This is a genomic window from Microcoleus sp. CAWBG27 (assembly GCF_020883145.1).
Classification (GTDB): Bacteria; Cyanobacteriota; Cyanobacteriia; order Cyanobacteriales; family Microcoleaceae; genus Microcoleus.
The window spans coordinates 4,530-51,493 of the sequence record NZ_JAHREU010000058.1; the positions used below are offsets into that span (position 1 = coordinate 4,530).

General features: G+C 43.9%; 44 protein-coding genes. 28 read left to right on the forward strand and 16 right to left on the reverse strand.

All coding sequences use genetic code 11. The features are described from left to right. Positions 1-624 precede the first annotated feature (624 nt). Positions 625-1,023: a DUF4112 domain-containing protein gene (locus tag QZ938_RS25085; RefSeq protein WP_293354000.1), complete on the forward strand. Its 399-nt coding sequence runs from the start codon at positions 625-627 to the stop codon at positions 1,021-1,023. 129 nt (positions 1,024-1,152) lie between these two features. Here the strand turns inward: QZ938_RS25085 and QZ938_RS25090 are convergent, their stop codons facing one another. Further along, positions 1,153-2,184, reverse strand: coding sequence for a low specificity L-threonine aldolase (locus QZ938_RS25090; protein WP_293353998.1), 1,032 nt, complete (start codon positions 2,182-2,184; stop codon positions 1,153-1,155). 79 nt (positions 2,185-2,263) lie between these two features. Between QZ938_RS25090 and QZ938_RS25095 the strand changes: the two genes are divergently transcribed. From QZ938_RS25095 to ilvA, 8 genes are all read left to right on the forward strand, one after another. After that, complete coding sequence (locus tag QZ938_RS25095) at positions 2,264-2,476, forward strand: DUF2997 domain-containing protein (protein WP_293149233.1); 213 nt, start codon at positions 2,264-2,266, stop codon at positions 2,474-2,476. A gap of 11 nt (positions 2,477-2,487) precedes the next feature. Next, positions 2,488-3,270, forward strand: coding sequence for an XRE family transcriptional regulator (locus QZ938_RS25100; RefSeq protein ID WP_293353996.1), 783 nt, complete (start codon positions 2,488-2,490; stop codon positions 3,268-3,270). A 20-nt stretch (positions 3,271-3,290) separates the two neighbouring features. Further along, positions 3,291-5,021, forward strand: coding sequence for an Hsp70 family protein (locus tag QZ938_RS25105; RefSeq protein WP_293353994.1), 1,731 nt, complete (start codon positions 3,291-3,293; stop codon positions 5,019-5,021). A gap of 109 nt (positions 5,022-5,130) precedes the next feature. Continuing rightward, on the forward strand, positions 5,131-5,994 hold the full coding sequence (locus tag QZ938_RS25110) for a bifunctional class I SAM-dependent methyltransferase/HIT family protein (RefSeq protein WP_293353992.1): 864 nt from the start codon (positions 5,131-5,133) through the stop codon (positions 5,992-5,994). A 180-nt stretch (positions 5,995-6,174) separates the two neighbouring features. Further along, complete coding sequence (locus QZ938_RS25115) at positions 6,175-6,744, forward strand: hypothetical protein (protein ID WP_293149240.1); 570 nt, start codon at positions 6,175-6,177, stop codon at positions 6,742-6,744. Positions 6,745-6,914: 170 nt separating this feature from the next. After that, complete coding sequence (locus tag QZ938_RS25120) at positions 6,915-8,087, forward strand: DUF262 domain-containing protein (RefSeq protein WP_293149242.1); 1,173 nt, start codon at positions 6,915-6,917, stop codon at positions 8,085-8,087. 6 nt (positions 8,088-8,093) lie between these two features. Continuing rightward, positions 8,094-9,146, forward strand: coding sequence for an MAE_28990/MAE_18760 family HEPN-like nuclease (locus tag QZ938_RS25125; RefSeq protein ID WP_293353990.1), 1,053 nt, complete (start codon positions 8,094-8,096; stop codon positions 9,144-9,146). Positions 9,147-9,256: 110 nt separating this feature from the next. Beyond that, on the forward strand, positions 9,257-10,768 hold the full coding sequence (ilvA, locus tag QZ938_RS25130) for a threonine ammonia-lyase, biosynthetic (RefSeq protein WP_293353988.1): 1,512 nt from the start codon (positions 9,257-9,259) through the stop codon (positions 10,766-10,768). A gap of 103 nt (positions 10,769-10,871) precedes the next feature. Here the strand turns inward: ilvA and QZ938_RS25135 are convergent, their stop codons facing one another. The 3 genes from QZ938_RS25135 to QZ938_RS25145 form a co-directional block, all read right to left on the reverse strand. Beyond that, complete coding sequence (locus tag QZ938_RS25135; protein WP_293353986.1) at positions 10,872-11,708, reverse strand: Rpn family recombination-promoting nuclease/putative transposase; 837 nt, start codon at positions 11,706-11,708, stop codon at positions 10,872-10,874. A 90-nt stretch (positions 11,709-11,798) separates the two neighbouring features. Next, positions 11,799-12,692 (reverse strand): Rpn family recombination-promoting nuclease/putative transposase, encoded by an 894-nt coding sequence (locus QZ938_RS25140; RefSeq protein ID WP_293353984.1) that lies wholly within the window; start codon positions 12,690-12,692, stop codon positions 11,799-11,801. A gap of 164 nt (positions 12,693-12,856) precedes the next feature. Continuing rightward, positions 12,857-13,051 (reverse strand): hypothetical protein, encoded by a 195-nt coding sequence (locus QZ938_RS25145; RefSeq protein ID WP_293353982.1) that lies wholly within the window; start codon positions 13,049-13,051, stop codon positions 12,857-12,859. A 105-nt stretch (positions 13,052-13,156) separates the two neighbouring features. On the opposite strand from QZ938_RS25145, the gene QZ938_RS25150 reads away from it, so the two are divergent. Next, the gene (locus QZ938_RS25150) at positions 13,157-13,405 is read left to right on the forward strand and encodes a hypothetical protein (RefSeq protein WP_293353980.1); all 249 of its coding nucleotides are present in this window, start codon (positions 13,157-13,159) and stop codon (positions 13,403-13,405) included. Beyond that, positions 13,402-13,797, forward strand: coding sequence for a type II toxin-antitoxin system VapC family toxin (locus QZ938_RS25155; RefSeq protein ID WP_293353978.1), 396 nt, complete (start codon positions 13,402-13,404; stop codon positions 13,795-13,797). Before QZ938_RS25150 ends, QZ938_RS25155 begins: the two co-directional genes overlap by 4 nt. A gap of 59 nt (positions 13,798-13,856) precedes the next feature. On the opposite strand, the gene QZ938_RS25160 is transcribed toward QZ938_RS25155, so the two are convergent. Continuing rightward, complete coding sequence (locus QZ938_RS25160; RefSeq protein WP_293353976.1) at positions 13,857-14,306, reverse strand: hypothetical protein; 450 nt, start codon at positions 14,304-14,306, stop codon at positions 13,857-13,859. Positions 14,307-14,358: 52 nt separating this feature from the next. Beyond that, the gene (locus QZ938_RS25165; RefSeq protein ID WP_293353974.1) at positions 14,359-14,862 is read right to left on the reverse strand and encodes a DUF6232 family protein; all 504 of its coding nucleotides are present in this window, start codon (positions 14,860-14,862) and stop codon (positions 14,359-14,361) included. A gap of 269 nt (positions 14,863-15,131) precedes the next feature. Here QZ938_RS25165 and QZ938_RS25170 point away from each other — a divergent pair, with 269 nt between their 5' ends. Further along, positions 15,132-15,650, forward strand: coding sequence for a hypothetical protein (locus tag QZ938_RS25170; protein WP_363318892.1), 519 nt, complete (start codon positions 15,132-15,134; stop codon positions 15,648-15,650). 20 nt (positions 15,651-15,670) lie between these two features. Here the strand turns inward: QZ938_RS25170 and QZ938_RS25175 are convergent, their stop codons facing one another. From QZ938_RS25175 to QZ938_RS25195, 5 genes are all read right to left on the reverse strand, one after another. Next, a complete protein-coding gene (locus QZ938_RS25175; RefSeq protein ID WP_293353972.1) occupies positions 15,671-15,988 on the reverse strand; it encodes an RNA-binding protein in 318 nt (105 codons plus the stop codon). Between the two features lie 5 nt (positions 15,989-15,993). Further along, complete coding sequence (locus QZ938_RS25180) at positions 15,994-16,359, reverse strand: hypothetical protein (RefSeq protein ID WP_293353970.1); 366 nt, start codon at positions 16,357-16,359, stop codon at positions 15,994-15,996. A 10-nt stretch (positions 16,360-16,369) separates the two neighbouring features. Then, positions 16,370-16,567: a hypothetical protein gene (locus QZ938_RS25185; RefSeq protein WP_293149260.1), complete on the reverse strand. Its 198-nt coding sequence runs from the start codon at positions 16,565-16,567 to the stop codon at positions 16,370-16,372. A gap of 131 nt (positions 16,568-16,698) precedes the next feature. Continuing rightward, positions 16,699-17,388 carry a class I SAM-dependent methyltransferase gene (locus tag QZ938_RS25190; RefSeq protein ID WP_293353968.1) on the reverse strand — a complete coding sequence of 230 codons (690 nt, stop codon included), beginning with the start codon at positions 17,386-17,388 and terminating at the stop codon, positions 16,699-16,701. Positions 17,389-17,699: 311 nt separating this feature from the next. Then, complete coding sequence (locus QZ938_RS25195) at positions 17,700-18,074, reverse strand: DUF1257 domain-containing protein (protein WP_293353966.1); 375 nt, start codon at positions 18,072-18,074, stop codon at positions 17,700-17,702. 406 nt (positions 18,075-18,480) lie between these two features. Between QZ938_RS25195 and QZ938_RS25200 the strand changes: the two genes are divergently transcribed. From QZ938_RS25200 to QZ938_RS25210, 3 genes are all read left to right on the forward strand, one after another. Next, the gene (locus QZ938_RS25200; RefSeq protein WP_293353964.1) at positions 18,481-19,671 is read left to right on the forward strand and encodes a WD40 repeat domain-containing protein; all 1,191 of its coding nucleotides are present in this window, start codon (positions 18,481-18,483) and stop codon (positions 19,669-19,671) included. A gap of 977 nt (positions 19,672-20,648) precedes the next feature. Further along, positions 20,649-23,027: a PAS domain S-box protein gene (locus tag QZ938_RS25205; protein WP_293149264.1), complete on the forward strand. Its 2,379-nt coding sequence runs from the start codon at positions 20,649-20,651 to the stop codon at positions 23,025-23,027. Continuing rightward, positions 23,017-24,678: an EAL domain-containing protein gene (locus QZ938_RS25210; protein ID WP_293149265.1), complete on the forward strand. Its 1,662-nt coding sequence runs from the start codon at positions 23,017-23,019 to the stop codon at positions 24,676-24,678. The genes QZ938_RS25205 and QZ938_RS25210 overlap by 11 nt, the downstream gene beginning before the upstream one ends. 370 nt (positions 24,679-25,048) lie before the next feature. Here the strand turns inward: QZ938_RS25210 and QZ938_RS25215 are convergent, their stop codons facing one another. Then, on the reverse strand, positions 25,049-26,362 hold the full coding sequence (locus QZ938_RS25215) for a J domain-containing protein (protein WP_293353962.1): 1,314 nt from the start codon (positions 26,360-26,362) through the stop codon (positions 25,049-25,051). Positions 26,363-26,772: 410 nt separating this feature from the next. Here QZ938_RS25215 and QZ938_RS25220 point away from each other — a divergent pair, with 410 nt between their 5' ends. The 5 genes from QZ938_RS25220 (at position 26,773) to QZ938_RS25240 (ending at position 35,757) form a co-directional block, all read left to right on the forward strand. Continuing rightward, positions 26,773-29,856 (forward strand): DNA polymerase I, encoded by a 3,084-nt coding sequence (locus QZ938_RS25220; protein ID WP_293354006.1) that lies wholly within the window; start codon positions 26,773-26,775, stop codon positions 29,854-29,856. A 13-nt stretch (positions 29,857-29,869) separates the two neighbouring features. Next, complete coding sequence (locus tag QZ938_RS25225) at positions 29,870-30,442, forward strand: thermonuclease family protein (RefSeq protein WP_293149267.1); 573 nt, start codon at positions 29,870-29,872, stop codon at positions 30,440-30,442. Positions 30,443-31,769: 1,327 nt separating this feature from the next. Beyond that, positions 31,770-32,294 carry a hypothetical protein gene (locus QZ938_RS25230; protein ID WP_293149269.1) on the forward strand — a complete coding sequence of 175 codons (525 nt, stop codon included), beginning with the start codon at positions 31,770-31,772 and terminating at the stop codon, positions 32,292-32,294. A 532-nt stretch (positions 32,295-32,826) separates the two neighbouring features. Then, positions 32,827-34,548 carry an ATP-binding protein gene (locus QZ938_RS25235; RefSeq protein WP_293149270.1) on the forward strand — a complete coding sequence of 574 codons (1,722 nt, stop codon included), beginning with the start codon at positions 32,827-32,829 and terminating at the stop codon, positions 34,546-34,548. 621 nt (positions 34,549-35,169) lie between these two features. Further along, positions 35,170-35,757: a Uma2 family endonuclease gene (locus QZ938_RS25240; protein ID WP_293149272.1), complete on the forward strand. Its 588-nt coding sequence runs from the start codon at positions 35,170-35,172 to the stop codon at positions 35,755-35,757. 129 nt (positions 35,758-35,886) lie between these two features. Here the strand turns inward: QZ938_RS25240 and QZ938_RS25245 are convergent, their stop codons facing one another. Beyond that, positions 35,887-36,573, reverse strand: a complete 687-nt coding sequence (locus tag QZ938_RS25245; RefSeq protein WP_293149273.1) for a hypothetical protein — start codon at positions 36,571-36,573, stop codon at positions 35,887-35,889. Between the two features lie 210 nt (positions 36,574-36,783). Here QZ938_RS25245 and QZ938_RS25250 point away from each other — a divergent pair, with 210 nt between their 5' ends. From QZ938_RS25250 to QZ938_RS25260, 3 genes are all read left to right on the forward strand, one after another. Continuing rightward, entirely contained in the window at positions 36,784-37,311 is a 528-nt protein-coding gene (locus QZ938_RS25250; RefSeq protein ID WP_293149274.1) for a hypothetical protein, read from the forward strand. 284 nt (positions 37,312-37,595) lie between these two features. Further along, positions 37,596-40,211 (forward strand): ATP-dependent chaperone ClpB, encoded by a 2,616-nt coding sequence (gene clpB, locus QZ938_RS25255; protein WP_293353960.1) that lies wholly within the window; start codon positions 37,596-37,598, stop codon positions 40,209-40,211. Positions 40,212-40,515: 304 nt separating this feature from the next. Beyond that, on the forward strand, positions 40,516-40,878 hold the full coding sequence (locus tag QZ938_RS25260; RefSeq protein WP_293353958.1) for a hypothetical protein: 363 nt from the start codon (positions 40,516-40,518) through the stop codon (positions 40,876-40,878). Positions 40,879-40,887: 9 nt separating this feature from the next. On the opposite strand, the gene QZ938_RS25265 is transcribed toward QZ938_RS25260, so the two are convergent. Continuing rightward, on the reverse strand, positions 40,888-41,064 hold the full coding sequence (locus tag QZ938_RS25265) for a hypothetical protein (RefSeq protein ID WP_293353956.1): 177 nt from the start codon (positions 41,062-41,064) through the stop codon (positions 40,888-40,890). Positions 41,065-41,266: 202 nt separating this feature from the next. Here QZ938_RS25265 and QZ938_RS25270 point away from each other — a divergent pair, with 202 nt between their 5' ends. The 4 genes from QZ938_RS25270 (at position 41,267) to QZ938_RS25285 (ending at position 43,291) form a co-directional block, all read left to right on the forward strand. After that, a complete protein-coding gene (locus QZ938_RS25270) occupies positions 41,267-41,503 on the forward strand; it encodes a hypothetical protein (protein WP_293363440.1) in 237 nt (78 codons plus the stop codon). 135 nt (positions 41,504-41,638) lie between these two features. Next, positions 41,639-41,809: a hypothetical protein gene (locus QZ938_RS25275; protein WP_293353952.1), complete on the forward strand. Its 171-nt coding sequence runs from the start codon at positions 41,639-41,641 to the stop codon at positions 41,807-41,809. A gap of 119 nt (positions 41,810-41,928) precedes the next feature. Next, complete coding sequence (locus tag QZ938_RS25280; protein WP_293353950.1) at positions 41,929-42,492, forward strand: DUF262 domain-containing protein; 564 nt, start codon at positions 41,929-41,931, stop codon at positions 42,490-42,492. 106 nt (positions 42,493-42,598) lie between these two features. After that, complete coding sequence (locus tag QZ938_RS25285; RefSeq protein WP_293353948.1) at positions 42,599-43,291, forward strand: MAE_28990/MAE_18760 family HEPN-like nuclease; 693 nt, start codon at positions 42,599-42,601, stop codon at positions 43,289-43,291. Between the two features lie 174 nt (positions 43,292-43,465). Here the strand turns inward: QZ938_RS25285 and QZ938_RS25290 are convergent, their stop codons facing one another. Together QZ938_RS25290 and QZ938_RS25295 are read right to left on the reverse strand one after the other, a co-directional pair. Next, positions 43,466-44,128, reverse strand: coding sequence for a hypothetical protein (locus QZ938_RS25290; protein ID WP_293353946.1), 663 nt, complete (start codon positions 44,126-44,128; stop codon positions 43,466-43,468). 505 nt (positions 44,129-44,633) lie between these two features. Next, complete coding sequence (locus QZ938_RS25295; protein ID WP_293149284.1) at positions 44,634-45,650, reverse strand: YihY/virulence factor BrkB family protein; 1,017 nt, start codon at positions 45,648-45,650, stop codon at positions 44,634-44,636. Between the two features lie 234 nt (positions 45,651-45,884). Between QZ938_RS25295 and QZ938_RS25300 the strand changes: the two genes are divergently transcribed. Further along, positions 45,885-46,526, forward strand: coding sequence for a hypothetical protein (locus QZ938_RS25300; RefSeq protein ID WP_293353944.1), 642 nt, complete (start codon positions 45,885-45,887; stop codon positions 46,524-46,526). Positions 46,527-46,964 lie beyond the last annotated feature (438 nt).

Genomic DNA, 46,964 nt, shown 5'->3' on the forward strand with positions numbered 1-46,964 from the left:
AGTCAGGACTTCAGTCCTCTCTGATTTGAAGAGGACTGAAGTCCTCACTACGAACCGGTTATAAAGTTTGTAGTCAGGACTTCAGTCCTCTCTGATTTGAAGAGGACTGAAGTCCTCACTACGAACCTGTTATAAAGTTTGTAGTGAGGAATGCGAGTCCTTTCTGATTTGAAGAGGACTGAAGTCCTCACTACGAACCGGTTATAAAGTTTGTAGTCAGGACTTCAGTCCTCTCTGATTTGAAGAGGACTGAAGTCCTCACTACGAACCGGTTATAAAGTTTGTAGTCAGGACTTCAGTCCTCTCTGATTTGAAGAGGACTGAAGTCCTCACTACGAACCGGTTATAAAGTTTGTAGTGAGGACTTCAGTCCTCTCTGATTTGAAAAGGACTGAAGTCCTCACTACGAACCGGTTATAAAGTTTGTAGTGAGGACTTCAGTCCTCTCTGATTTGAAGAGGACTGAAGTCCTCACTACGAACCTGTTATAAAGTTTGTAGTGAGGAATGCGAGTCCTTTCTGATTTGAAGAGGACTGAAGTCCTCACTACGAACCTGTCAGGGCGATACTTTTTTCTGTCTTCGGACTGATGTCGTTTTTTCCAGCTAGTCCAACAATAATAATATGAACAAAATAGAGCGTCTTGCCACCCTTAACCGCATCCGCAAACTCAGTCGCCTGATGGATACCGCCATTGGCATCCCCGGTACTAAATTTCGCATTGGCTTAGATCCAATTATTGGTTTAGTTCCCGGTGCTGGCGATATAGTAGATACTGCGTTTTCTGCCTACTTAATTTATTTGGCAACTCAATTCAACATTCCGCCCAAAACTCTAGGCAAAATGATTTACAATATTGGTTTAGAAGCTGTTATTGGCTCAGTGCCTTTAGTCGGGGATATCTTCGATGCTTTTTATAAGTCAAACATGAGAAATCTGGCACTTTTGGAAGCGCACCTCGAAGCAGAGGAACCCGAATTAGCAGCAGTTGCAGAACCTATTCCTGAATCGATTAAACTCTAGGTTCGTAGTGAGGACTTTAGTCCGCATCCAAGAAGGACTAAAGTCCTCACTACGAACCTTTAAACTCTAGGTTTGTAGTGAGGACTTTAGTCCGCATCCAAGAAGGACTAAAGCCCTCACTACAAACCTTTAAATATGGAAAAGCTCGCCTTTACACAAATCAACAAAAGCATTAACATCTTCTTCTTTAGTATTAAAAGCTGTTACCAGTCTGACAGTAGAGTTATCCCACCGATAAAACTGAAAACCATGACTCAAAGCTGCTGCAATCACTGATTCGGGAAGCTGCACAAAAATCTCGTTAGCTTCGACGGGATGGCAAAACTTGACTTTCTCAACTCCGGCCAAACCTTCGGCTAATTTAGCTGCCATCTTATTGGCGTGAGTCGCATTTTTTAGCCACAAATCATCCGTTATATATGCTTCCAACTGCGCCGACAAAAACCGCATCTTTGAGAACAGATGCCCGCTGCGCTTGCGGTAAAATGGGAAAGTTTTTGCTAATTCTCGATCGAAAAATACCACAGCTTCCGCAGCCATTGCGCCGTTTTTTGTCGCTCCAAATGAGAGAATATCCACACCAGCGCGCCAAGTGATATCCGCAGGAGAACAGCCCAAACTCACAACAGCATTAGCAAAGCGAGCTCCATCCATATGCAGGTGCAAATTATGGCTGCGAACAACCTCCGAAATCTGGGCAATTTCCGCTGGATTGTAGACTGTGCCGGCTTCTGTGGCTTGGGTGATGCTGACGGCGGCGGGCTGTACGTGGTGGACTACTCCTGCACCAGCGCGATCGACTATTTCACCTAAAGTCTCTGCCTCTATCTTACCATCACTTCCTGTTATTGTAACTAACTTTGCACCGCCTGTAAAAAACTCCGGCGCGCCGCATTCATCCAGATTAATATGAGATTGGGCGTGACAGTAAACAGCCCCGTAAGCAGGAGTCATCACCGCCAGGGCTAAAGCATTAGCAGCAGAACCGGTGGCTACGGGAAAAACCGTCACAGATGTCTCGAACAAATCCGAAAATTTAACTTGCAAACGCTGCGTATATTCATCATCTCCATAGGACATAACTGCACCGCAATTAGCCGCTGCAATCGCTGCCATAATTTCCGGCGAAACCCCGGTTGCATTGTCGCTACAAAAATTCATTTGAATAATTGGTAAACAGAATCTATAATATAACTCAACAGTCAAAAGTCAACCGTCAAAAATTAAACCAAGAGGAACTATGGCAGAGTACCGCCAAATAGAATACCGCATCGGCAAAGACGGCAAAATTACCGAAACCGTCCTCAACGCCACCGGTTCGAGTTGCACCGAAACCACCGCCGGAATTGAAACCGCCCTCGGCAAAGTAGAATCTCAAGACTTGCTGCCAGCATACTATGAAGGCGAAGAAAATTTGACCGCCGAACAAACTCAGACTTTAAAACAAGTTTAGAAAAATTAACAATGTTCTATTTCCTCGGTGCAACAGTTGATATAACAACAGGGCCTGCCTTCGGTATCGCGCTAGCTGTCGGGGGCATTTTTCTAATTTTAGTGTACCTTTATGCTGCATCCGAGGCCGGAGATGCGATCGACTTTAAGTACGATACAATCCTCCGGGAACGCATGAATCAGCTAGATATCGTCGATTGGCAAGATTTAGGCGAAAAAGCCGGATTAAGTCGGTTCGGGGTGCGCCTAGTACGGCAGGGAGACGTGGGAAAACTCACCCTAGACCAATTGCGGCGGCTGGCAACTGTGCTAAATTTAAATTTCCAGGAATTCGATCGCACTTTAAGCGCACTGCCCCTATCGCCTGAAGCCACCACGAATCCCAGCGAAATCGAAGAATTGAAACAGCAGTGTTTCCGGCTGCGCGAAGAATTGCAGCAACAAAAAACTCAACTCACAGCCGATTTTCGCCGCGCCACCTTTGAACAGTTACAAACTTTGTTAACCAACTATCCCGCCGCCCGCAAAATGGCAGAAGCCAAGCCGAATATGCCCGCCAAAAATCTCTCTGCTTTGTTTACGCCTCTAGAAAATCTCTTGTCAAGTTGGGATTTTGAAACAATTGGTTCAGCTTGGGAACAAGTTGCTTACAATCCGCAGTTGCACCAGCCGGATGTTGAAGATATAACAGAAGGAGAGTTAGTTTATATTCGGTTTGTCGGCTATCGGGATGGAGAGCAAATTCTTGCTCCAGCTAAAGTTAGTCGCAGCCTTCCACCGGGAATAACAAATTAAATTGAAAATCTAAAATAGACATGACTACAGTTGCAATAGACTTCGGTACCAGCAACACGGTTGTTTGCATTCTCAACCCGGATACGCAAACACCAGAAACTTTGAGATTGGGCGAAATGTCCCGCATTTTCAAGACCAATAAATCGAACCCAGATGTGCGAGAAATACCTGTAGTGCCGACTTTAGTGTTTGTGAAAAATGCGGGAGAGTTGCTATTGGGAGAAAAAGTGCGATCGCAGCGTTTAGGACAATCCCAGCCCGACCGCTTTTTCAAAGCTTTTAAACGCGACTTGGCTGCCGATTATCAGCCCCCAGCACGCAATATAGACGGTGAAAGCTACACGCCGGAATCAGTAGCTGAACAATTTATCAGAACTATATGGAAACAATTATATCAGCAAAACATACAACCAGACAAATTAATTTTTACAGTACCAGTCGGAGCATTTGAGCGATATCTTGATTGGTTTCGCGACTTAGCAGAATCTCTCGGAGTTGAGGAAGTTCAGCTAATAGATGAATCCACCGCCGCCGCCCTGGGATATGCCGTACAACGCCCCGGCTCTCTAGTTTTAGTAGTCGATTTTGGCGGCGGAACTTTAGATTTAAGTTTAGTCCGTACTGCTGTTACCCCCCCCTTACCCCCCCTTATAAAGGGGGGGAGAAATTTCGATCCTTCCCTTAGCAAAGGGGAGACAAATCTTGCTCCCCCCCTTAGCAAAGGGGAGACAAATCTTGCTCCCCCCCTTAGTAAAGGGGAGACAAATCTTGCTCCCCCCCTTAGCAAGGGGGGGCTGGGGGGGGTGCGTGCCGAAGTATTGGCAAAATCGGATGCTTATGTCGGCGGCGAAGATATTGACATCTGGATTGTGGAAGATTATTTGCGGCAAATTGGTTCGTCGCGGGCAGAAGTCGGCGGCGTGGGCTGGCAAAATTTATTAGAAATAGCGGAAAAGTTAAAGATTCAAGTGTCTCAAGTTAATGAGGCGAAGGAAAGTTGGTTTGACGACGAGAATTTTATGTCCCATGACTTGGTGCTAAACCGAGATCAGCTTGAAGAAATCCTGGAATCTCGGCAGTTGTTGGAACAATTGCGGGAAGCTTTAGACGAAGTGTTGAGCATTGCGCTGGGAAAAGGGATCGGCAAAGCAGATATCGAACAGGTTTTGCTGGTAGGAGGAACTTCTATGATTCCGGCTGTATCTAATTTAGTGGTTTCCTATTTTGGGCGGCAAAAAGTTAAAACTGATAAGCCTTTTGAAGCTGTAGCCCACGGCGCTTTAGCCTTGACACAATTGGCGAGTGTTGACGATTATTTGCGCCACACCTATGCAATTCGCCTCTGGGAACCTTATGCTAAAGCTTATACTTATTCGCCGATTTTTAGCAAAGAAATGAAGTATCCTTGTGAAAGTTCCGAAGAGTTGACGCTGCAAGTTGCCATTGAAGGTCAAAGGGAAATTAGGTTAGATATTGGAGAAGTTGCGGAGGTGTCGCAAGCAGAGGTTACTTTTAACGAAAAAGGGCAAATGACGAGCAGTTTGCTCAACAAACACAGCGATTTTCGTTCTTTGGAAAGCCACCACCAGCAGGTTTGTGTGGCGCATTTGAACCCGCCCGGAGTCTTGGGTATTGACAGGGTTTCGGTGAGTTTTGAGGTGGATGAAAGGCGCGTGTTGTTAGCTACGGTGCGGGATTTGCTGACTGGTAAGGTGTTGGTGGATAGAAGTGCGATCGCCAAACTGCAATAATGATACAATTGTTATTAAGATAAAATTCGGCGATTGAAATCGCTTCTACACAAACAAAGTCCGGCTCCGCGGACTGAAGAATATCGATTTAAATCAAGTTTATGTCGCCATGAAGAAGCAACAAAATAAATTCAGCCACCTCACAGCAATTGAAAGAATTTACCTGTCATTTCCGGCAAGATTTTTATTAGAGCAAAACTTGCTTCAAGGTAAAGTTTTAGATTTTGGGTGCGGCTTCGGCAGCGATGTTAAATTGTTGCAGCAAAAAGGCTTTGATATTGCAGGTTACGACTCTTATTATTTTCCTGAATTTCCCGAACATAAATTTGATACTATCATTTGCTTTTATGTTTTGAATGTCTTGTTTCCCGAAGAACAAGCGAATGTGCTGATGGAAGTGTCGCACCTGTTAAAACCAGGAGGTAAAGCATATTTTGCCGTGAGAAGGGATATCAAAAAAGAAGGTTTTCGAGAACACTACGTACACAAAAAACCTACCTATCAGTGCATTGTCAAACTTCCATTTAAGTCGTCTCTCTTAAATGAGTCTTGCGAAATCTACGAATACGTGCATTACAACCATCAAAGAAATTCCACGAATAACTGCATATTCTGCAATCCGTACAAAAACCTAACTTTACTGACAGAATCAGCGACAGCCTATGCAATTTTTGACGGTTATCCCGCTAGCAAAGGTCATGTTTTAATTGTTCCAAAACGTCACACTGCAAATTATTTTGAATTGCCGTTTCGAGAGCAATCGGCTTGCTGGTTTATGGCTAATAAGGTGCAAGAAATTTTAACTAAAGAGTTTCAGCCTGATGGTTTTAATGTCGGAATCAATATTAATAAAGATGCGGGTCAAAGTCGCAGTCACGCTGCGATTCATGTTATCCCCCGCTACCGAGGTGATGCGGCGGGAAATAAAGGCGGCATTAGATATGTGATTCCTCAAGTTAAAAATAAAAATTAGGAATTTGTGAAAGTATTTTTTTAAACCGGGGAGAAATAGAGAAGGCGGAGAAATAGAGAAGAAAGAAATTTATAATTTTTGTAATGATTATTATATTTGAGCAAAGGGCGAGCAAAATAGAGTTAAAATGTGTTAACCAAGTCTCAAACTACACATTAGCAGTAATTTGGTGTTTTGTTTATGTCTAAGCGCAAAAAGCAAGAATGGCTCAAGGAAACTCTAGAGCTCAAAGAAGACCACAATTGGAAGTCAAAGCCTGGAACTCGCATCTTTGTCGCTGGAAGAGGTGCAGTCCGCTTTGATGTCCCCCAAGATTGGCATTTTGAACCGGATACAAAGTCGTTCCGGTTTACGGATAAGAAACCGCCGGATGATGATTGTTGTTTGGAGGTTTCGTTTAATTTGTTACCTCCTGGTAATTGGGGAGAATTTCCGCTGGTACCGCTATTACAGAAGATAGTTGAAGATGATACCAGAAATCCGATCGATCCTGGGGAAATCATTCAATTGAAGCGGCAAACTGCTCGGGTTGTTTGGACTGAATTTAAGTTTATCGACCCTCCAGAACAGCGGGAAGCTTATTCGCGAATCTGTATCGGATTGGGTTCTAATGTTCAGTGTTTGATTACTTTTGATTACTGGGTTGATGATGCTGAACGTTTGACTCCTGTCTGGGATACGGTGATGGACTCGCTGGTTTTGGGTTTGTTTATTAGTGACCCTCGAACGGGTTTTGCGCGTCCTGATTAGAGATATGCAGGGTTGGAAGCTTCGGGTTTTGTTGCTGTGTATCCCTGAGTTCTTGAAGAAGTCGGGGATCTCAAATAATTGACGATCGCAAGTTTGATAGATTTGAGTCGATCGGCTAATCATGAAAATGCTATAATTATTAACAAGTTGTGCTTAGGGAGACTACGGAAATGCAGCTCGCATCATTTGAACAAAAAATGTGGGAGAGTTCGCCAGCAAAAACTCGCACTAAAATATCCGATAGTGAAATTAACCATAAATACGAGTTAAGAGAGAATAGAATTCTTACTGAAATCAACCGTGAAAAGCTTCCGAGTTTTGTCCAGGCTTTAAAGCAGCCTGGTTATATGGAAGTGCGACCATTTTACCAAAGAAGGGCACGTTGGACTACCAAAATGCAATCCAAACTAATCGAATCATTTCTAGTCAATATTCCAGTTCCATCAATAATTTTATACGAAAAAGAATACTATTCATATGAGGTTATGGATGGTCAACAAAGAATTACTGCGATTCAGGATTTTTATGAAAACAAGCTTTCATTAACAGGGCTGGAACTTTGGCCTGAATTAAATGGACGTACCTACAATCAACTTCCTCAAAAAATTAGAGCAGGTATCGACCGTCGTTCTATATCATCTACAGTAATTATTGCAGAATCAACCTCCGATCCTGAAGAGGCTCTATTCTTAAAACAAAAAACCTTCGAGCGCCTTAACACTGGAGGCGTAGATTTAAGTCAACAGGAAGTGCGAAACTGTTTGTATTATGGAAAGTTCAATGAACTGTTGCTAAAATTATCGCGCCATCCCATGTTTGCAGAAGCTTGGGGAATTCCGACACAGGATAACAGCCCCGAATTGGAGAAAAATACCCTTTATAAAAAAATGGAAGATGCTGAGTTAGTTCTGCGTTTTTTTGCTCTCAGAAATGTTGATAATTACCAACGGGGAATGGAAGGCTTTTTAGATTTGTACATGATGAGAAGTTTAAATTTTGATGAGGAAGATATCAATTATTTGGAATCTATTTTTCTCAAAACTATCACAATAGCTCACCTAATTTACGGAGAGCATTTATTCAAACCATTTGACCAGAAAACTCAAACTTGGTCAAACAAGACTTATAAAGCATATTATGATGCAATTATGGTGGGTTTAAGTAGGTACTTGCAACATGAAAAAAGATTAATTGCTCTAAAAGACCGAATTATTGAAGAGACAAAGAATATCTTTAAAAAACCTGAATCTCGTCTTCTCACAGGAGGCGGAAAAACCAAGGCAGAGATTCAGGAGCGAATCGGGATATTTGACGAAATGCTTTCGCAAGTGATCGGAGAGTAACTTGCGATGTTTGACGAGCTTCTCAAGACAGTCAGCCTCAAAATTTCTACTGTCCGTTCGATGATAAAGACTAACGATAGACTTAGAAAAATCGTATTTCAAGACAGTTCAGATATAAAACAGTTGAAAGAAAATCCGGAATTTGCCGCATTAATAGAAGTAATCCCTGGCAAACGAGAATGGCAAATTTACGAACGCTGTGCCGTAGTAACCCGATTGTATGCTATTTACGAGCGCTTTGTTGAGGATTTAATTTCGGATTGGTTGCGACTGATGCCCGATTTGGTTCCGCGTTATTCAGATTTAGGAGAACAAATCCAAAATACCCATCGAGAGGGTATAGGGCGTTTATTGATTGACATCAAAAAGAATAGGTTTCAACACCTTTCAGTTGAGCAGGTAGTACAAGGATTATCCTGTGGAATTACTGACACTGGAAAATACCAGCTACTTCCTGATGCTTTCCTAATGCGAGAGCAAAATTTACGGAAGGAAGTGTTAGAAACACTTTTGAGAAATGCGGGAATTGATGAGGCATGGAAATGGGTAATCAACCACAAAGAAATTAAATATTTTGTAGAGGAAGTTCGCAGCCGTCAAAACTCGGCAGAAGGAGAACTAAAACAACTGGTTGACTATCGTAATAAAGCAGCACACGGCTCTGTAAACGAGATATTGGGAATTCAAGAACTGTTGGACTTAGCTGATTTTGTTGAGGCTTTATGCAAATCCCTTGCCGATTTAGTGACCTATAATATAATTTTACTCCAGATAGATAGAGGATTGGTAAGGGAGATTGGAAACATTACTGAGTGGTTCAAAAAGCCACAAGCAGGTGTAGCGAAAGTTAAGGAAGTTACATTAACTGTAGGAGAAAGTGTTTTTCTTGTTTTAGTTAATAAGGAATTGTCGTACTGCTACTCTGCTAAAATTGAGAGCATTCAGCTTAACGATCTGTCTCAAAATCGTGTGGAGATAGCCTCGGAAACAGAATTAGGCTTAAAGTTCGATCGCGATGCCAGAGTTGGTTTGACTATTTATGTAACGACATCCGAGTGAGTTGACTGAATCTTTCGTAGCTGCGAAGCCCGATCGCCATTCCCCGCAACACACTAACACAAATACCGTACAATTATCCCACCATCCCGCATCTACTCACCCCCCAGCCCATGCTTTGTGATTACCTAGTACAAATCCTCACCGCCCGCGTCTACGATGTTGCTCAAGAATCCCCCCTAGAAGTAGCCCCCAATCTATCAACACGGCTCAACAATAAACTGCTGCTGAAACGCGAAGATATGCAGTCTGTGTTTTCCTTCAAACTGCGGGGCGCGTACAACAAAATGGCGCAACTGTCGCCGGATTTGCTAGCACAAGGTGCGATCGCAGCTTCTGCTGGAAATCACGCCCAAGGAGTCGCCCTCGCCGCCCGCCACCTGGGAACTCGCGCGATTATCGTCATGCCCGTAACGACGCCGCAGGTGAAGGTTAATGCGGTGATAGCGCGCGGTGGAGAGGTGATTTTGCATGGGGATACCTATGATGATGCCTACGCTTTTGCGCGCCAATTAGAGGCCGAAAAAGGCATGACTTTTATTCACCCTTTTGACGATCCGCACGTGATTGCGGGACAGGGTACGATCGGCATGGAAATTCTCCGGCAACATCAAAAACCAATTCACGCAATTTTTGTAGCAATTGGTGGCGGTGGATTGATTTCGGGAATTGCGGCTTATATCAAGCGGTTGCGCCCGGAAATTAAGATTATTGGTGTGGAACCTGTCGATTCCGATGCGATGAATCAATCGCTGAAAGCGGGTAAACGGGTGCGGTTGTCGCAGGTGGGTTTATTTGCTGACGGCGTTGCGGTGCGGGAAGTTGGGGAGGAAACTTTTCGGCTTTGTCAGGAGTATGTGGATGAGATTATTTTAGTGGATACGGATGATATTTGTGCGGCGATTAAGGATGTTTTTGAGGATACGCGATCGATCTTAGAACCGGCTGGCGCATTGGCTATCGCAGGTGCAAAAGCTTATGTGGAACGGGAACAAATCGCAGGGGAAACATTAATTGCGGTTGCTTGCGGCGCGAACATGAATTTCGATCGCCTGCGGTTTGTAGCAGAAAGGGCAGAGTTTGGCGAACGCCGCGAAGCTATTTTTGCTGTCACAATTCCCGAACAACCGGGAAGTCTCCGCAGGTTTTGCGAATGTTTGGGAAAGCGCAATCTAACTGAATTTAGCTATCGAATTGCGGATGAGAAAGCAGCACATATTTTTATCGGCGTCCAAATTCAAAACCGCGCTGATGCTGTAAAAATAGCAGCGAGTTTTGAAGATTGCGGCTTTAAAACTTTGGATTTAACTGATGATGAATTAACGAAATTGCACTTGCGGCATATGGTGGGCGGCCGTTCGATGCTAGCAGATAATGAGTTGTTTTATCGCTTTGAGTTTCCCGAACGTCCGGGTGCGTTGATGAAGTTTGTGGGTTCGATGAGTCCTAATTGGAATATCAGCGTTTTTCACTATCGGAATAACGGCGCTGATTACGGGCGAATTGTGGTGGGAATTCAAGTACCGCCGGATGAGATGCAGGAGTGGCAGGCTTTTTTGGATACGCTGGGCTATCAGTATGGGGATGAGAGTCAAAATCCGGCTTATAAGTTGTTTTTGAGGTAGGGGTTTTTGGCCCGGCGGTTGAAACCGCGTCTATACAAACGAAGTCTGCCTCCGCAGACTAAGAGATTGGACGCGAACAATGTCATGTCTGGTTTTCGACGCATCAAACTTGCGATCGCAAATTCTGCACATCCTGAACGCTAAGTCCGGTTATTTGGGCTATGGTTGCGTCATCTAGGCGATCGAGTAATTGCCGTGCGATCGCCTGTTTTTCTTCTTGTCTAGCGTCTCGCTCAGCTTTAATTATCGTGCCTTGTTGGTCGTAAATAAACATTTCTTGCCGTTCGATATTTGCTATTTCCTCCAGGCTTAAATTCACTCGATCGGCGATGTCAAAAGCTTGATGGATTTCGGGGACGCTATCCATTACTGGCGGGATTTCCGCGAGCGTTACCGCGTATTTCATGAAATAGAGCCATTTATCTGCTAGAGTTTCTAGTTGGTCTACTGTTTTGGTGAACTTTGGTAATTCTACAAATACTAACTTGAGATCGTTATCGGGATATGGTAAGTTAGAAACCTCTTCTTTGTAGACAAATCGCGAAATTAAGTTGTTGCTATTTTTAAACATATCAAAATCAGTTATTGTTAAAGCAATTACTGGTCTGAGCATTCGATATCCTTGTCCTTTCTGCAATTGAGAGGCGTAGGTTTTCGCTGCGTTGTACAAGATTCTTTGTCCGAAAGACTCGACGTTTAATACCTGCATTTCAATGATGACTAGAGTGTCGTCTGCCAGCTTGGCTTTGACATCTAAAGAGGAGTCTTTTAAGCCTTCTACTTGTGGCGGCAGGTTGGGGTTGATAATTTCTAAGTCTGCAATAGTCGGATTGCCTTCGTAAATTATGGCGTTGAGGAAACTGATGAGAATGTCTTTGCTTTCTGAGGAACCAAATATTTTTTTGAAGGCGTAATCGGTTTTGGGGTTGATGAATGTCATGGTGGGAATCGGGAATGGATCTCGCTATTTCGATTCTATCAAAAGGGCGATGGAACTTGACGGGTGCGATCGCCCTTTTTGAAATAAATCTCATTCCGATCGCAAATTCTGCACATCCTGAACGCTAAGTCCGGTTATTTGGGCGATGGTTGCGTCATCTAGGCGATCGAGTAACTGTCGTGCGATCGCCTGTTTTTCTTCTTGTCTGCCTTCTTGTCTGCCTTCTTGTATACCTTCTTGTCTGCCTTCTTGTCTGCCTTCTTGTCTAGCGTCTCGCTCGGCTTTAATTATCGTGCCTTGCTGGTCGTAAATAAACATTTCTTGCCGTTCGATATTTGCTATTTCCTCCAGGCTTAAATTCACTCGATCGGCGATGTCAAAAGCTTGATGGATTTCGGGGACGCTATCCATTACTGGCGGGATTTCCGCGAGCGTTACCGCGTATTTCATGAAATAGAGCCATTTATCTGCTAGAGTTTCTAGTTGGTCTACTGTTTTGGTGAACTTTGGTAATTCTACAAATACTAACTTGAGATCGTTATCGGGATATGGTAAGTTAGAAACCTCTTCTTTGTAGACAAATCGCGAAATTAAGTTGTTGCTATTTTTAAACATATCAAAATCAGTTATTGTTAAAGCAATTACTGGTCTGAGCATTCGATATCCTTGTCCTTTCTGCAATTGAGAGGCGTAGGTTTTCGCTGCGTTGTACAAGATTCTTTGTCCGAAAGACTCGACGTTTAATACCTGCATTTCAATGATGACTAGAGTGTCGTCTGCCAGCTTGGCTTTGACATCTAAAGAGGAGTCTTTTAAGCCTTCTACTTGTGGCGGCAGGTTGGGGTTGATAATTTCTAAGTCTGCAATAGTCGGATTGCCTTCGTAAATTATGGCGTTGAGGAAACTGATGAGAATGTCTTTGCTTTCTGAGGAACCAAATATTTTTTTGAAGGCGTAATCGGTTTTGGGGTTGATGAATGTCATGGTGGGAATCGGAAATGGATCTCGCTATTTCGATTCTATCATCGGGCGAGCTTAATTTTTGGGGTTAGGGCACACTCCGAAAAGAAACCGGGTTTTTTACGAAAATACGGGTTGAAACCAGCAGATTTGGCAAAAAACCCGGTTTCTGAACCCCATGCGAAGTCCTAATTCATTGCCTGCATCAAAGCTGCACCAGCACCAAAATTCTCGTAGGGCGTTGGTAGGTAGTAAATCTTGTAAGGTTCCAAAGGAAAAATATCCTCACTGATATCTTCTTTCGCCAGGAGAATGCGGATTAACTCTCGTTTGTAGATCGCAGAAAGTTGTCTAATTGTAGGGAGTAATTCTGTTAGTGTCATCGTTGTCAGAAGTTAGTAAACAACTAATTGGCGCGATCGCCTAGCATAAAGCTGCTATTGGAAATTATAATGGGTACAGAAGTCTAGCAAGGAGAATGTGCGATCGTGACACTCCGGGAAGAGCTAATCAATGAGATTGAGCAAGCATCAGATGATGTACTTCAGGTGCTATTGAGTTTTTTGCGTCAGACGCGGTTGTCGCACTCTGAGCCTTCTGTGTCGATCGACTCTGCTGAGATTTCGAGTGCTGGATTGACAGCGCAAAAGCATTATCCTCTGCGCGGGATGCCCTTGGTAATTGCCGAGGATTTTGATGAGCCGATGCCGGATTTATGGGATGCGCTGGGTACATGATTTTACTGGATACACATATTTGGCTGTGGTTGCTGCACGATCCGAGTAATTTATCTGTGGCGGCAAATCGTGCGATCGAGGCTGAGGAAAACCAAAGCGGTTTATTGGTTTCTGCAATTTCAGTTTGGGAAATTGCCGTGAAATCGAGTCTGGGAAAGCTTACTTTACCTTTGCCGATCGCAGATTGGTACGCACAAGCGAGAACTCATTCAGGTATAGTCATTGAGCGATTAAATCCGCTGGATGCGATCGAAAGTACGCAGCTTCCAGGGGAGTTTCACAAAGATCCAGCCGATCGCATTTTAGTAGTGATCGCGCGGCGGTATGATATTCCGTTGGTTACTTGCGATGAGAAGATTCTGAGCTATCCTCACGTTGAAACGATTTGGTAGTTACGAGCGATCGCACTTTGGTTTGTTGGTAAGGGCGATCGATCCTCGCACACCACAATCTATTCTGGTTTTATCCAGCCTTTGACGATCGCCTTCCCGACATTGACATAGGGATTGTCTAAAAACTCTTCGATCGCAGCTTCACCACCAGCCTGCAATGCACCAACTGCACGTCGCTTGAAACTGGGGGTAGTTTCATCATTAACATGAGCAATCTTTTCCGCATCAGTAGCGGTGGGATTACTTACCTCTAATTGTTTGAGAAGTTCTTGAATTTCTTTTGCTGAAGCAGCAAGAGTTTGTTTCTGTTCTGATTGTTGGACAAAAGTGTTGTTGTCAGATCTGGCATTCTCACCCATAGCCCCAACCTGACCATGATTATTATAGGAGGTTTGTGACATTAATTTACTCTCCGATACGGGTTTATACTCTACGTTTCCATCGACGTTTCCTTGAACCAAGTTTCCAGTAAAACTGCTGTTATCCATTTTTACAGATTTTGATTCCATAGTTAATATCCTCCTAAGTGATTGAGTTTGATTTATCATTCGTTCGACTCAGTTATCTATCGGAGCCAAACAAAGCATTACCACCGACATCTCCTTGTATAAAGTTACCTTTTACTTCACTATTATTGATACATATTTCATAAGATACGTTGTTTTTTTCTTGTTCTATAAAATCATATATACCTAAAACTATCTGTTTGAGTTTTCCTAGTTCATCCGTAACAAATAGCGTTTTATCACCTGAATTTAGAGTAATTAACAAACCGTGGTATTTGGGCTTTGTCAAGTTCCAAGCTACACCTCCAATTGCAACCAATATCAACAAACCACCTAGTGCACTGTTACCTATACCAACTATCAGTGAAGCAAAAAAAACACTGACAATTATCGACCAAGGAATCGTTCCAATATCGACCGCTCCTTCACTAAAACTTGTTATATTGTGAGTTTGATAAACAGTATTTGAAAAACGAACTGTTCTTTGGGTTATAGTAATAACTTGATTTCGTTCTAAACTGATGCTCTGACTACTTCCCAAGGGATTTGATGTTGCCATTTATTATACCTATAAAATTGATGTTTGATGCTATGTGACGACACCCTTTTCAGATCTGAGGCACAACTACGCACCTGTCAGTAAACACTCTAGTAAGATGCTTGCCTCAGATTTATTGATACTAAACCGATCGCTAAAAAATTAAAAGCGGAAAAAGACGGATTTTTATTAAATTATTGTAAACAACGGAAAAAACAAAAAAAGACGGATCGGGACGGAATAATACGGATAAAGTCGGCTATAATAACTAATGTCCTCCCACATCCCGGATGATGCGCCTCCAAGAAATACTTCAATTTATAGATGATGCTGTCTACGCCAAGACACGCAAACGCTTAAATGACTTGCAACGCGGAATTATCGAAGGCACGCTGAAGCGTCAAAAGTATGATGACATTGCAGAAAATTGTGGTTGTTCACCGGGTCATGCTAAGGATGTAGGTTATGAGCTTTTGCAAATGTTATCTGATATCTTTGATGAAGAAGTTGATAAAAAAAATCTTAAATCTGTCGTAGAACGGCAAGGTGCTCTAAATATTTCTTTGGGTACTCGAAGCTTTAATAGTAATAATAATATAATCGGCTGTGTAAACATGGGTTCCGAACAAACCACTCCTACCCCAGATGAAAGTCAGCCGGAAACTCCCGACTTGCAGCAGGAAAGCAAGAATCAAACTAAGATTGAAACAATAGATAAATTACGGCAGTTTGGCTTAAGCGATGAGCAAATTGCCGAAGCGCTAGATATACCTTTAGAGCAGGTTAAGCGGGTGGATGGCGATCGGTAAAATTAGCATACCTAATTATTTCAAACCAGCACCGGACGACTTCTCAGCGGCACAAGAATTTCATGCAAAACACTAGGCTTCGCACTAAGATATACTTCACCACAATTAGCCTCATTATATCCGACAATAATTGCACCGATCGCACTACCGATTTCAGGATACATCTCTTCACTCATCTCTCCATTATCCAAAAAGTCTGGAATTTTAATCAAACCTTTGACACCATCTTCACCAATATTAACAAACACTCCAAAGGGAGCATGATATTCAACTTTACCCAGCAAAAATTGCCCCAGTCTGTACTTTAACTTAATTTGTTCCCAGCTTTGACTATCCATAATATTCAGTATGCTTTGAGGACTCGTGGAAATTGGTTGAGTATGGGAAACAAGCGTTGAGGTACAATTACCTCAATTCGCTCGTAACCGTCTTTCTCATCATAGCGATATTCCAGCGACTTGAAATACTGCTCATAACTTGACCGATCAATTGAAACCTCCAGTATTCCTTCTTTGTAGCTTTGATTATACTCTTCTGCAATACTTCGATCGTGGGGGCCTGCAAAATAGCAATTTCCATCAACATAAGGAGGATTATACGGAAAATCGACTGGTTGAAATCCTTCTTTCAGTAATTTCTGACCTTTGCGTTTTTGAGGTGCTTTGTAAAGTGTAATGATTGGGGGGGATTCTGACTGACTAGATTTCATGTAAAATGCTTCAAATTTCCCTACACTTTCCTTCACTAAATACTTGTTCTGCTTGTCGCTTCAAAGGGTCGAATTTGCCTGCTTTCAAATCTTCTTCAATGTGTTTATCCCAAAGAGGTTCTTGAAATTCGTCAAGCCATTCGATAAACTCTGCGAGTTGATTTTGTGGAAGTTTGCTTACTACTGTCTTGAGTTCTGTAATGTTCATGGGTAAGTATTTTTTTCCTAATATTCGTTTACCTGTTTGCTCTAATTATATCGCATCGATCGCACTATACGAAATTTCCTCTCTTCTCTTCAGTCCTTCTCTGCTCGGACTTGGTTTGACAAGAAGCGATTTCAATCGCTTGGTGACTGGCAAATTAGTAGCAGGGAAAGAGGAATTTTCGTCTGTGGATGTATCGGTTCCTCGATTTCGCACACTCTCCAGCCGGATTCCGATACTTGTTGAAACCACGAGCTAACTGTGCGAAAATACCACGGCATCGGCTCTCGAAAATCTCCGCCGAAATTGTCGAAAGTCTCGATTTTCCATCCGTCAACATAGGGCTGTTGCTGACACGCTGTGCATGGATGAACTGTCTGGATTAACAAATGTCCGTCTGAGACTGTGGCTTGGCGTAACGATCGCAATAAACCTCCAATTTCCTCACCGAGTAGCGAAAAATTGCAGACAATCCCATCGTAGGGTTGACCGAGTATCCCTGGATCGGCAATAATTTCATCGTAGCCGATCGCCCGAAAACAACCGCCTCCTTTGTCACAAGCTCGATCGATCAAACCACGGGAAGCATCAACTCCAACCACCTCTACACCGTGCTTTGCTAAGGCGCGCCCCAACCAACCTTCACCGCATCCGACATCCAGCACTCGCCGAGGCCCGTAGCGCAGCACAGCTTGTAGAATAGCCTCATCCGTTGCTGCGCGGCGGCTTGCAATCAGATTTTGGTCGATCGCCCGCGCCCATGCGTCAGCATTAGCTTCCCAACTTTGTTGAATTTGTTGCTCTCGATCGGATTTTATCGTCATTCTTTTAGTTGATTGATATCATGTCCGATCGATTGCTCGGGTTCGATCGTTCGGAATGCAAGTCCTTGAAAGATGCGGACTGAAGTCCGCACTACGAACCGTTTTTGTTATGGTAATTGAGCGGATATGATATGATGTCTTAACTGTCAAATTGGCGATCGCACTTTAGCATCAAATTTTCAATCAGAGCGATCGCCTTTGCCCACATTGTGATTCTCCTATTGGTACTAGGACTTAGGCAGAAATCTGATTGCCACTCCGATCCTGCGTAAGTCCTGGGCACATGAAAACGAGTTCCGAAAGGGCGATCGCTAAACCCATTTACCCACAACAACCCTCACCGTTCCATCCGCCAAAGTTTCCTCTTCTTCCACATTAAAACCCTCAGACTGCACCGCCGCCATCAAACTTTTGCGCGCGTATTTCTGACTGATTGAATTGACAAATTCCTGCTGGTTAATGCGAGCGCCCCAAAAATCCGCCACCAATTCATAATCCTCTCCGCTGCGCCGAAAACCCAAATCGTAACCGTTGGACTGCCGAATCACGTACTCGGCATTAGTTTTGTCGCCCCGATAACCCCGCACCTGCACATTGCACTCTACTTGATAACCCAACTCTTCCAACACTTGATGCAGCAGTTCGCCGTTTTTGATCTGAACCTTGATCGTTGTGAAGTGTGACATATCACTTTCGGATTTTTGTGTGAAACGCTGATTTGATTATAATAACATAAATAGCAACAGTCAATAAATTAGAACTTACGCTATTTAACCCGATATTTACGAACTGTTGCGGGTTTTGCTTTTTTTGCGCCTGCACTCAAACCCGGTTTCTGGCAGCTTGGCAGCCAGCGTCATGCCCTTGCCAAAATTTAAGTTTGAAATCGATCTACCAGTTATTAACTTTCGTGTCTGGGTAGTTAATTACTAATTCCCCAATTCTTCAAGATAAAATCTACAATCTACAATATATAGCTTTTCTCAAAAAGATGATGTATAACAGAGAGCTTGTAAAACCACTAAATTCAGAGGGCTAAAGCCCAACAACGTACCTCATCTTTCTGATCGTCACTATAAAATATAAAATAGTATGATTTCCGATAATTCTAACCAACCCAGAGAATATGATGCCGTCCTCGGCGGTCAAAGTCAAATCCCGATCGCCGCCGCCGTTTTGGGAGGCATCGCCGGAGTCAAGCAACGCTTGCACAGTCCTAGTATCGAGCCGCGCATGGCCGCCGTTAAAGATGCTCCTAAATACGGAGATGCAGGTTTGAATTTAGCAATTGAAGCGCTGCTTGATCCCGCACCAGAAGTGCAGCGAGTTGCTTATTCAGTTTTGCGACAAAGGACAGAACCTTTTGTCCGCCAAGCTTTAACAGAATTCGTACCTTACCAGTTGTTTGACTGCATCCGCACTGTGAAAACTGGGACAAATGTAGCGATTAGTCCCGGAGGATCTCGCACGGCGAGTTTGCACGGCAAAATAATTAGAATTTGCGATTTAGAGACAGGAGAAATACTCTATACTGTTGACAAGTATCCCCGCGCTCAAGAAACTTTTGTTCTTTGCCAAGAAACCGAAGTTTTTGTCAGGAGCAGAAATCTTCCGAAACACCGCGCGATCGAAATTTGGCAGGAAGGAGAATTGCGACATACTTCCCTCGGACACGAAGGGGAAATTACTGCAATTGTCATCAGTCCCGACAGTCGAGTTATCGCCACCGGTTCGGCAGATACTACAATCAAAATTTGGAATTTAGAGACGGGAAAGTTAATTTGTACTTTTGGCAGTCATTTAACTTGGAAAGCGCACAAAGGAGGAATTGCAAGTCTGGCTTTTAGCCCGATCGCACCAACTCTCGCTAGCAGCAGTTCTGATGATACCATTAAACTTTGGAACCTCGGCAGCCGAGAATGCTCCCAAACAATTAAAGGTTATGCGAATTGTCTAGCTTTCAGTCGAGACGGGCAGACTTTGGCGGCTGGCGGCTGGGACAGAAATATTCAACTGCGCCAGCTATCGCATCCGGATAATCCAATAACTTTGGCAGGGCATTTTAACTCCATAAATGCGATCGTCTTTAGTCCCGACGGGCGCACTGTTGTCAGTGCTAGCGCCGATGGTAATCTCAAATTATGGAATGCCCCCACTGGCGAACACATTCACACTCTCAGCGGACATCAAGCTTCTGTTACAAATCTTACTTTTAGCAGCGATGGCGAAACTATTATCAGCGACAGTTTAGACAAAACTATCAAATCTTGGGGAATTAATTGAACGCAGAAGGAATAAGAAATAAGGCAGAAGTCAGAAGGAAGGGTAATATCAAATCCGCCCTTCATCGTCCTGTATTCATCTCTCTTATCTCCCTCTGTGTTCTCTGTGTTCTCTGCGGTTAAATAATTCCGATGCAACCGGAAACGATATATAGCGGATCTCAGAAAGATGAGGTACGTTGTTGGGCTTGGGCCCTTCTTAATTTAAGGGTTATATAAGCTGTCAGTCATACCTCATCTTTTTGAGAAAGGCCATATAGCGGATCTAGCTCCCATATTCGCGGACGTTGTTGGGAAGAGAGCCCTATACGTTCAAGCGGTTATAAGCTGTCAGTCATACCTCATCTTTTTGAGAAAGGCTATAACATCTCTGACAACAGTAAAAACCTTTTTTTACTCTCCCCAGAGCGTCCCCGCACAGCAAAGCTGATATACATATAGTGTCCCGGCACAGCAAAGCTGATATACATATAGCAACTGTCCCGCACACCAAAGCAGCGTGTAAAAGCAAAACACAGATGCGGCTCTTGGAAAAAGCAAGAGGAAATGACGAAGAGGGAAGGGGCAATCGACGGCATGGGGCAAGTGCAATGCGAGAACTTCCTAACCGTCGGGCCCGGTGGTTATATTTCAAAATTCGCGATTTCCGATTCCTAGGTGCGTAAATATACGCAAGCAAATATAATAACTTTATAATTCTAGGTCTTGTGCAAGCCGAGGATTGCGAAACTTCTTTTTGCCATACTACACATACTTAGGCTAAAAGTATCGATTCGCAACCATTATTCAGCTTGTTGTCAATTTCTGAATAGTCGCCACACAACCGGGCAAGCCACTATTTATGAATCCTTTACACTAGCTTGAAATTATCGAATCTTCCTCAGATGAGTATCGCAACGAACTTTAATATTTGATTGAAAAAGTTTATGCTTAAAAGATAGGCAGGGATTAAATATAACAGTGCTTCCCTGAGTAACCATGTCACACTCCAACCAATCCATCTATGCTTCCAGCAATGCCACAGAAATCTGCGGCACTGCTGCCAGTTGGCAGGAAAAAGCCGATCGACTAACGGTAGAATTAAGCAACACGCGCGATCGGCTTCAGGCAGAAATCGATCGCCTGAAGCAAGACAACCAAACCCTGCACGCCGCTGTCAGTTGTGCTCCAGTTTTCCTGTGGGCAACCGACAAAGACGGCAGGTTAACCCTTGCAGCAGGCAAAGGATTGGAAAATTTGGGGCTCGAACCGGGTGAGGCTGTCGGAGAGTCGATTTTTGCAGTTTACAGCCAGCCAGAGATCTTAGAAAATATTGCCCAGGTAATCGCAGGAAACGATCGCACTTGGAATACCCGACAGGGGACTTTTATTCACGAAATTCGATCGGCACCGCTGCTCCATGCCAACGGCGAAGTTGTCGGGGCTGTCGGTGTTTCTACTGATATTACCGAGCGCGAGCGAGCCATGACAACTCTCTCTCTTTCAAATCAAGAATTAGAAGACAAACTTACTCTGCAAACGGCAGTCTCGAATGCAGCACTGGCCGAAAGCGAAAAAAAGTACCGCAACCTCGTAGAAACCTCCCAAGAGTTGATTTGGTCGATCGACATTCAAGGCATCTTGACTTTTGTCAATTCCGCCGCCAAAAGGATCTACGGTTACGAACCCCTAGAAATGATCGGTCGTCGCTTTGCAGATTTTTTGATTAAAGAAGAAAAAGCCAGACAAATAGAAATATTTGCCCAACTCTTAGCAAGAACCAGCCTTCAGCCACAAACCCCTAATTTGCCTTACGAAATAGTACACATCCGCAAAGACGGTACCCCCGTCCACCTGCGCGTCAACAGCATCGTCAACCAAGCTGAAAACGGCGCTATTTTAGGCTTGTGCGGAACGGCGACAGATATTAGCGATCGCAAGCGCTCCGAAGAAGCACTCCAAGAAGCTACAGACCAACTTCGCGCCGTCTTGGATGCCGTGCCCGGACTGATTTCTTGGGTCAGTTCAGATTTGCGGTATATTGGAGTCAACCAGCACTTAGCAACCTCGTTCAAACGGTCTCCTGAAAGTTTTGTCGGGGAAGAAATCAACTTTCTCGACAAAGGCTCAACTTTTGGACAACTGATCCGAAACTTTTTTCACAGTTCATGTCAGCAAACCTCCCAAGAAATAGATATAGAAATTAACGGCTTAGCCTGCAATTATTTAATAGTAGCTCAAAAATATCATCAAGGAACCGCAGCAGTTTCCGTAGGAATAGACATTACCGAGCGCAAGCGCGCCGAAGCTCAAAAAAGCCAATTAATCGTTTCTTTGCAAGAGTCTGAATGCAAATTTCGGAGCCTTTACGAAGCCACCAGCGACGCAGTAATGCTGATCGAAGAAGACAATTTTTTTGACTGCAACCTCGCCACCCTAGCAATTTTTGGTTGCAGCAATCAAGAACAGTTTTACGGCAAGAAACCTAGCGAATTCTCCCCGGAATTTCAGCCTAACGGACAAGACTCGTGCAGTCTAGCAACACAAAAAATATCCGCAGCAATGCAAACAGGTAGCTGTCGCTTTGACTGGGTGCACAAACGGCTAGACGATTCAGAATTTCCCGCAGAAGTGCTGTTAAATGCAATGGAAATTAACGGTAGAAAAATAATTCAAGCAGTAGTGCGGGACATTACAGATCGCAAGCGCGACGAAGATCGCATCAAAGCATCCCTCGCAGAAAAAGAAGTCCTCCTCAAGGAAATTCACCATCGCGTCAAAAACAACCTTCAAGTTATTTCGAGTTTGCTCAAACTTCAGTCCCGCTACATCCAAGACAGTCGCGTTAGTGAAATGTTAAAAGAAAGTCAAAACCGAGTCAGATCGATGGCCATGGTGCACGAACAATTGTATCAATCCAAAGACTTGTCAAACATTGACTTTGCTGAATACATCCAAAATCTTGCCCACAATTTATTCCAAGCTTATGAAATTCATACAGAAGGCGTCAAGTTGCAAACAAATATTGCGCCGTGTTCTATGAATATTGATACGGCAGTTCCTTGCGGGTTAATTATCAACGAGCTTGTGACAAACTCGCTCAAGTATGCTTTTACAGGACAAACTCAAGGTAAAATAAAAATAGATTTTACTTTAGATAATAACCGGGTTTGCGTGCTAGCTGTGAGCGACAGTGGAATTGGTTTTCCTCCAGACTTAGATTATCGAAATGCCCGAACATTGGGTTTGCGACTGGTCGGGTCTTTGGTCAAGCAAATTCGGGGTAAAATAGAACTGTTAGAAACGGCTGGCACGAATTTTAAAATAACATTTTCCAAGCAAAATAGCACTTCAAGGAGACAACTTAATGTCAAATAAAAAAATTCTGATAGTTGAGGACGAAAGCATCATTGCGGAAGACATTTCCGACAGTTTAATATCTAGAGGGTATAGCATAACAGGTATTGTGTATTCCGGAGAAGAAGCGATTGAATCCGCAGCCGAATTCAGACCAGATTTAGTTTTGATGGATGTTAACCTCCAAGGAGAAATCGACGGAATTACAGCAGCAGAAGAAATTCGATCGCGCTTTCAGATTCCGGTAGTTTATTTGACAGCTTATGCGGACGAAAACACTTTGCGGCGCGTCAATGCAACGAAACCTTTCGGCTATATTGTGAAACCATTTGAAGAAAAAAACTTGCACACAACTATTCAAATAGCTCTCCACCGACACCAGCATGACTGCTTGACAAACTTGCCAAATCGTTCGCTGTTACGAGAGCAGCTAAGTCTGCTATTAGACAAGCAAAAAGAATTGCCCGAAATGATTCCCGTTGTCATTCTTAGTTTAGATAGAATTAACCGGATTAACAGTACCTTGGGGCACGATATCGGCGACTACGTACTTTGCAAAGTTGCTGAGCGGTTGAGCAACTGCACGGAGAAGATTAATATTGTGGCTCGTTTGGAATCTGCCGAATTTGCAATTGTTCTCGAACCAGTTGCCGAAAAACAGGATGCTGCCAAGATTGCTCGAAACATTTTAGATATTGTAGCCCAAGCTATGATTGTCAAAGGCTCGGAACTCTATGTCACGGCAAGTATGGGTATTTCTTTGTCTCCTGGCGACGGCAACGATGGAGAAGAATTGCTAAAAAATGCTTATACAGCTATGTACAATTCTCAGGAAAAAGGTGGCAACAAGTATCAGTTTTATACGGCAAAAGTTGCGAATAATTATATCAATAAATTTACTCAAGAGACTTGCCTGCGTAATGCTTTAAAACGCTCGGAATTTGAAGTTTACTATGAGCCACAAATAGAAATTAAAACCGGAAAAATTATTGGTGCTGAAGCTTTGGTGCGCTGGAACCATCCAAAAAGGGGCAGAGTTTCCCCTGCGGAATTTATTCCCATGGCTGAAGAGATGGGCTTGATTGCACCGCTGGGCGAATGGGTGTTAGAGACGGCTTGCAGGCAAACTAAAGCTTGGCAAACAGAGGGTTTGCCTCCGCTGCGGGTAGCAGTCAACGTATCAGCCCGCCAGTTCGATCGCAAAAATTTGACGGAGAGAGTCAGCCAGATATTGAGAGAAACTCATCTCGATCCTAAATTCCTGGAATTAGAATTGACGGAAGGTCTAATTTTGCAAGATGAAGCGGCAGCATCTCAAGCTTTTACTGTGTGGAGAGATATGGGGATTAGGATAGCAATTGATGATTTTGGCACGGGATATTCTTCTTTGAGTTATCCGAAACGCTTGCCGTTTGATGCGCTAAAAATTGATAAGAGTTTTATTCGCGATATTGCTGACGATCGCCAAAATGCTGCGATTACAATAGCGATTATTCAAATGGCGCACTCCATGAATATGACTGTGATTGCTGAGGGGGTAGAAAATCAGCGGGAACTTTCTTTTTTGTGCGTACACGATTGCGACGAAATTCAAGGTCATTTTTTCAGTCAGGCTTTGCCAAAGGCTGAGTTTGAAGTGCTGCTCAAAAGCGATAAGTGCTGGAATTTTTAGGCATTGGGAATGGGGCATGGGGCATGGGGCATTGTTCAACAGTTGACAGTTGACTGTTGACAGTTGACTGTTGACAGTTGACTGTTTGATAGCGATCTTTACCTTTAAGTCCGAGGATTGGAGTAATGAATAGTCTAATACCATTTTTATAAAATTGTGCAATACGCTTGACCCCCCTAGCCCCCCCTTGTAAAGGGGGGGGGCAAGAATACTGTTGCTTTTTTTTTAATTAGTATAATTTTAATTTCTCCCGATCGGGGTTGGGGCTTTCAACCAATTCTTTCTGGTAATTTTCCGCAATGACTAATGACTAATGACTAAGAGGGCGGACACTCAAGGCAGGGCCCCTACCAACTGACAACTTACTAATTTAAAAGATTCGCCCAACCAGCCAATTTCCCAACCACAGCCCGAAACCAGAAGTAGCCACTAACAGGATAAACGTGTAGATCCCGCCATTGCCGATCGACCTTTCCCCAGCTACCATCCGCGCCACAACTCCCGCAACAATCCCGATCGCAGCCCAAGCCCCATAAACCGCCTTAGATCCCGCCACAGCCAAGGCTTGGGGTAAAGCCTCCCAACCCGCCCCAGCCAAAACGCCCGCCCACGCACCAATCAAGAGCCCGATCGCACCTCCAAGCCCGACGGGCCCACCAGAATGCACGCCTAGTTCCGCCGCCAGCCCGCACATCAAGCCCACAATCCCCCAACAAACTGCCTCCACTAACACCTTCAGCCAATTACCGGAACCCGTTCCAGCCATCAATCCCACCACTGTCAGCACTCCCGCTGCTGCCAAAACTACAGCCACGGCCCGGGACTGGGCCTCTGAACTGGCGATCGCCCCCAGACCAGCCCCAACTAGCGCCCAAGCAGCCCCTGTTGCGATTCCTCCCGCCTGAAAACCGGCGATCGACCCCCCCACCGTCCCAGCCAAAACTAACGCCGCCAGCCACACTCTAGGCGTTGCCGAGCCCTCCGCCAGCAAAATCGCGGCCCACAGCCAATCCGCACCCCAGATTAAAGTGAACATCCACATTGGGGCGTCAACTTTTGTCAAAATGTAGCTTGTCACAGCGTAACTCCCAACTGCGATCGCCAACGGCCCCCAAGGGAAGATGGAATATTTTTGAGATAGCTGCGGTTTTGAGTATTGAGTCGGAAATTCTTTTTTCCGGTTCGGGGTAAGGTAGGGATATTTTTGAGATGGCCGCGCTTCCCTCGCTACGGTGGGCCCATATGGCTTTTTTCCCCACGTTTGGCGATTTTGAGTTGTAAATCGTTTCTTGTTTTTCGGGTTGTTTGAAGTGGGATTTTTGTGGGATGCTGCTTTTTTTTGCCGGGTTTGAGTGCGCTGGGAACCGGGCTTACCGCCTGATTTTGCAGATCGCCTTCTCAGTGGCTTTTCGGGCGGCTTTTCTGGTGGTGGGGGCGGTGCGGGCTGCTGAGATTGTTTGTCGATCGACTGCGGTGGAGGCTGAGTCAGAAATAACACCAACTCGTCGTAAGCTTGATTGATTTCTATTAATCTTTGTTCGGCTTTTTGTTGCAGGCGATCGTTGTGAGCAAACCGATCGGGATGCCACACAAAGGCTAAATCCCTGTAAGCGCGCTTAATTTCTTCTAGGGAAGTTCCAGGCTCTATTTCGAGGATTTCGTAGCATCGATTAATGTCACCCATAAACTTCGTCGGCTGGTGTTGTTCAACAGTTGACAGTTGTAGGGGCAGTGCCCCCGTGCCTGCCCTCTTAGTTGACAGTTTGAGAGCTACCTCAACCCTTAAGTCCGAGGATTGGAGTAATGAATAGTCTGATTTTAATTTCTCCCTCAAAGCGAGAGACTTTCAATTAATTCTTTCTGGTAAATTTGCGATCGTACTTCTTATCTTCTACTATTCTCAGGCAAGCTGCACAATAGGCCGGTGCCGATCGACCAATTTTAGATTTTTGATTTGGGATTTTAGATTTGAGAATTGGGAATGAGTTATTATATAAGGGTTTCGAGCTTTTTTAACGTTGCGTTCGGTTTTGAAACAGGGATGACAACTGGGTAGAATGGAAAAATAGTTTCGGGCGATCGCCATCTGTGTCAGTGTCGGAAAATCAACCTCCCACCTTCATCTTAGTTGACGGCCACTCCCTGGCCTTTCGCTCCTACTTCGCCTTTGCCAAAAGTCGAGACGGAGGCTTGCGAACTACCACAGGCATTCCCACCAGCGTCTGTTTTGGCTTTCTCAAGTCGCTGCTGGAAGTTATGGCCGCCCACGATCCCCAGTACATGGCGATCGCCTTTGACCTCGCCACGCCCACTTTTCGCCACGAAGCAGACGAAACCTACAAAGCCGGTCGTGCCGAAACCCCCGAAGACTTTATCCCCGATCTCAAAAACCTGCAAGAACTTTTGGGCTATCTAAATTTACCAGCAGTCACCGCTCCGGGCTACGAAGCCGACGATGTTTTGGGAACTTTGGCGAACAAAGCCAGCGCCGCGGGTTATGCGGTTAAAATCCTGACGGGCGATCGAGATTTGTTTCAATTAGTAGAAACCGAGAAACACATCAGTGTATTGTACTTGAGCACGGATGAACTCAGGCGATCGGGAAAAGGCAAATCCCAAGAATACGGCCCGGAAGCAGTCAAAGAAAAACTCGGAATTATACCAGCACAAGTAATAGATTACAAAGCTTTGTGCGGCGACAAATCCGACAACATTCCCGGAGTCAAAGGCATCGGCGACAAAACCGCCCTGCAATTATTGGAAGCTTACCATTCCCTCGATGGCATCTATGCTGCGATCGACGAAATTAAAGGCGCAACCAAGAAAAAGCTCGAAGAAGGCAAAGAAGCAGCCTATCATTCTCAAAAAATGGCGACAATTATTCAAGACGTTCCCCTAGAAATCAACTTAGAAGATTGTCAGCTCAAAGGTTTTGACGAAGCAGCCTTAATTCCGATGCTGGAAAAGTTGGAATTTAAAACATTTTTAGGCAAAGTGCAACAAATTCAAAAACGTTTTGGTGGAATTATTTTTAATGAAGAATACGCCTTATGGTTTTGGACTTATGCTGATACCATAGCCGATCGGGAAGCAAAAAAAATACCGATCAAACCCCAAATAATTCAAACAATAGAACAGTTAAACGAATTAGTCCAACTGCTGGAAACCTGCACCGACAAAACTACACCCGTGGCGTGGGATACCGAAACCACCGCCCTCGAACCGCGAGACGCCGAATTAGTCGGAATTGGCTGCTGTTGGGGAACAGGCGAACAAGATGTTGCTTACATTCCCACCGGACATAAAACGGGAAAAAACTTAGACAAAGCCACTGTTTTAAATGCTTTGCGTCCGATTTTGGAGAGCGATAATTATCCCAAAGCGCTGCAAAATGCTAAATTCGATCGATCGATCCTGCGCTGTCAAGGAATCAAACTAGCAGGAGTCGTCTTCGACACCATGCTAGCCAGTTACGTACTCAATCCAGAAACTAGCCACAGCCTCAGCGAATTGTCAAAAAAATACTTAGGTATTGTCGCCAAAAGTTACAAGGAATTAGTACGAGCAAAAAACCAAACAATTGCTGACATCAGTATTCCGGCGGTAGCCGACTACTGCGGCATGGATGTTCACACCACATTTCAGTTAGTAGGTAAACTGAAAACCGAATTAGATAAAGCTGATGAAGCTAACTTTCCCGATAAGTCTTTGCACAAGTTACTGCTGGAAGTAGAACAGCCCCTAGAACCTGTTTTAGCTGAAATGGAATATCAGGGTATTCGCATTGACACAAAATATCTTAAAGAACTCTCCGACCAACTGGAACCGCAATTAGCAGCAATTGAACAAAAAATTTATAACGCCGTACCTCTTGATGATTTCAAGGCTTATCTCGCAGAAAAAATCGAACAGATTGAACCAACTTTAGGGACGGTTCCTCAGAAAGTTTACGAGGCCGTACCCAGTGCAATTTTAAAGCCTTATCTCAAGAAAGTCTTGCCAAAAAATAACCTTGATTTGGCTGAAATTAAGCAGAAAGTTCACAGCACAGCACCCAGTGAAATTTTAAAATTGAACTCACCAGCCCAGTTGAGCGAACTGCTGTTTGACATACTCAAGCTCAATACCCAAAAGTCTCGTAAAACCGCGACAGGCTTCTACTCCACGGATGCTGAATACCTAGAAAATTTGCAAGGAGACCATTTGGTTGTGGATGCTATCTTAAACTACCGTACCCTGCAAAAGCTTTACTCTACCTATGTAGATGCTATACCGAAGCGGGTGCGTCCCGATACTCAGCGATTGCATACTGATTTCAATCAAATTGTTACAGACACAGGTCGTCTCTCTTCTTCTAATCCTAATTTGCAGAATATTCCCATCGGTACGGACTTTTCTAGGCAAATTCGCAAGGCATTTGTGCCGGAAGAAGGTTGGTTGATGGTGTCGGCTGACTATTCTCAAATTGAATTGCGGATTTTGGCTCATTTGAGCCAAGAGCCTGTTTTAATCGAAGCTTACCAAAACAATCGAGACGTGCATACCGTAACAGCTCAAATTTTGTTTGAAAAAGAGGAAATAACTCCCGACGAGCGCAGGTTTGGCAAAACGATTAATTTTGGGGTAGTTTACGGTATGGGTGCTATTAAGTTTGGTAGATCGATGGGCAAAAGCTCAGCAGATGGCAAGGAATTTATTCGCCGATTTAACGAGCGTTATAGTAAAGTTTTTGAATATTTGGAGAAACTTAAAAAAGAGGCGATCGCGAATTGCTATGTCTCCACAATTTTAGGCCGTCGTCGCTATTTTGAATTCGAGGGTAAAAACATCAAACAAGTCAAACAAAATCAGCAAAAAGCAGAAGATATTAACCTAGATGAATTCAAGGGCATGAGTGAAAATGACGCCCAATCTTTGCGCGCCGCAGCTAACGCTCCCATTCAAGGCTCCAGTGCTGATATCATTAAACTTGCCATGATTGAGGTAGACAAAATTTTGCAAAACTATCAGGCGCGGCTGCTGCTGCAAGTTCACGATGAATTAATATTTGAAGTACCTCCCGATGAATGGGAAGAATTGCAGCCAAAAATTAGAACGGCGATGGAAAGTGCTCTGCCGCTTAGCGTACCCCTGATAGTTGATATCCACGCGGGGCAAAATTGGATGGAAACTAAATAAAAAAAAGAAAACCATGACACAAAATAAAATCTCCCTTTCGCCTACAATCACCAGCTTGAGCGCAGTTGCTCTGCTTTTCCTACTCTCCGGCTGTCCGCAAAAGCTACCGCCCAACAATTATGCTGTCAAACGAGTCAGCGACGGCGATACTCTTGTCGCCAGCGATGCCGCCGGCAAAGATATTAAAGTGCGTTTTGCCTGCGTAGATGCACCAGAAATTGCTCACACTAACGCCGAAAAAAATAGCAAAAAAGCAGCATATAAAAATCAGTTTAAGTGGGGCAATCTAGCCGAGCAAAGAATGCAGCAACTCGTCAAAGAAGGGGGCGGTCGCGTCGTTTTGACAGTCACTGATACTGACCGCTACGGCCGCAAAGTTAGCGAAGTTCGCTTACCAAATGGCACATTTGCTCAAGAAGTTTTGGTGCGCGAAGGATTAGCAATGGTTTACACTCCATATTTAAAAAATTGTCCTAGTGCAAGTATTTTGAAACAAGCAGAAGCCGAAGCCAAGAAAAATCGCCGCGGTATTTGGGGAGATTCTAAGTTTGTGCCAGCTTGGGATTTTCGGCACAGCGATAAATAAAGGAAGAGTTGACAGTTGACAGTTGACAGTTGACAGTTGACTGTTGACAGTTGACAGTTGACAGTAAATGTAGGGTGCGTCGCCACGAACAACTCTTGTTGCTATTGAGAGATATCGTAGCGACGCACCTTACCACTTATAACGGGATGAATAACAAAGGAGGTGATATTACAGGGTAAACGATCTACTCAATCAAAGTTCAAAAGCTTAGCAACACAGGTTTCTGTGTACCCGATTTTTTTGAAAAAGGCGATCGCCAAAAAATCAACCTATATGTCAATACGGTTTACTTAACACTTTTTATGCCCCGGAGATCCCCCTCGCATCCCCCTGGTTGTAGGGGGGCTTAAGAGCTTTCTTGTCCCCCCCCTTTTTAAGGGGGGTTAGGCAGGGCGGTTTTATTGTCGTCAGACAAATTAGGTACGTAGTTGCGATCTTTGCGCTCTTTCTTAATCTTATAAAGAGCGCTCAAGCGCAACTACGTACCTTGGCCGATCGCGCGAGCCGACCTTTGAGCGATACTTTTGGTAGTTTTATATCTCCTATCCTGACAATTAATCCACCCTGCTTTTTAAGGGGGGTTAGGGGGGATCTGCCTTAAGTAAACCGTATTGACCTATATGTATATTGACATCAGCAAAATTATGTTGTTGAGGTGGTATCTGCGAAGCTTTATCAGACATTTGAGAAACCTGGTTTCTAGACACCGATGCGGAGCATCCTAATTTAGTACAATACAACGAGGACGAGGTTCTGCTCGTAGTGTCCGCAATCTGTGGAATTTGGGCAATAGCTGATATCAAATCCGCCCTTCATCGTCCTGTATTCATCTCTCTTATCTCCCTCTGTGTTCTCTGTGTTCTCTGCGGTTAAATCATTCCGATGCAACCGGAAACGATATGACGGCAGATTCATCCAAGGTCAGACATGAGTTCGATGGGAGCATCTCAATGAACGCAAAAAGCATTTTTTTGAAAGTGCCGTCCTCGAAGAGCGTGCTTTACCAGAAAGAATTGCTTGAAAGCCCGCCTGCCTGCTCGGGAGAAATTAAAATCTGACTATTGATTACTCAAATCCTCGGACTTAAGGGTAGAGGTAGCTCTCGAACTGTCCCAGGTCAACTGTCAACTGTCAACTGTTGAAAAAGCTTTGCTGTGTTCCCGACAGCACTACAAATGCAAAACCCAGATGTACCCAGTTCGATCGCACTTTTCTCTTAGCTGTTTTTAGAACAGTCAATAAATGTGATAGGCTCCAGATAAATCAATAGACTGCCACGAAAAGCGGTCTATTGCAATCACCCAGAAATTAGTTTGAGGGGACATCAATGAATATCAAACATCTCACTATCTCCGGGATTGCACTCCTGCTTGGTACTGCAATCGTAGGAAATGCTATTGCTCAAGAACTGACCAACGAGCAAAAAACTGTTACTTGTCGGTTGAAAACAGAAGTTGACCAGCGTTCGAGCAACGGTCAAAAATTGGTGTTTTGGCCATTGATAGGCACTGTTCGCAAGCAAGTTTCATCTCCTTTTAGAGCAACGCTGCATCCAGATATTGAGTATGTTTTTGTAGCCACTTGCGACGGAAATTGCCAGGATTTAAACCTAACCCTCAAGGATGCCAACACTGGCCAAGAAATCGGTACGAGTCAAAAGACGGGCGAACTGGTATCAATCTCTTTTACTCCGCCATCCCAAGGGGAATATCAAATCACTGCCAAGCCTGGCGAATGTACGAAGGAAGAGGGTTGCAGTTTTGGTATGGGAATCTTCGTTCCTGCCTCTGCTACCGTACCTAATGCTTCAAAACTTCCTGCTGACTTAGCACAATTTCGACTTTGCCAGTAGAAGAATAGCGATAAGTTGTGAGTTGCGAGTAGAGTTGAGGCTTGAATCACCAATCAAATTCATAACTCGCAACTTATAGCGGTTCTCATAAATATGAGTTATGTCAAATTCTGATACGATCGCCCTGAGAGCACACACAAGCGAGCGTCTTTACCGGAGAGAAGCCTCAGAGATCGTATAGGAACTATCGCTTACCTTTTTGCCCATTACCAATTACCTTTTTCTCAATTACCCTTTACCACAAGCGTGCCAGATCTATCTGAGAAAGGCTATATATAGCAACCGCCCGACGGTGAGGACGTTCGTAATGTCTTAAACCCTGGCTTTTATTGCTTCTTGCTTCTGCCTTCTTGCTTGTGCCATAATTTTTTAACCATAACTCCCCCAAACTTTAAAGCAGGTCGAGGTGTGGAACCCTGCAAAGACCCCATAACTGCCGAAAATTGGCCCTTTGCCAGAACTTTATTTACCCTCAGGCAGGCATCAATTAGAATAATAGATAATGCCCCTCAGGGTGACGAGTATATTGCCCATGTCTTCAACCTTAGCCTCGAACAATCAATCCCAGAACAATTCTCAAATAGGTTTTAAAAGTCTGTTGGGCCGCTTGGGTATCAGGCAAAAAATCGGCTGCGGATACGCCTTGGTCATTGGTATTGCCATTTTGGGCGCCGCCGGAGGACGGGGAGTAGAGTCATATCACAAACAGCAAGTGAGAGAAAAACTCGCGATCGACCGAGATAAAGCCGAAATCCTCACCAATCTGAATAATAGCGCCCAGGAAGTCAGAATTCACCAGCAATCACTGCTGAATCTGACGGCACAACCGCAAATTTTCGATCGCGAACGATCGGACTTTTTGACTCGCGTTGCTCAGATGAGCGGACAGCTAGAACAACTGCAAAGCCAATCGCCGTCGGCTTCTGCCGGTGTTACAAAAGATTACCAAGAGATTCAAGAGTTCGCCAAAGCCCACAGCAAAACCGTAGAAGCTTACTTCCAACAAGTCCAGAAACTGCTGGGGAATGCCAAGTTATCTGGTTTGAATCCGCAGCAGCGGCAGGTATTCCAGCGGAGCTTGAATAATTTTGCCACGGGGAACAACGCTTTTAAACTCGAACAGTTTTCGCAAGATTCAGCCAAACTGGCTGGCACTTTTCGAGACAAAGCAGACGAGGCATTTAGAACCTACGAGAAAGCTGAACAACTCGGAACTCTGATTCTGCTTGGTTCTCTGTTGGCATCAGCGATTATCGCCACCTTACTGGCAATATACACCAGCAGGGCGATCGCCCGACCACTACAAGCCGCCACCTTCATCGCTCAGCGAGTGTCAGAAGAATCGAACTTTGACCTGCAAGTACCCGTTACCACCTCCGACGAAGTAGGAATGCTGGCAATTTCGATCAACGAACTGATCCAAAGAGTCGCGGAATACACGGAAGACTTGCAAGAAGCAAAAATAGCAGCCGAAGCTGCCAACCGCTCGAAAAGTGCATTTCTCGCCAACATGAGCCACGAACTCCGCACCCCCCTAAACGCCATCATCAACTACAGCGAAATGCTGCAAGAAGATGCTCAAGATTCCGGCTCCGAAGACTTTCTCCCCGACTTAGAAAAAATTCAAACCGCAGGCAAACATTTGCTCGACATGATCAGCGATATCCTCGATATTTCTAAAATAGAAGCAGGTCATGTGACGCTTTATTTGGAACACTTCGATGTGGCGACGATGATTGAAGAAGTGATGACTACGGCTCAACCGCTAGTAGAGAAAAAAGGCAATGCTTTAAGGCTGCAAGCAAAAGGCGAACTCGGCATGATGTACGCCGACCAACCGAAAGTCCGGCAAATTCTCCTCAATTTGCTCAGCAATGCTGCCAAATTTACCGAAAAAGGCGTCATTACTATCGAGATCGAAAAAGTTAAAAATGAAAAGCCAAAACCTAAGAAAAGGAATAAAAATAAAAATAATGCTGTTAATTCGGGTTCAAACTACAGTTCTCAATTTTTAATTTTTCGAGTCAGCGATACTGGGATTGGGATGACAAACGAACAATTAGAGCAGATATTTAAACCTTTTACTCAAGCCGATCCTTCGACTACTAAGAAGTACGGCGGGACGGGTTTGGGATTGACAATTAGCCAGCGTTTGTGTCAAATTTTGGGTGGCGAAATTAGCGTTGAAAGTGAGAACGGGAAAGGTTCAGTTTTTATTGTCAGTCTCCCGGAACGGGTGGTGATGCAGGCATGAAAACAGTTGACAGTTGATAGTTGACAGTTGGCAGTTGATAATTTGTAGGGGCGGTGCCCCCGTGCCCGCCCTCTTCGTTGATAGTTGACAGTTGACAGTTGACAGTTTGCCGTAGGGTGCGCCGCCACCAACAAGCCCTAAAAAAATCAACAATCTCCGAGCGACGCACCTGACAAAATTAATCAGCAGTCATTAGTTGTTATATACTGGAACAATGGACAAGTACATCGTTTTCAGAGCTGACTGGAATGAGGAACAAGGTGCAGAAAACAGACTCCTAGCGGATAAGGGAATGCTCACTGACATTCTTGCCGAACACTTCGACTCTTCTAAACCGCCCAATGCCTCAACCGGGGTACAGATTCCGAGAATTTCACCGGATAGAAAAGTTGGCGGATTCCAAATTTCCCGCTGCGAGCACGCACAGCCAAGCAGTTGCAGGAAACACAGGTTTAGGAGGCATCAGTCATCAGTCGTTAGTCATCAGTCATCAGTCATCAGTCATTAGTCATTAGACCTCTCCAAAAAATCATCTGAAAGCCTTATTTTGTAAGAACAAAAATCTAGTTTTTGAAGAGGTCTATTAGTTATTGTAACGAATCACTGCAAAAAATTTTATTTATGCCACAAATTTTAGAAGAAATAGATACCCTTGCAGAACAGCAATTGGTTCTTCCCGGTTATTATAGTTGGGAGCAATTTGAGGCGATCGAATCTTTGGTAGCAGATGCTCCCGGTTTGCGGATAACTTATTTTGATGGTTGGATTGAATTTATGACATTGGGAGAAGAGCATGAGACGATCGGTCGTCTTCTGAATTTTTTGCTACAACTCTACTTTTGTGAAATGGCAATTGAATACATTCCTGTAGGCAGTGCAACTCGCAGAGAACAAGCAAAAAATGTATCATTTGAACCTGATGAGTCTTATTATATAGGTGAAAAGAAAGAGCATCCCGATTTAGCAGTGGAAGTAACGATTACTAGCGGCAGTACAAAAAAATTAGCTAAGTATTTGCGACTTCGCATCCCGGAAGTATGGTTTTGGAAAAATAATCGGCTTTCTGTTTATCGGCTGCGCGATGATGATTACGAGCAAGTTTCAAGAAGCGAGTTTTTGCCGGAATTAGATTTAGAATTGTTGTCACGATGCGTTTTAATGCCTTCGAGGATTGAGGCAAGGACTGAGTTTATGAAGGGTATTAGGTAGCAGTGATGGAGGCAGAAGAAGAGGGAAGCAATTAATTATTGTATGCTGCGCTCGTTCTTTCACTGCTAATATAAAGGTGTTTTTTATTCAACAACTTTTTCATTAATATTTTATTTTGATATGCACAACCTACTTTCTTTGACGCAATGCTTTTTCAAATTTCTGTTCTAGAATAATCGCTGCAAATGGCGCTACGAATCCCCCAAACGGAAGTGAGCCGATCATTGCTAAGGATACAAGTGTTGGATCTATCTGTTTATTAAGAACTCCTAAAATAGCACTTTCTGCGGCTTTACGAGTATAAGAGCGACACAGAACGTTTGCATTTTTCATGTATACGTCAATCAGATCCGATGCGTTATTTACAGAAATTAACTCAAGGTAGACACGATCTCCTGGATTCAATAGCTCAATAGTTAGATCTAGTTCACCATTCTGACGTTGTAACTCACTAATTTTTCCAAAACCAACTTTAGGTTCTGTCTTTAGGCTGTAACCAACAATCTTTGCTTTATTGTCTATTCGGATTAAAACAGGTTGATTAGCAACTGCTTGGTTGCCAGAATTGAAAATCTCAAGATTGAATAAAAATACAGATGTTGTCTGTTCTCCTGAATATTTAACCTCTAATTCACTGCGAATGGTATCTGAAAATGTTAACAATGAAGAAGCATCGTTGATAACACAATCGACTCGTTTAACTCTGCTGGTTTTTTTCCAGATGAAAATGGATACTGCTGCTGTTAGAACCGAGCCAACAACTGCACCAATAATTGCTGCAATAGTTGGGTTTTCATACCAATTCATCTGTTGCATAACTACTCATTCGATTGCATAAACATGAATGCCGAACATTTTAATATTCTCATAGTAGACTTTTAACGCAAAAACTCAAAGGCTGAAAAAGTTGGAAAAAGTTGGATCTTTTTCAAGTTGTCACACACAATTAGCAAAAACGACCCAAAAAGTTGGGGAAAGTTGGAAAAAGTAGGGTATACTAACTGTAGTCATCTCATCTGCCCACCTATGGAAATTCCTCAGATATTGCGATCGGTCGATGAAACTGTCTCGGCTAAGACAGGCAAACATTTAAACGACTTGCAGCGGAGAATTATCGCGGGAATACTGAATCGTCAAAAGTATGCTGGGGTTGCAGAAACATACGGTTACAGCGATAAGCACGTTAAAAAAGTCAGTCACGAGCTTTTGCAAATGTTATCAGATATTTTTGGCGAACAGGTTAAAAAAAGTAATCTTGAATCTGTTTTAGAACGTCACATCAATGTAACTATAAGCTTAGGCAATAAAAACACTGGAAACAAGAATAATGTCAATATAGGTTACATCAAAAATTGCCCCGATTCTTCCACTTTTACCCAAAATGAAAGTCAGACTGAAAATCCAGAAATCCAGGAGCAAAGCAATAATTATACTGCGCTCGCACTAAATGAAATAATTGATAAATTGCGTAAGTTTGGTTTGACGGACGAACAAATTGCTGAAGCACTAAATCTACCAATGAATGAGGTCGATCGAGTACATTTAGAAGAGTGAATATAAAGTCCATCTAGGATATCCCTCGCTCTATGTTCGGAAGTTTATAAAGTTGGCGGTGGGGTAGTTTACCATTGTAAAAATATAAATTCGATAAAACCATCGGTATCAGTCAAAACTCGGCTTTGTGCCCGTGCAGGCAAAGATTACGGAAATACCTATATCAATATACGGGAACACCGATCGCCCTTCCCGCCCTTAACTCCCTACAATGACAACTATACGGGCAATCGAGCCATTGCCTTCACAGCAGTCATGTTTTTGAATTCAGGGAATTAAAATTTATGCAACCAAATAATCCGAACCAATTTACAGAAAAAGCCTGGGAAGCCCTAGCCCGCACTCCAGAAGTTGTCAAAACAGCTCAGCAGCAGCAGCTAGAAAGCGAACATTTGATGAAGGCGTTGCTGGAACAAGAATCGGGACTCGCTAGCAGCTTATTTAACAAGGCGAAAGTGTCTGTAGCAAAATTGCGCGATCGCACAGACGAGTTTATCAGCCGCCAGCCCAAAATCTCTGGAAGCGGTGGCAACGTTTATCTCGGCCGTTCCCTGGATACCCTGCTAGACAGGGCTGAAGCTTATCGTAAAGAGTACGGTGATGAATTTATCTCGATCGAGCATTTGATCCTGGGTTACGTTAAGGACGATCGCTTTGGCAAAAATTTACTGCAAGAATTTAAACTAGATGAAGCCAAGCTTAAAGACATCATCGCCCAAGTCCGGGGGAACAACAAAGTGACAGACCAAAATCCAGAAGGCAAATATGAAGCGCTGGAAAAATACGGCCGAGATTTGACAGAAGCGGCGCGTCAAGGCAAACTCGATCCGGTAATCGGACGAGATGACGAAATCCGCCGCACAATTCAAATTTTGAGCCGCCGCACCAAGAACAACCCCGTACTGATTGGGGAACCGGGAGTTGGCAAAACTGCGATCGCCGAAGGACTCGCCCAGCGAATTATCACCGGAGATGTGCCACAATCTCTCAAAGACAGACAATTAATTAGCTTAGATATGGGCGCGTTAATTGCCGGTGCAAAATTCCGGGGAGAATTTGAAGAACGGTTGAAAGCCGTGCTCAAAGAAGTTATGGATAGCAACGGCAAAGTCATCCTATTTATAGATGAAATTCACACCGTTGTCGGCGCCGGCGCCAGCCAAGGATCGATGGATGCTGGCAATTTGCTCAAACCGATGTTGGCGAGGGGTGAATTGCGCTGTATCGGCGCTACAACTCTCGACGAATACCGCAAGTATCTCGAAAAAGATGCGGCCCTAGAACGCCGTTTTCAACAAGTTTATGTCGATCAGCCGACAGTTGAAGATACTGTCTCGATTTTGCGGGGTTTGAAAGAACGGTACGAAGTTCACCACGGTGTGAAAATTTCCGACAGCGCCCTAGTGGCCGCTGCTACTTTGTCTACTCGATATATTAGCGATCGCTTCCTTCCCGACAAGGCGATCGACTTAGTGGACGAAGCGGCGGCTAAACTCAAAATGGAGATTACCTCGAAACCGGAAGAACTAGACGAAATCGATCGCAAAATTTTGCAGCTAGAAATGGAGAGACTATCCCTGCAAAAAGAAAGCAATGCGGCTTCGATCGAACGTTTGGAAAGACTGGAAAAAGACTTGGGAAACCTCAAGGAACAGCAAAGCGGTTTGAACGCTCAGTGGCAATCCGAAAAAGGTGTCATCGGCAGCATTCAAAAAATCAAAGAACAGATTGACAAGGTGAATATTGAGATTCAACAAGCTGAATTAAAATATGACCTCAACCGCGCTGCTGAGTTGAAATACGGCACTTTAACTCAATTGCAAAAACAATTGCAAGAAGCAGAAGCTCAACTTTCAGCAACTCAAACCACAGGTCAAACTTTGCTGCGGGAAGAAGTCACGGAATCTGACATTGCTGAGATTATTTCTAAGTGGACGGGAATTCCGATTAGCAAGTTGGTTGAATCGGAAATGCAGAAACTCCTGCACTTGGAAGACGAACTCCACAAGCGCGTAATCGGACAAGATGAAGCGGTGACGGCGGTTGCAGATGCAATTCAGCGATCGCGCGCGGGATTGTCGGATCCCAACCGCCCGGTGGCGAGTTTTATCTTCCTCGGCCCCACGGGCGTTGGTAAAACCGAGTTGGCGAAAGCATTAGCATCATACCTGTTTGACACCGAAGAGGCGATCGTCCGCATTGATATGTCGGAATACATGGAGAAACACGCAGTTTCGCGCTTAATTGGTGCGCCTCCGGGATACGTCGGCTACGACGAAGGCGGGCAATTAACTGAGGCTGTGCGCCGCCGTCCCTATTCGGTAATTCTATTCGATGAAATCGAGAAAGCGCACCCGGATGTCTTCAACATCATGCTGCAAATTCTGGATGACGGCCGCGTTACCGACGCTCAAGGTCACACGGTAGACTTTAAGAATTCTGTGATTATTATGACATCGAATGTCGGCTCTCAATACATTTTAGATGTGGCGGGAGATAACGAACAAATGCGGAGTCGGGTGATGGATGCGATGCGCGGAACTTTCCGCCCGGAATTCTTGAACCGGATTGATGAGATGATTATCTTCCACGGTTTGAGTAAGCCGGAATTGCGCCAAATCGTGCTGTTGCAAGTCAAACGCTTGGAAAAACGTTTAGCCGATCGCAAAATGTCTCTGAAATTGTCGGAATCTGCGATCGACTTCTTAGCAGAAATTGGTTACGATCCGGTGTACGGCGCGCGCCCATTGAAGCGGGGAATCCAGCGCGAGTTGGAAACGCAAATGGCGAAGGGTATTTTGCGGGGAGATTTTGTTGACGGCGATACCATTTTTGTCGATATCGAGAATGAAAGGTTGGCTTTTAAAAGGTTGCCGGCGCAGTTGGTGACTGCTAAATAATCTTAGTAGGGTGGGCTGCGGCTCACCTTATTTTTTTGAGGGGCGATCGTTCTTTTTTTGACCTGAGATGCTGCACCATTTTCAATAAGCTTTTTATGGGCCAATACGGTTTACTTAACGCTTTTGATGAATTTCATCTGACGATTTTTGGATTATAAAGAGGTGAAGTAGATATTAAGAAGATTTTACCGCAGAGAACACAGAGAACACAGAGAGGGGAGGGAGAAAAGGTTTTTTTCCAAAACCCTCGCAATACTCTTCCCTCTGCGCCAAAAGCGCCCCAATACGGTTCAAAACTCTTCTGTTGATGGAGTGGATTGTATTTCAATACGGTTTACTTAATGCTTTTGATGAATTTCATCTGACGATTTTCTGGCAATATAGCCATTTTGGGCAAGTCAGATTTTTCTTAAGTAAACCGTATTGTTTTATGGGCGGGCTAGAAGCCCACCCCACAAGAAATAATTTTTATTGTGGAACAGGCCGGAAAGCCTGTTGTGTTGCCAAACTGCTAACGCTTTTTATGGGCGGGCTAGAAGCCCACCCCACAAGAAATAATTTTTATTGTGGAACAGGCCGGAAAGCCTGTTGCGATGTGAGTTTAACCGCCCCTAAAGCCATTTGTTGCACTGCAAAACATCTCAAAACAGTCCACCTTACGCTGTGACGATCGCGCTTAAGGGCGATCGCTTCTAGATTCATCCTTTTTCAACTCTTGACGCTCTCGAACAGATTTAGTCAGCAGGTACGTTGCCAAACTGCTAACGGATCTGCTCTCCTCTTCTGCCCATTCTTCCAGAGCTTTTTGAATTTCCTCTGGCAGATATGCCGTAACTCTTCCCCGTGAAGCCATTCGTTGCACTGCAAAACATATCAACACAGTCCATCTTACGCTGTTTTGAGTTAAGAGGGAAGTACGTCATATTACGTGGAAATGTTGCAATACACGTTATAATATGTTATAATGCAACCTATAAACAGTCAGAAGCCAGCCCCTTACTGTCCAAGGTTCCGGGCTGGCTCTGGCTCCAAAAATATCAATGGAGATGAGTTCTATGTTGACATACAAAGACCGCTTGTGTTGTTGGGCGATCGCCCGTTTGTTACCCTCCGGGCAATGGATAATTGTCGCCCGCTGCCGCAGTCGCTCCGATGCAGAGGGGCATTTTCAGTTTTTGCGTCAAACTATACCCCACGTTAAGTTTGAGGTTGTGTTCGATTTAAAGGGGGAAAGCAATCGTTTGGAGGCATTGTGCGATCGTCCTGCCAATTCTCTCACTAGCGCGTTGTAGATTTTAATCTTTCCGGTAGTTTCTGTTTGGCGATCGCTCTTTTTGTGAATAAGGGCGATCGCTTTGCAGAAATCTGGGAGCCCAAAACCGCAGATGTAGGCTGATAAACGCAGATGAACGCAGATAATTTTAAGAATGAAACAAGCAGAAATGACGGAACAGCAAAAAGCTATCCTAGAGGAAATTCGCGAAATTGCGATCGTCGGCAAACAGCAAATTAAACAGGCTTTTGAGGAATCGGCAACAATAGACAACAAGTGGCGGCGGAAAGCTGATGGTAAACCCGCTGCGGCACAAAAGCTATAAGTTTGAGTAGATGTGAAGAGTTGCGATCGCTAATACAAGCGATCGCCTTTTGGGAGGACATCATCTCCGAATTATCGGAACAGCACTCAATGAACCCTGGGTTGTGGTAAAATGCTCGTATGTACAGTGCTTCTTCGTTACTTAAAAATATGCGATCGCAACTAGAACAAATTACACTTCAAGACAGAAATGCCGCTGAAATGGAAATTCGCGACAAGCGGCAGCAAATTAATTACGACACGAAACAGTATCCAGTCGAAATACTCGTTCAAAAATATCTGGAAGGAATTAACGATGATACTAATAAATTGTTTATTCCAGACTACCAACGTCAAATTGTTTGGGATGACACCAGGCAATCAAAGTTTATTGAGTCTGTAATTTGGGGGATACCAATACCTTATATATTCGTTGTTGAGATCCGTCATGATGAAAATGATGAACCACGTTTAGAGATCGTAGACGGCGCACAACGCATTCTTACCCTAGCTAGATTTATCAATAACGAATTAACATTAAGTGGACTCGAAAAAATAGAGCAATTAAATGGATTTAAGTTTGCCGATCTACTGCTTTCTCGTCAGAGACACTTCAACCGAACTACAGTTCGGATTATCCAACTAACCCAAGCTGCCAACGAGGAAGTCCGAAGAGATGTATTTGAACGCATACAATCATTTTAACAGCCAAGTAAAAAAAATTCAATAAAGCACAAAATATACTGCTGCAATTATTGGTATAATCAAAATAATTTGTGCATATTCAATATGTTGGCAGTCGAATATAATCATGGAAACTGTATTCTTAGAATTTAATATACGCGCTAAAGATGTGGATGATTACTTTGTATTTTTGGACAGCCTGGAAAAACAGACAACGCAGTTAGCTTTACTTGATACTACTGGCAACTACCAAATTAAAAGCCTAGATCCAGAGTTAGCAAAAACTCTCAAAGCCAATGGTTTTTTGTTGCTGTATAACTTAGTTGAATCTACTATGCGAAATGCGATTGAAGCCATATTTGAGGAGTTCAAAAATAAAGCAGTCACCTTTGACCAACTCAAACCAGAAATTAAACTGATTGTCCTCCAAAATCTTAAAAATCGTTCTCCTAAGAAAATTTATTTAACAATTAACCAACTCTCTACTGATATAATCACAGCTACATTTGAACGCGAGGAACTGTTTTCAGGAAATGTGGATGCTAGGTTAATTAAAGAAATAGCAGACAAATACGGTTTTTCATATCAAACAGACTTTGCTAAGACCAAAAATGGGCAAAATCTTGTAGTGATTAAAAGTAATAGAAATGATTTAGCCCACGGGATTAAGTCTTTTGAAGAAGTGGGGGGATATCAGGCTATTGAGGAACTATTAGAAATGAAGGAAGAAGTCATAGAGTATTTGCGTCAAATACTTGAGAATGTTAAAAGTTATCTGGACAATCAAGAGTATTTGGACGTAAATACAAATAATCCTTAATTTTAGGCTAAGAAACCGGGTTTCTAGAGTAATTTTGGTTGGTGGCGACATATCTCATAAGAAACCAGGTTTCTGGGAATGATGCGAGGGGTAAGAAACCGGGTTTCTAGGGTAATTTTGGTTGGGTGGCGAGATATCTCGGAAGAAACCCGGTTTCTAGGAATGATGCGAAGGCTACTTCCGCACCATCACTGACTTAATTACAGCATTGGTTTGATACTTGTTAGTCTCAAAAAATCCGCCTTTACCCGCGCCGTAAACCCCTGCAAATTGTTTCCCATCAGCCTTGGGAACAAACAAGAACTTCTTGCTCGGTTGGTTGGCAAAAACTACATTTTCTCTCGATTCATTATCCACATTATAAGATAAAGTAGTTTTGCCGTAAATTGCCTCGGCTTGTTTTAAGGTCATTCCTGGCCCGACGCCCTGAAGTGTTTTATAGTTGGGATTGTCTGTCATCAAAAGTTCGATCGCATCCGCATCTTTCAGCTTTGTACCTGCAGCGTAGATAATCCGATACTGTACTTTTCCCGATCGACTAACTGTCACTGCATCAAAGTCTACCATAAAAGGAGACTCTACCTTAAACTGGGCTGTGGAACCCAAAGCCTGCTTGAGTTGTCCGAAAGTCATGCCGATTTTTGCTTCGCCAATTGTGCGATCGGCAATTGCTACACTTGCAGAGGAAGATTTTGCAGCAGCATTGGCTATTTCCCCTCGGGTATTTGCACCCGTGCGCGCCACAGCGACACCCGGATTAGATATTGCTCCCAGATAAGAGCCGATCGCCAATAAAACAGCTATCATCGATCCAGACAAAACTTTAAGATTTAACATGACTAATTCTCCTAGATTTCAAATGCGACTATCTACCCGCATCTTTTTGAGTATCCTGGGCATCACCTTGCTAGTTTGGATTCTCAGAGGTGTTGGCCTCTTGACATTCATTCCCGGTGTTGTTATTTGGATACTGGTTTTACTTTCTTTTGTTGCGGGCATCCTCAGCACTATACTCCGCAGGTAAAGGGCGCTCCGGTAAGTAAGTTCAACAGTTGACAGTTGACAGTTGACAGTTGACAGTTTGAGAGCGACCTCTACTTAGCAAGAGGATTCAAACAGTGAATAATTTTATTTTATTTCCCCCTCGAAGGAGGAGGCTTTAAAACCATTCTTCTTGGTAAGTAATAGTCAGTTATCAGTTGTCATTAGTTCTTAGTTCTTAGTTATTATTTATTAGTTATTAGTTATTATTTCTTAGTTAACAGTTGACAGCTAACAATGCCCAATGCCCAATGCCCCATGCCCAATGCCCAATACCCCATGCCCCATTGCCAATTCCCAATTATTTTAGTTTCATTGCTTTTCCGATTGTCACATTTAACTGAGCACCGATCAGCATCACCAAAGAACAAAGATAGAGCCACAATAGCAAAACAATAAAAGTGCCGATCGTCCCGTAAGTCCAACTATAATTACCCAAATTCAAAACGTAGAAGCGGAACAAAGCTGAAATCAGCGCCCACAAAACAGCCGCAAAAACAGCCCCCGAAAAAATCGGAATATCTCTTTGGTGTCGGCTCGGCCCGTAACGGTAAACAAAGGCAAAGGCAACTGAGATAATGCCTAAAGAACTAGGCCAGCGCCACAGCCGCCAAACAGCTAACAGTTGCGACTCCAAAGGGCAATTGTCTGTCGGTGCCAAGCAATTTTGAACATCTTTTAAATTGCAATTAGCGACCGACTCCAGCAGGCAACTCTGGCGGGCAATAGCTTGTACAATTAAGTCGCTGACAAATACTACGCCCGATGCTAGAATTAATAATATAATTGTACCGATACTCAGTGCTAGAGCAATCAGTTTTGCTTTCACAAATGGTCGAGTGCGATCGCTCGGAATTTCATGAATGCGATCGAGCGCAGCCATCGCCGCACTCATGACTCCAGAAAATGCCCACAGCGATGCGACAAAACTGAGTGAAAATAGTTGTTGGTTGCGATATAAAAGGATTTCTTTGAGGGAAGTGCGAATCAAATTTCGGACTTCATCGGGTATAACTTTGCCCAAAAGACCGGCAATTTGATAAAGTGTTGATTGCAAAGGTTCAAACAGGGCGATCGCCGACAAGACAGCCAACAGCCCCGGAAACAGGGCCAGCATAGAATTGTAGGCCATTTCGGCAGATAGCCCCGGCAACCGCTGCTCTCCCGCTTTCACGCCGACTTCCTTGAGCGTGCTCCAAGTCAAACAGCGACAGAACAGCCAAAAATCACCAAATTTCCTTTTAACAGCTCTCAGCAGCCTCACAAGCACCCCAAACAAAGCTAAAATTAGGTAGCGCAGCCAGTAAAAAATGTTCATAGCGCACAGGAAACGGGGAAACGGAAAATGGAAAATAAACTCAGGGGCGACAACTGGAAATGACAAATGTTAATTATATGACTTACAAGTCGATCGGCAATTTTTACACTATTTATCGATCCAAGGTGGACACAATCACCCACAAATAATATCTCTGCCTCCAGGAATGAATTAATTAAGCTATTCCCAATTCCCAATTCCCAATTCCCCATTCCCCATTCTAAAATAAACAATATGTCTCAAGATATCAGACAGTGGTTAGATGAAATTAAGCGACTGCAACAGCAGTTAACAGAGGTTTCGCGCGATCGCGATGACGCTGGTGAAAGTGCGGCTCAATGGCGCCAACTCTACAATACCGAAGCCGAGCAGCGACGGAATGATGCTAAGTTAACTCAGCAAACTATCGATGCTTTGGAAGCACAGATACAGGAATTTCAAACTTTCTCCCCGATTGCGCCCGAAGGTGACGAAGCTGGAGTTGCACGCCAGAATGAGGTTGAACAACTGCATACAGTTGGGGAACTTAAAACTAAGTTAGCAGAAGTTCTCGAAGAGCGCGATCGGGCGATCGAACAAATCAAACAACTGACTCAAGCCCTCAAACAAGAAGAAGCCCGTCACGCCGAAACTAGCAGAAATTTAACCACCGCCCTAGCAGACGCCGTTGACTTGCTCACCAAAGCACAAACTGTTCCTACTACAAAAATGGAACAATCACCAGCCTATTCTCTAGAAATAGTCCCTACTCGCACCGCAAATCCTGGCGAAACTGCGATCGAAATCCGCCAAAATCCCGCGCAAACTGGCCGGAATCCCGCCCAGCTTCCACCTTCTAAAAACCAGTTACTCGATTTACCGCCATTTGGGAATTAGTCATTAGTCATTAGTCATTGGTTATTAGTTATTAGTAGACTTCTTGCAAAAATAGTTAGATATTGTAGGGTGCGTCAGCGAGGAGCATAATTTTTAGGCGGGGATAGAGAATTGGCTGACGCACCCTACTACTTATATCGTGTTTGAATATCTTGACGAAAAAATTGGTTTGTAGTGAGGACTTCAGTCCGCATCTAGAGAAGAAGGACTGAAGTCCTGACTACAAACTGTTATAGTTAGAAGAGCCACTTCCTGCAAAGATTTGTTGGGCCGTTAGTTGTAAATCTGGGAAAATTGACGAGATTAGTCGATGGGAGCATCCCGGTTATGTAAATATCGGAATAACAATAGTCCGGACAGTTTTCAATGACCAACGGTAGAATGGGGGTTCTGGGTTCCAGCCTCTGTGAAATATTAACGGTAGAATGAGGCTTTGGG

Bases quoted from the DNA above. Each gene is read 5' to 3' on its own strand.
- QZ938_RS25110 (WP_293353992.1), top strand. From the start codon at position 5,131: ATGAAGAAGCAACAAAATAAATTCAGCCACCTCACAGCAATTGAAAGA.
- clpB (WP_293353960.1), top strand. From the start codon at position 37,596: ATGCAACCAAATAATCCGAACCAATTTACAGAAAAAGCCTGGGAAGCC.
- QZ938_RS25100 (WP_293353996.1), top strand. From the start codon at position 2,488: ATGTTCTATTTCCTCGGTGCAACAGTTGATATAACAACAGGGCCTGCC.
- QZ938_RS25240 (WP_293149272.1), top strand. From the start codon at position 35,170: ATGCCACAAATTTTAGAAGAAATAGATACCCTTGCAGAACAGCAATTG.
- QZ938_RS25190 (WP_293353968.1), bottom strand. From the start codon at position 17,388: ATGACGATAAAATCCGATCGAGAGCAACAAATTCAACAAAGTTGGGAA.
- QZ938_RS25225 (WP_293149267.1), top strand. From the start codon at position 29,870: ATGACACAAAATAAAATCTCCCTTTCGCCTACAATCACCAGCTTGAGC.
- QZ938_RS25115 (WP_293149240.1), top strand. From the start codon at position 6,175: ATGTCTAAGCGCAAAAAGCAAGAATGGCTCAAGGAAACTCTAGAGCTC.
- QZ938_RS25295 (WP_293149284.1), bottom strand. From the start codon at position 45,650: ATGAACATTTTTTACTGGCTGCGCTACCTAATTTTAGCTTTGTTTGGG.
- QZ938_RS25290 (WP_293353946.1), bottom strand. From the start codon at position 44,128: ATGTTAAATCTTAAAGTTTTGTCTGGATCGATGATAGCTGTTTTATTG.
- QZ938_RS25085 (WP_293354000.1), top strand. From the start codon at position 625: ATGAACAAAATAGAGCGTCTTGCCACCCTTAACCGCATCCGCAAACTC.
- QZ938_RS25265 (WP_293353956.1), bottom strand. From the start codon at position 41,064: ATGGCTTCACGGGGAAGAGTTACGGCATATCTGCCAGAGGAAATTCAA.
- QZ938_RS25300 (WP_293353944.1), top strand. From the start codon at position 45,885: ATGTCTCAAGATATCAGACAGTGGTTAGATGAAATTAAGCGACTGCAA.
- QZ938_RS25245 (WP_293149273.1), bottom strand. From the start codon at position 36,573: ATGCAACAGATGAATTGGTATGAAAACCCAACTATTGCAGCAATTATT.
- QZ938_RS25280 (WP_293353950.1), top strand. From the start codon at position 41,929: ATGTACAGTGCTTCTTCGTTACTTAAAAATATGCGATCGCAACTAGAA.
- QZ938_RS25205 (WP_293149264.1), top strand. From the start codon at position 20,649: ATGTCACACTCCAACCAATCCATCTATGCTTCCAGCAATGCCACAGAA.
- QZ938_RS25155 (WP_293353978.1), top strand. From the start codon at position 13,402: ATGATTTTACTGGATACACATATTTGGCTGTGGTTGCTGCACGATCCG.
- QZ938_RS25135 (WP_293353986.1), bottom strand. From the start codon at position 11,708: ATGACATTCATCAACCCCAAAACCGATTACGCCTTCAAAAAAATATTT.
- QZ938_RS25105 (WP_293353994.1), top strand. From the start codon at position 3,291: ATGACTACAGTTGCAATAGACTTCGGTACCAGCAACACGGTTGTTTGC.
- QZ938_RS25090 (WP_293353998.1), bottom strand. From the start codon at position 2,184: ATGAATTTTTGTAGCGACAATGCAACCGGGGTTTCGCCGGAAATTATG.
- QZ938_RS25165 (WP_293353974.1), bottom strand. From the start codon at position 14,862: ATGGCAACATCAAATCCCTTGGGAAGTAGTCAGAGCATCAGTTTAGAA.
- QZ938_RS25270 (WP_293363440.1), top strand. From the start codon at position 41,267: ATGTTGACATACAAAGACCGCTTGTGTTGTTGGGCGATCGCCCGTTTG.
- QZ938_RS25235 (WP_293149270.1), top strand. From the start codon at position 32,827: ATGTCTTCAACCTTAGCCTCGAACAATCAATCCCAGAACAATTCTCAA.
- QZ938_RS25145 (WP_293353982.1), bottom strand. From the start codon at position 13,051: ATGACACTAACAGAATTACTCCCTACAATTAGACAACTTTCTGCGATC.
- QZ938_RS25160 (WP_293353976.1), bottom strand. From the start codon at position 14,306: ATGGAATCAAAATCTGTAAAAATGGATAACAGCAGTTTTACTGGAAAC.
- QZ938_RS25250 (WP_293149274.1), top strand. From the start codon at position 36,784: ATGGAAATTCCTCAGATATTGCGATCGGTCGATGAAACTGTCTCGGCT.
- QZ938_RS25095 (WP_293149233.1), top strand. From the start codon at position 2,264: ATGGCAGAGTACCGCCAAATAGAATACCGCATCGGCAAAGACGGCAAA.
- QZ938_RS25230 (WP_293149269.1), top strand. From the start codon at position 31,770: ATGAATATCAAACATCTCACTATCTCCGGGATTGCACTCCTGCTTGGT.
- QZ938_RS25210 (WP_293149265.1), top strand. From the start codon at position 23,017: ATGTCAAATAAAAAAATTCTGATAGTTGAGGACGAAAGCATCATTGCG.
- QZ938_RS25195 (WP_293353966.1), bottom strand. From the start codon at position 18,074: ATGTCACACTTCACAACGATCAAGGTTCAGATCAAAAACGGCGAACTG.
- QZ938_RS25185 (WP_293149260.1), bottom strand. From the start codon at position 16,567: ATGAACATTACAGAACTCAAGACAGTAGTAAGCAAACTTCCACAAAAT.
- QZ938_RS25170 (WP_363318892.1), top strand. From the start codon at position 15,132: ATGATGCGCCTCCAAGAAATACTTCAATTTATAGATGATGCTGTCTAC.
- QZ938_RS25215 (WP_293353962.1), bottom strand. From the start codon at position 26,362: ATGGGTGACATTAATCGATGCTACGAAATCCTCGAAATAGAGCCTGGA.
- QZ938_RS25285 (WP_293353948.1), top strand. From the start codon at position 42,599: ATGGAAACTGTATTCTTAGAATTTAATATACGCGCTAAAGATGTGGAT.
- QZ938_RS25200 (WP_293353964.1), top strand. From the start codon at position 18,481: ATGATTTCCGATAATTCTAACCAACCCAGAGAATATGATGCCGTCCTC.
- QZ938_RS25125 (WP_293353990.1), top strand. From the start codon at position 8,094: ATGTTTGACGAGCTTCTCAAGACAGTCAGCCTCAAAATTTCTACTGTC.
- QZ938_RS25275 (WP_293353952.1), top strand. From the start codon at position 41,639: ATGAAACAAGCAGAAATGACGGAACAGCAAAAAGCTATCCTAGAGGAA.
- QZ938_RS25175 (WP_293353972.1), bottom strand. From the start codon at position 15,988: ATGGATAGTCAAAGCTGGGAACAAATTAAGTTAAAGTACAGACTGGGG.
- QZ938_RS25120 (WP_293149242.1), top strand. From the start codon at position 6,915: ATGCAGCTCGCATCATTTGAACAAAAAATGTGGGAGAGTTCGCCAGCA.
- ilvA (WP_293353988.1), top strand. From the start codon at position 9,257: ATGCTTTGTGATTACCTAGTACAAATCCTCACCGCCCGCGTCTACGAT.
- QZ938_RS25140 (WP_293353984.1), bottom strand. From the start codon at position 12,692: ATGACATTCATCAACCCCAAAACCGATTACGCCTTCAAAAAAATATTT.
- QZ938_RS25180 (WP_293353970.1), bottom strand. From the start codon at position 16,359: ATGAAATCTAGTCAGTCAGAATCCCCCCCAATCATTACACTTTACAAA.